Raw genomic sequence first — 57,405 nt, 5'->3', positions numbered from 1 at the left:
CCGCGCCGACCCTGCTCATCGCGGTGGCGAAGCCGACGCCGGTGGCCCGCAGGGAGGTGGGGAAGACCTCCAGCGGGTAGACGGCGGTGAGCGCGCTGGAGGCCGCGTTGAGGAAGATGAAGAAGAGGAAGCCGCCCACGATGACGGGCGTCGAGTGCGGCCACACCGCGACCAGGGCCAGACAGGCCGCGGTGATCCAGAACGGCGGGATCAGCAGCCTGCGGCGGCCGATGCGGTCCACGACCAGGCAGCCGGCCGTGACCCCGGCGACCGCGGTGAACGAGTAGACGAGCAGCGCCGCGACCGCGTTGTCGCCCATGTGCAGGGCGTCGAAGACCTGCGTCCAGAATGTGCCGATGGCGAAGTACGGCAGTACCAGGGCCGCCCAGAAGACGCTCGCGAACACCGTGCTGCGCAGGTGGTCCTTGCTGAACAGCGCCCAGAACCCGGTCCGTCCGGTCGTGCTCCGCTCGTCGAGTTCCGCGTCGACGTCGATCTCGATGCCGTACCTCTCGATCAGCGCCTCGGCCTCCTCCCGGCGCCCCCTGCTCAGCAGCCAGCGGGCCGACTCCGGGATGCCGCCGCGCAACGACACGCATACGACGGCGATGACCGCGCTGCTGGCCAGGGACCAGCGCCAGCCGCCGTCGACGTCCGCGAACAGGGCGCCGACGACCGTGGCGAGCGCGTAGCCGACGTACCAGCTGATCTCCAGGCTGGCCAGCAGCCGGCCGCGCCCCTGTCTGGGGGCGTACTCGGAGAGCAGCGGGGCGCCGATGGCGTACTCGCCGCCGATCGCCACGCCCATCAGCAGCCGGATGAGGAAGAGCTGCAGCCCGTCGGTGACGAAGAACTGGAGCACCGAGCCGACCAGGAAGATCAGCATGTCGGCGAGGAACACCGGACGGCGGCCGAAGCGGTCGGCGAGGCGGCCGAAGAGCGGGCCGCCGACGAAGATGCCGATCAGTGGGGACGCCCCGACCAGGCCCTCCATGAGGGTGGAGAGGTGCAGATCGGCGGTGAGGGCGGTCATCGCCATGCCGATGCCGCCGATGATGTAGCCGTCGATGCCCTCGCCTATCTGGGTGGCGAGCTTCAGCTTCGTGTGCAGGCGGCGGCGTTCGCGGGCGCGGTCGGCGGGCACTTCCGGGGTGCCGGGCGGTTGCTGGGTCGCAGGCGTCATTGCCATGAGCGGTCCTTGGGGTGAGCGGGTGCGGGGACGGGCAGAGGTTCAAGACACGGACGGACAGCGGTTCAAAGGGGCAAAGGGGCAAAGAGGCAAAGGGGCAAAGGCTCAGACGGGCCAGTCGAGGGCGATGTACTGCGTCTCCAGGAAGGCCTCGATGCCCTCGCGGCCGCCCTCCCGGCCGAGGCCGGACTGCTTGACGCCGCCGAAGGGCGCGGCGGGGTCGGAGAGCAGGCCGCGGTTGACGCCGACCATGCCGGCCTCCAGGCGTTCGGCGAGGCGCAGGGCGCGGCCGACGTCACGGGAGTAGACGTACGACGCCAGGCCGTGGACGGTGGCGTTGGCGCGGGCCAGCATCTCGTCCTCGTCGGTGAAGGTGGTGAGCGGCGCGACGGGCCCGAAGACCTCCTCGTGCAGGATGCGGGCGTCGTCGGGGACGTCGGCGAGGACGGTCGCGGGGTGGAAGTGGCCGGGTCCGTCGGGCACTTCGCCCTGTGCGGCGATGCGCGCGCCGCGCGCCAGGGCGTCGGCGACCAGGTCGCGGATCTTGTCCACGGCCGGCTGGTTGATCATCGGGCCGAGGGTGACGCCCTCCGCGAGGCCGGATCCGGCGCGTACGGCGACCATCGCGGCACCGAACTTCTCGGTGAACTCCGCGGCGACGTCGGCGTGGACGTAGAACCTGTTGGCGGCGATGCAGACCTCGCCGCCGCCGCGCATCTTGGCGTCCATCGCGCCCCGTACGGCGGCGTCGACGTCGGCGTCGGCGCAGACCACGAAGGGGGCGTTGCCGCCCAGTTCCATGGTCACGTTGACGACGTTGGCGGCGGCCTGCTCCAGCAGGAGTCTGCCGGTGGCGGTGGAGCCGGTGAAGGAGAACTTGCGGACCCGTTCGTCGCCGAGCCAGGCGGAGCCGACCTCGGCGGCGCGGTCGGTGGGCAGGACGTTCAACAGGCCGTCGGGCAGGCCGGCTTCGGTGAGCAGTGCGGCCACCGCAAGGGCGGTGAGCGGGGTCTCCGGGGCGGGCTTGAGCAGCACCGGACAGCCGGCCGCGAGCGCCGGGGCGATCTTGCGGGTGGCCATGGCGGCCGGGAAGTTCCAGGGGGTCACGAACGCGGTGACGCCGACGGGGTGTCTGCGGACGACGTGCCGGTAGCCGCCGGCCGGGGCGTCGCCGAAGGAGGAGTCGATCCGGACCGCCTCCTCGGCGAACCAGCGGAAGAACTCGGCGGCGTACCCGACCTCGGCCGCCGCGTCCCGGTAGGCCTTGCCGTTCTCCAGCACGATGAGCCGGGCGAGGGCGTCGGTGTGCTCGCGCATCAGCTCGAACGTGTCGTGCAGGATCTCCGAACGGCGCCGGGGCGGTGTCGCGCGCCAGCCGGCCGCGGCCGACTCCGCGGCCCCGATCGCCGCGCGGGCGTCCTCCTCGCCCGCCGCGGAGACCTGGCGGATCAGGTCGCCGGTGGCCGGGTCGTACACGGGGTAGGTGCGTCCGTCGGCGGCCTCGGTCCAGCGGCCGCCGAGGAACACATCGCCCTCCGCGAACGGCGCCTTGGCCAGGAGGTCGATGCCGGCGAGGTTCATGAGCTGCTCTTTTCTCCGTTCCGGACGAGGCTCGTCCGATGGGCGGTGAATTTACGAGCGCGTCATGGGGCCGACAAGGCACCCTCTGCGGATCGCAACGGTGGTTGCTGTGAGGGCAACTCGCCGATCATGCGGGGAGGCCGCCCGAGCACCGCCGTCAGGTGAGCCGGGTCCGGGCCGGCGCGGCACGCCGGGGCTCCCAGCCCAGCAGGGCGGACACCCGGGTCGCGGCCCGTGCCGTGGTGCGCCCCGCCTCGTCGAGCCGGTCGCCGAACCGGGACTTCGGGGCGGAGATGTTGATGGCGGCGACGACCCGGCCCCGGAAGTCCCGGATGGGCGCCGACACCCCGACCAGCCCCTCCTCGAACTCCTCGCTGACCCGCGCGTAGCCCTGCCGCCGGGCGTCCTGGACGAGCGCCCACAGGTCCTGCACCGGCATCTCACCGCTGGTGCCGAAGCGGACGTACAGCTCGTCCGGGGTCGCGTCGGAGAGCAGCACGCGTCCCGCCGACAGCCGCCAGGCGGGCACTCCGCGCCCTTCCCAGCCGTGCACGCGGAAGGAGTGCCCCGAGACGGACAGCAGGGTGAGGACGTCGCGGTCGCTGAGCACGCACAGGTGGCTGGTCTCCTCCAGGTCCGCCGACAGCGCGTGCATGACCGGCTCGGCCACCCGCACCAGCCGGCTCTCGGAGGTACGGGCGACCAGGGAGAAGAGCCGCCAGCCGAGGCGGTACTCCAGGGTGTCGGGGTCGCGCTCGACGATGCCCTCGGCGGCCAGTGCCTTCAGGGCCCGGGAGATCTGGGTCTTCTCCCGGCCCACCAGCTGGGCGAGGCGTACCACGCCGAGGCCTCCGGCGTTCTGGGCCTCGTCGGAGGCGAGCGCTTCGAGGAGGTCGATGTCGCGGCGGAGGCCGTGGCCGCGGGAGGCCGCGGAGGAGTCGGTCACGGAGTCATCGTAGGCACGGACAGCGACAGCGGAACCTCCAGGTCAGAGCGGAAGTTGTCAGCAGAGCAACCGGCATTTCGATTCCCGCCGGCGCCTTGCGAGGGGGTGGCCGCCGACCTAGATTCGCCGCATCGGGCCGGATGAACTGCACCGAATACGAGGTTCGCCCTTGTACGGGGTTCGTCCTTCTGCGCCCGGTGAAGCACACTTCCCAGGCCCAGGAGATCCGATGCCCACGCCGGTTTCCCCCACCCGCCCGCCCGGATTCGCGGCGACCGCGCTGATCGGCGAGTCGTTCGTCGGCGACGGCGTCGACGCCGCGCACACGAACATCGTGATCGGACGCAAGGGCGGTCCCGTCGAGACCGCGTGGGCCACGGCGCTGGCCACCCCCAGCGCCGGGCACGTCCCGTTCCTGACGGTCGTCCGGCCGTCGGTGCCGGTGAAGCCGCTGACGCTGTTCGTGACCAAGGCCGCCGCCGCGGGCGAGCTGCACGAGCGGGCGACCTGGGGTTCCGCCCAGGCCGGCCTCGCGCAGGGGGTCGCGGACGCGGTCGAGGAGGGGCTGATCCCGGCGGCGGAGGCGGACGACCTGCTGATCATCGCCGCGGTGTGGGTCAACCCGGCGGTCGGCGACCTGGACGCCTCCTTCCGCAACCAGCGCGCCGCCGCGTACGGCGCGGTCCGGGCCGCCGTGACCGGCACGCCGACGGTGTCCGACGTGCTGGCGGCCGCCAAGGAGGGCCCGGCCAACCCGTTCTACACGCCGACCGCCGAGGTGCTCGCCCGATGAAGATCACCGACATCGTCCTGGACCGGCTGCGACTGGAGCTGGACCCGCCGTTCCGTGCCGCCTGGGACCCGGAGCCGCGCCGCGTCTTCGACGCGACGATCGTGCGCGTCCACACCGACGAGGGCGTCACCGGCATCGGCTCCGGGGACCTGATGGACGGCTTCGAGACGTACAAGCACCTGTTCGTCGGCGAGGACCCGCTCGACATCACCCGGCATGTGCGGGCGATCGAGACCGCCAACTTCCACGGCGCCCACTACTGGCCGCTGGAGGCCGCGCTGTGGGACGTCATCGGCAAGGTGCACGGCCGCCCGGTGTCGGAGCTCTTCGGCAACGCGGCGAAGAAGCTGCCGGCCTACGCCTCCTCCGGCGAGCTCAAGTCCCCGGACGAGCGGGTCGAGACCGCCCTGAAGGTACGCGAGGCCGGTTTCCGCGCCATGAAGATCCGCATCGACCGCAACCGCATCGACGAGGGCATCGCGGCGGTCCGTGCCGTCCGGGAGGAACTCGGTCCGGGCTTCGAGATCATGGTCGACCTCAACCAGTCCTGGCGGATGGCCGGTGACACCGCGAACGCCTCCGATCTCGCCAGGACCCGCAAGACCGTCGCCCGGCTCGCCGAACTCGACGTGTTCTGGGTGGAGGAGCCGCTGCCGTACGCGGACCTGAACGGCTTCCGGCAGCTGCGCGCCGAGAACCCGGGGGTGCGGATCGCCGCCGGGGAGATGCACCACTCCCCCACCGAGCTGCTGCGCTACCTCGAGGCGGACGCCCTCGACATCTACCAGATGGACGTGGTGCTGGCGATCGGCATGCACCGCGCCCGCACTCTGGCCGAGCTGGCCCAGCTGAAGCACCGTCAGTTCACCCCGCACAGCTGGACCAACGGCATCGGCGTGCTCGCCAACCTCCATGTGGCGGCGGGCGTCGGCGGCGGCCCTTTCTTCGAGTTCCCGTACGACCCGCCCGGCTGGACCCCCGAACGCCGTGACTTCATGCTCGCCGAGCCGGTGCGGGTGAACGCCGAGGGCGATCTGGAGGTCCCGGACCTGCCCGGTCTCGGCGTCGAGCTGGACGAGGACGCGATCGATCGCTGGAGGATCAAGTGACATACACCATCGACGAGTTGCTGGCGCGCTCGTACGACGACTGGCTGGCCGCGGCGGACAAACTCGCCTTCGAGACACGCCCGTTCATCGACGGCACTTTCACCGACGCCACCTCCGGCGACTCCTTCACCAGCGTCTCGCCGCGCGACGGCGCGGCGCTGGCGGAGGTGCGGGCGGCCGGGGCCGAGGACGTCGACCGGGCGGTACGGTCCGCGCGGGCCGCCTTCGAGGACGGCCGCTGGCGTGACCTCGCGCCGAAGGAGCGCAAGCGGATCCTGCAGCGGTGGGCCGGACTGATCCTCGCGAACGCCGAGGAACTGGCCCTGCTCGACACCCTGGAGATGGGCAAGCCCATCACCGAGTCGGTGCGCATCGACGTGGCCAAGGCGGCGGAGACCATCGCCTGGTACGCCGAGACGATCGACAAGACGTACGACGAGGTGGCCCCGACCCCCGGCGACGCGCTGGCACTGATCACCCGCGAGCCGCTGGGCGTGGTCGGCGCGGTCGTGCCGTGGAACTACGCGCTGCTGATCGCCAGTTGGAAGCTGGGCCCGGCTCTCGCCACCGGCAACAGCGTGGTCCTCAAGCCCGCCGAGCAGACCTCGCTCGCCGCGCTCCGGCTCGCGGCGCTGGCCACCGAGGCGGGGCTGCCCGACGGCGTGTTCAACGTGGTCCCCGGTCGGGGCGAGGTCGCCGGTCAGGCGCTCGGCCGCCACCCGGACGTCGACAAGATCGCCTTCACCGGCTCGGCCGAGGTCGCCCGCCTCTTCCAGGTGTACGCGGGCGAGTCCAACGGCAAGCAGGTCGCCGTGGAGGCGGGCGGCAAGTCGCCCCAACTGGTCCTGGCCGACGCCGACATCGAGGCCGCCGCGTCCGCCGTGGCGTGGGGGATCTTCTACAACGCGGGCCAGACCTGCAACGCCGGTTCCCGGGTCGTCGTGCACGCCTCCGTCAAGGACCGGCTCCTGGACGCCGTACGGCGGATCACCGCCGAGACGTTCCGCGTCGGCGACCCGCTCGACCCGGCCACCGTCATGGGACCCGTGGTGGACGAGGCCCAACTCGCCGGAATCCTGAGCTACATCGAGCGCGGCAGGGCGGATGGCGCGCGGGTCCTGCTGGGCGGCGGGCGCACGCTCACCGGCACCGGGGGCAGCTTCGTCGAGCCGACCGTGCTCGACGGCGTGGCGAACACGTCCGTCGTCGGCCAGGAGGAGATCTTCGGCCCGGTGCTCGCCGTCGTGTCGTACGACGGCGACGTCGACGAGGGCGTACGGCTCGCGAACGAGAGCGACTTCGGGCTGGTCGCCGCCGTCTGGACCCGGGACGTGACGGTCGCCCACCGCACCGCGAAGCGGCTGCGGGCCGGCACGGTCTGGATCAACACCTTCGACGCGAGTGACGTCATCACCCCGTTCGGCGGCTTCAAGGCCACCGGCGCGGGACGCGACAAGTCCCTGCACGCGCTGGACGCGTACACGGCGCTGAAGACCACCTGGATCAACCTGGCCTGAGCGGCCCCTCCCCGTACTTCACCATCACCTAGCGAGGACAACGATGAGGATCAGTTTCATCGGCCTGGGCAACATGGGACGCCACATGGCCCGCCACCTGATCCGGGCGGGGCACACGGTCACCGTGCACGACAGCCGGCCCGAGGCCGCCGCCGAACACCTGACGCTCGGCGCGAGCTGGGCCGACACCCCTGCCGCATGCGCCGCCGACGCCGAACTGCTCATCACCATGCTGCCGAACCCGCGCATCGTCGAAGAGGTACTGCTGCGCGGCGGGGCCGCCGAGGCACTGTCCGAGGGCGCCCTGTGGATCGACATGTCGACCTCCACCCCGGCCGTCGCGAACCGGATCGCCGCCGACGTCCTGGACCGGCACGGGGTACGCCGGCTGGACGCGCCCGTGAGCGGGATGGCGCGCGGCGCCGAGGCGGGGCGGCTGCAGATATTCGTCGGCGGCGAGGCGGACGACTTCCGGACCTGCCTGCCGGTCTTCGAGGCCATGGGCGACCCCGACAAGGTGCTGCACGTGGGCCCGCTGGGAGCCGGCTACACGGTCAAGCTGATGATCAACCTGCTCTGGTTCACCCACCTCGTGGCCACCTCCGAGGTGCTCGCCATGGGCACGAAGGCGGGCGTCGACCTGGGCGTGCTGCGCGGTTCGCTGCTGGCCAGCCCGGCCGCCTCGCACTTCCTGGAGCAGGACCTGCTGTCCGTGCTGGTCGACGGCGACTACGACGACTCGTTCGCCATGGTCCTCGCCTGCAAGGACCTGGGCCTCGCCGTGGACCTCGGCCGCGACCTGGGCGTCGCCACGGAGCTGTCCGCGCTCGTGGAGCAGATCTACCGCCGCTCCAAGGCACAACACGGCGACCTGGCCGGGGAGATGAGCCCGGTGCGGCTCTACGAGGCCCTGGCCGGACGGGAGTTCCGGCTGCCGCGCCCGCAGGAGGCCCTGCTGAGCACACCCGCCTGAGCAGCCCCGTCCCCCCTTCCCTCGCGTCCTCAGGAGCCGTACGCCATGGGCGAGTCCCTCACCAGCCAGCTGACCGTCGACCCCACCTGCCGTATCGAGTTCGGCCCCGGCCGCCTCGCGCATCTCCCGGACCTGGTCTCCTCCCTCGGCATGAGCCGCGTGTTCGTGGTCACCGACCGCGGGCTGCAGGCCGCCGGGATCGCCGGCCAGGTGCTCAAGGTGCTGGACGCGGCGGGCGTCGAACACGGGGTGTACGACGGGGTCGGCGCCAACCCCTCCACCGGCAACGTCGACGAAGGCGCCGCCCGGGCGCGGGAGTTCGGCCCGGCGGTGGTCGTCGCCCTCGGCGGGGGCTCGGTCCTCGACGCGGCGAAGGGCATCTCGCTCCTGGTCGGCAACGCGGACGCGGCGGCGGCCGACGCGGACGCGCTGTGGGAGGCGCTGGACGGGCTGCCGCTGATCGCGATCCCGACCACCTCGGGCACGGGTGCGGAGACCAACGGCTTCGGCGTCATCGAGGACACCGGTGCCCGCCGCAAGGTCTACCTCGGCCACCCCTCGGTGAAGCCGCGGATCGCGCTGCTCGACCCGGAGCTGACGCTCGGCCTGCCCGCCCCGATCACGGCGGCCACCGGCATCGACGCCCTCGTGCACGGCATCGAGTCGCTGGCCTCGCGGGGTGCGAACCCGGTCTCGGTGGCATACGCGACGCAGGCGGTGGCGTTGGTCGGCCGCTGGCTGCCCGTCGCCCACGCCGACGGCTCGGACCTGGAGGCGCGGGCGGGGCTGATGCTCGGCGCCCATCTGGCGGGCCAGGCCCTGACCATCTCCGGGCTCGGACTCGTCCACGGCATCGGGCACGCCCTGACCGCCCACACCGGCACCCCGCACGGGGTCGCGCTCGCCGCCGTCCTGGAGGAGGTCCTGGAGTTCGGCGCCCCGGCCGCCCGGGAGGCGTACGAACAGGCCGCCCGCGCGCTCCGCCTCGCCCCGCCCGCCGACGGCGACTGGGCCCGCGCCGCGATCGACGCCGTCCGCGGGATCTCCGGCGCGCTCGGCATCAAGCGGCCCCTGCGGGACCTGGGCGCCCGCCCGGACCTGCTGCGCCCCATCGCCGCGGGCGCCCTCGCGGACGCGGTCACCCGCAACGCGCCCCGGCAGCCCACCGAGGAGCAGATCCTCGGGATCCTCGAGGCGGTGTACTAGGGCGACGGTCGTCGATCACCTACGTCCGGGCGGCACGTGGCTCGAGTTTCGCCCCGAGGGGCTGTGACGCGCAGATGGGACGCGCCAGGCATCGCAGGTCCGACGGTGATCCACGGGAGCCGCCGAGCAGCGCTGCCTCTCAGGCGCCCCACGTCTGGACATGCCCGCACAGGTAGTCGACGAGTTCGGGCGGTTGGAGTTCGAGTGCCGCCACGGCAGACGCGTCCGGCGCGACCCGGACCGGCGAGAAGTCGCCGGTGTCGGCATCGTCCGGCTCGGGACCACCGCGACGGTTCAGGTCCATGTCCACCACCTCGGCGCGGAAGAAGTGCCGCACGACGGTGACCTTCGCGCCCGGCTCGGTCAGGGTGAGAAATTCGGTGGCAGCGCCGATCGTGGCGCCGAGCTCTTCCATGACCTCTCGGCGCAGGGCTGCTTCAAGGTCGACGTCGTAGGGTTCGACGCCTCCGCCGACCGTCGTGTTGTAGGGCGGGCAGCCCGGCCATCTTCGGCGCAGGAACACCAGTCGACCGTCTTCCAACAGGACGGCGCGAACGTTGTGGCGGATCCTCATACTGCCGACGGTAGTGGGCCCGGCCCCGGCTTCGGGGCGAGTCCGGCTCGACGGGACCGTCTTGGCGCCCGCGGGATCCCGGTCGGGGTTCCCGCGGGACCTGGCCGCACGATCACACGTTCCGGTGACGGCGCGGTCCATGGTGCCGGGTCGCGGATCCAGGTCATCTGACCGAAGTGGCGCACCTGGCAGACGCATACGTTGAGCGCGTCCGAACAGCATCACCATTCCTTGATCAAGGGAGTGGCATCACCATGCCAATTGACGTGCGGAACGTGGTTCTCGTGGACGGCGAGTCGGTGGCCGGATCCGGCCGGCAGGGCGTCCAGTCGCCCGGGACAAGGGCGAGTCGGCCGACACACTGATCTCCGATCCGGAATCCGGCGCGCCCGTCCCGCCGACTCCGCTGCCCCAGAACGGCGGCTTCCTCCTCGGCCGCGGGAGGTTCCGCGCCTCCTTCGCTGGTGAACTGCGGGGAATCCGGGCGCAGTTCACGGCCGAGCGCGTCGTGCCGCGGTCGTCGAAGCCCCGGGCGGCCACTCCGTCCACGTCTCACCGCCCGACGCGGTGGTCGACGTGATCAAGCGGGCTGCCACCGCCTCCTGGTCCACGACCCGGATGCGCCGCACCCAGCATCGTAAGTCCAGCATGGAGGAAGTAATGCGAGTCTCCCGGTTCACCCTCCGCAGCAGGTCCGCCGTCGCCGCCGGCGCCGCCGTCCTCGGCGCCGCGGTTCTGACCCCGTCCGCCTCTGCTTCGGTCTCGGGGCCGGCCTCGACCTCGGCCTCGGTCTCGACCTCGGTCTCGCAGCAGAGACCGTCTTCCGGCTCCGCCGTCAAGCCGACCGTCGTTCTCGTACACGGCGCCTGGGCGGACGGGTCCGGCTGGAACGGAGTCGCCAAGCGCCTGCAGCACGACGGGTATCCGGTCATCGCCCCGGCCAACCCGCTGCGCGGCGTGGCCAACGACTCGGCCTACATCTCCAGCGTGCTGAAGTCGATCACGGGCCCGATCATCCTGGTCGGGCACTCCTACGGCGGCACCGTCATCACCAACGCCGCGGCCGGCAACACGAACGTCAAGGCCCTTGTCTACATCGCGGCGTTCGTCCCCGCCAAGGGAGAGCTGCAGGGCGACCTGCTCAACAAGTTCCCCGGCAGCGAGATCCCGGACGCGCTCAACCCGGTGCCGTACTCGACCGCCGACGGAACCACCGGAACCGACCTGTACCTGAAGCCCGACAAGTTCCGCAGCGCCTTCGCCGGTGACCTGCCCGAGTCCACCACCCGTCTGATGCAGGCCGAGCAGCGCCCGTTCACCGCTGCGGGATTCGACGAGCCGACCACAGCCGCCGCCTGGCACGACATCCCGTCCTTCGGTCTCGTCGCCGGCGCCGACAAGGCGATCCCGCCGGCCCTCCAGCGTTACGAGTACGAGCGAGCCGGCGCCAAAGCCGTGCTGGAGGTCCCCGGCGCCTCCCACGTCGTCTTCATCAGCCACCCGGGCATCACGACCCGTCTCATCGAGCGGGCGGACGCCGCCACCCGCTGACGGGTCCAGGAGCTTCGGTGTCACCCGACTCAGAAAGAAGAGTTCACCATGTCATCGGATTTCGTCCGCTATTCGCCGGAGATCGAGACCTTCGATCCGATGCTCAACGAGCATCTCACCGAAATTATCGACTACTGGGTGAAGAAGGTCGGTGAATCGCCGGAAAAGGAGGGCGGCGGGCGGGCCGTGCGCGGCGCCCATGCGAAGACATTCGGAGTCGTCAGGGCCGAGGTGGAGATCCTGAGCGAGGTCCCCGCGGCCTATGCGCAGGGCATCTATGCGAAGCCCGGCCGGCACGACGCGTTGATCCGGTTCTCCAGTTCCTCGAACCACCTGGGGCCGGACGCACAGCTCGGACCGGTCGTGGGTTTCGCGATGAAGATGTTCGACGTCGACGGGACCAAGTTGGTGGATGACGAGCCGGACGCGACCACGTTCGACCTCGTACTGAAGAACAGTCCGACCTTCATCGCGAACACGGCGAAGCACTATCTGTTCATCGAGGACATCGGCGACCGGGTCGGTGACTACCTGGCGCAGGGGCGGGCCGGGTTCCACCAGCTTCTGACGGACTACCTCACGGGCAAGGGCACGTTGGAGCAGTCGGGCTGGGCATGGGAGGAGCTGTTCGCCTTCGTGAAGACGGCAGCCGAGACGCCGGTGCGCAATCCGTTGCAGAGTACGTACTGGACGATGGCGTCGGTACGCCACGGCGACTATCTCGCCAAGGTCCGGGTCGCCGCGGTGGCCGAGAACGCCGAGCACGTGATCCATCGGAAGCTCGACCTCGGCAACGGTCCGGATGTGTTCGGTCCGGTCCTGGTGGACGAACTGCGCGCACGTGCCTTCGATTTCGACCTCCAGGTGCAGTTGTGCACGGACCTCAAGGCGATGCCGGTCAACGACACGACGGTGGAATGGCCGGAGAAACTGTCGCCCTTCGTCACGGTCGGACGGGTGCATCTCCCGCGTCAGGACATCACCACGGCGAATCCCGAGCAGGCCGACGCCCTGGCGTTCAACCAATGGCGCGTCACGTCCGACCACCGGCCGTTGGGCGAGATCATGGACGTGCGACGCGTCTATTCGGAGTCGGCCAGGATTCGCCGGGAGATCAACAACCAGCCGCAGCGCGAGCCCGTCAGCGCGGACGAAGTGTTGTCTCTGCCGGGCCGCGAATGACGCTCCGATAGCCGTTTTCGTCATCGACGCGGGATGCGTACGGGCGCATGAAAAGGATGGAAAGGAAGGGTAATGCCGGAATACCTCATCTCCCAGAATGACCCACGCCGGGAGCGACCCGAGCAGATGGCCGCGGTCAAGGCCGCGCACACCTACGACAAGGCGTACGGATTCCCGGTGGCCGCGGGGGCCGACGACGGCAACGGTCCGAGCGCGGCCTGGCAGCTCAAGGCCGTCGAGGAGCAGGAGCGGATCCGGCTCAACCTGCTGAACCTCAGGCGCCGGGGCAAGTGGGACTTCGTCAACGAAGTCCAGCCGCTGGCCCCCCGCAAGCTGGCCGCGATGGTGCACGACTACGACGTGGCCGGGCTCCTGGACTACTTCATGCCCACGCCCGGCCCGCGCACGGACGCCGACACGGCCAACACGCTGGAGCAGTTCCAGGAGATCTTCACGGTCGTCAAACCGCCCGACGTCGTGAGCTGGTGCGAAACCGACGAGTACTTCGCCGAGATGATGGTCGCCGGGCCGGACCCGACACGGCTGACCCGGCTGGACACGGTGCCCGGCAAGTTCCCGATCACCAGCGAACACCTGCACAGCGTGCCCGAGTTGGCGCACGAAACGCTGGAGTCCGCCCTGGCCGCCGGCCGGGTCTGCTGGGTGGACCACGAGTCGATGTCCGTTCTGAACAACGGACATCACTACCAGGACCCCAAGTACATATACAGCCCGATGGTGGCCTTCGCGGTTCCGCGTACGGGCGGTGCGCTCCGGCCCTTCGCCATCCAGTGCGGACAGGACCCGGCCGGGCGCGAGATCTACACGCCCGCCGACGGCTACTCCTGGAAGCTGGCCAAGAACTGCGTGCTGGCCGCGCACAACACGTACCACGGGGTGTTGAGCCATCTCGCCTTCACGCATCTGATCAGCGAGGCCGTGCTCCTGGCGGCGGTGCGCAACCTCGCGGCGGTGCACCCGGTCGCGGTGCTGCTGCGGCGCCACTTCGAGGGCACCATGTCGATCAACAAGCTCGCGGTCGAGGTGCTGATCCAGCCGGGCCGGGCCGTCGAGTACGTGATCGGCTCGGACCTCAAGAGCACCTACCCGTTCATTGCCGAGCACCGGAAGAACTTCTCGTTCACCGGCAACTACCTCCCGGCGAAACTCGCCCGTTCGGGCACCGACAGCCTCAGCGGCCTGCCCCACTACCCGTACCGCGACGACGGCCTGCTCGTGTGGACGGCGATACGGCGGTGGACCGACGAGTTCGTCGACGCGTACTACCGGTCCGACGCCGAGGTCCGCGAAGACCACGAACTGCAGGCGTGGGCCGCCGAGGTGGCTTCGCCCGAGTACGGCGCCATCCGCGACTTCGGTGCCGGTGCGGGGACGATCGCCGACCGCACCGACCTCGCCGAGATCCTCACCATGGTGATCTGGACGGCCGGCCCGCAGCACGCCGCGGTCAACTTCACTCAGGAGGAACACCTGAGCTATCTGCCGGCCAACCCGATCGCGGGCTTCACCCAGGAGCCGCGCGGCCGCGACCACACCCTGCAGGACTGGCTCGCCAATCTGCCGCCGCTCGACGTGGCCGTCCAACAGCTCTGCACCATGCGTTTTCTCGGCGTCATCCACGAGACGAAGCTGGGCCACTACGAGGACGACTTCAAGCACACCCCGGTCGCGGACCGGCTGCACGCATTCCAGCAGAACCTCTCCGCCGCCGAGGACGAGATAGTCGGACGCAACCGTCACCGCACACACGCCTACGACTATCTGCGGCCGTCGCTGATCCCGAACAGCACGAACATCTGACACGAACATCTCCCACGAGCGGCTGACACGAACAGCCGTCACGCGTGACCACCCGCACACCCCCGGGCCCGCACACCCCCGGGTCCGTACACCCCGAGCCCGCGGTCCGCCGGCCGCCGTCGCCTGCGCCTGCGCCTGAAGTTCGGCTGCGTGTAACCCCTTTCAAGAGGAGAGAACGATGCTTGCCTACCGACTTCTGCAGGCGCAGAAGCAACCGGAGTTCGAGGAGGTGCCCGACCCGCACCCGGGACCGGGCCAGGTGGTCGTCAAGGTCGCCGGTTCCGGCCTCTGCCACACGGACTTCACCGTGATCGGCCGCGACGCGTCCTACTGGCAGGACAATCCGCCGCCCTTCACCCTCGGGCACGAGGTCGCCGGCTGGGTGGAGGAGGTGGGCAGCGGTGTGACGAACTTCCGCCCGGGCGACGCCGTCGCGATCGACCCGGGCTGGGCGAGCTGCGGGCACTGCCACCTGTGCCGGTCCGGCGAGGAGAACCACTGCCTCTACCAGAAGGGCATTCGCGCGCCCGGTGTCGGTTTCGACGGCGGCCACGCGCCGTACATCCTCGTCCCGGACGCACGGTTCCTGGTTCCGATCGGTGACCTGGACCCGGTCCAGGCGGCGCCGCTCACCGATGCGGGTATCACTACGTACGCCGCGATCAAGCCCGCCCTTGCGAAGATCTGGCCGGGCAGCACCGCGGTCGTCATCGGCGCCGGCGGCCTGGGTCTCTACGCGGTCCAGTTCCTGCGCCTGCTGACCGGCGCCCGCGTGGTCGCGGTCGACTCGTCCGAGGCCCGGCTGAAGCTCGCGCGCGAACTGGGGGCCGACGAGGTCTCCCTCAACGGTCCCGACGCCGTGAAGCAGATCCGCGAGCTCACCGGCGGGCTCGGCGCGACCTTCGTGCTGGACTGCGTGGGGGTGGACGCGACGCTCGCCCTCGGGGTCGCCCTCCTCTCCTGGCGGGGCAGCCTCACCATGGTCGGGGCCGGCGGCGGCTCGGTTCCCTTCGACTTCTTCAAGATTCCGCCGGGCACCCAGCTGGCGACCAGCTTGAACGGCGGCAGCGTCGCCCTGCAGGAAGTGGTCGGCCTGGCGGCCCTGGGCCGACTCAAGATCCTGGTGGACCGCTATCCGCTCAGCGAAGCGCAGCAGGCGTACGACGACTTCAAGAACGGACGGCTGGTCGGCCGCGCGGTACTCATACCCACGCAGGACTGACCAAGCGCGGAGACATAAGCACCGGACCTCGACCACATCGCGACGACACCTCGACCACACCTCGGACCGAGCCGCGCCGCCCGCGCCTCCGGCCCGCGTGCGGTCGCCTACTTTCACCCCGGCGTCTGCGGGAAGACCGGGTGCAAGACCGACGTCGCCCCCCGTCGGCGCGGGGGTTCCGTCGCGGCCGTCCGCTCGTCGTATTCACGCAGCAGGTGAAAGACCCGGCGCGCGTCACCGCGGCCTCCGGCCGGGGCCGCCCGGTGGTCGAGGCTCGGGCGTGTCGCCCCTGGGGCGCGGCGGCGCCGGGCCCCGACGAGCACCGGAGGCCGGCACGCAAACGCCACGTCCGAATGCCGCCAGCGACCGGGCGGCTCCGGCGCGATGATCGTTGACGGCGCAGCGCCCGCCCGCGCGCATCTCGGCGTGGCCCGCAGGCCCGCTCCGGTGCCACAGAGCTACGAAAGACCCTTCATGAACCAGACCACCCCCGCCGCCGACACCCTGTTCCCCTCTGCCGCACCGGTCGGCCAGGCACCGCACGTACCCCCGACGACCGATCTGCCCGCGCTCGGCGCACTCGACTGGGCGCGGCTGTATGCCCAGTTGAACGAGGAGGGCGTGGCCCTCACCCCGCCGTTGCTGTCCCGCGCGCAGTGCCAGGAGATCATCGACACCTTCGACGAGCCCGGCCTGTTCCGTTCCACGGTCGTCATGCAGCGCTACCAGTTCGGCCGCGGCACCTACAAGTACTACGCCGACCCGGCGACCGTCCCGCTCGTTCAGACCCTGCGCGAGCGGCTGTATCCGCCGATGGCGTGGATGGCCAACCAGTGGGCACCGCAGCTGAACGAACGCACCTTCCCCCACTCGCTGGAGGAGCTGCTGGCCGAGTGCGCGGACAACGGCCAGCACCGCTCCACCCCGCTGATCCTCCAGTACGGCCCCGGCGACTACGCATGCCTGCACCAGGACATCTACGGCGACATCGTCTTCCCCCTGCAGATCGCGATCATGCTCAATCAGCCCGGCGAGGACTTCACCGGCGGCGAGAACGTCTTCGTCGAACAACGGCCCCGGTTCCAGTCCCGCGCGATGGTCGTCAAACCCCGGCTCGGCCAGGGGATGATCTTCCCCGTGCGCCACCGCCCGATCCGCGGGAAGAACGGCTTCCGCCGCCACCCGATGCGCCACGGCACCAACGCCGTCGAGACCGGCCGGCGCACCACCCTCGGCCTCATCTTCCACAACGCCCGCTGAACCGCGGAGCCCCGCGCCCGTCCCTGTGCGAGCGGGCCCACCGGCACACCGCACTCACGAGAGCGCCCCGCGGCCCGCAGAGCGGTGTCCGAATCCCGCCGGACAAGACACCGCACAAGCCGCAAAGTGGATGACATGAACGGCACTGCACAGTCTTCAGGAAAGGACACCGGACCGATGACCGTCTACACGACCATGGACAGCCCGCTGGGTGAACTGCTGCTGGTGGGCGAGGAATCGGCCACCGCCGCGGGCGGCACCGCACTGGCCTCGCTGTCCGTGCCCGGCCAGAAGAACGGCGCCGTCGTCCAGGACGGCTGGATCAGCAAGCCGGAGGCGTTCACCGAGATCGTCGCCCAGCTGCACTCCTACTTCGACGGCAGGCTGACGCGCTTCGACATCGAGTACGTCACCAGCGGCTCGGACTTCCGGCAGCGGGTGTGGACGGCCCTGGAAGCCATCCCGTACGGCGCCACCCTCACCTACGGCGACATCGCCGACAGGATCGGCGCACCGAAGGCCTCGGTTCGAGCCGTGGGCAGCGCGATCGGAGCCAACCCGCTGCTGGTCGTCCGCCCCTGCCACCGCGTGATCGGCACCGGTGGCACGCTGACCGGCTACGCCGGCGGCCTGGAGCGCAAGCAGCAGCTCCTGGACCTCGAAAACGTCCACCAGGCCGCCTGAGGAACCGTCACCCCGTCACCCCCGGCTGCGCACCGTCCTCCTCGCGACGGCGGAACCGGGGTGGCCCCACCCTCGACACAAGGAATCCCGACCATGACCGAGACCACCCGGCTCGCGGACCCGGCCGCCGACCGAGTCGCCGACCGGGTCGCCCGCAGTGACTGGGCGGCCCTGACCGACGAACTCGACGGGCACGGCAACGCCCTGACCGGGCAGATCCTCACACCCGCCGAGTGCCACGAGATCGCCGCCCTCTACGACGAGCCGGCCCGTTTCCGCACGACCGTGGACATGGCCCGCCACCGCTTCGGCTCCGGCCAGTACCGCTACTTCACCCACGATCTGCCCGACCTGGTGCGGGAGTTGCGCGAGGCGTTCTACCCGCGTCTGCTGCCCGTCGCCCGGGACTGGGCGGCCAAGCTCGGCAAGCCGGCCCCCTGGCCCGACAGCCTGGCGGAGTGGCTTCAGCTGTGCCACGAGGCGGGCCAGGCCAAGTCCGCGCAAATCCTGCTGCGTTACGGTCCCGGCGACTGGAACGCCCTGCACCGCGACGTGTTCGGCGACATGATCTTCCCCCTCCAGGTCGTCATCGGTCTGGACGCCCCCGGCACGGACTTCACCGGCGGGGAGTTCCTGATGACCGAGCAGCGACCGCGCGCGCAGTCGCGCGGCTCGGCCACGACCCTGCCGCAGGGCCACGGCCTGGTCTTCACCACCCGCGACCGGCCGGTGGCGACCAGGCGCGGCTGGTCCAACGGGCCGATGCGGCACGGCGTGAGCACCGTCCGCTCCGGCCGCCGCCACACGCTCGGCATCGTCTTCCACGACGCGGCATGACGCCCGCCCGCCCCGTCGCCGACGAGCCCGGGCACACGTACACCCTGCTCGGCCCGGACGGACAGCCCTACCCGAGCCCGACACCGGGAACTCTCGGAGGGCACCGCCGCGGACGCCTGTACGGGCGACTGGACTGCCCGTCCGCGCTGCGGGCCATCGCCCGCGGCCACTACGTCGGGCACCGGGTGTTCTTCGCCGACGAGACCACCGCGATCGCCGCCGGATACCGGCCCTGCGCCGTGTGCCTCCCCGCCGAGTACGCCCGCTGGAAAGCGAACCGAGAAAGCATCACCACCTCATGAGCTCCCCCACCGAGCAGCACGACAGCCCCCGTTCGCCCCTGATCGACGCGGCCGACCTCGTCGCGTACGCAGGCCGGCTGCCCGCGCCCCAGCCGCACACCGAAGCCGAACTCGCCACGCTCATCCGACTGTTGACCGGGCCGAAGTCGCAGATCGAGACGGTCGCGATCGGGCACGGCCGCGACGACGCCTCCCGCGCCGCGGCCCGGGCGTTCGCGCGCGCGTGGACGGCCCGGGGCGGACAGGTGCTCACGGTGGTCGACTGGCCGGAGACGGCCGCCTCCTGGCTGCGCCCGGCGAGGCGCCTGACCGCCGAAACCCCCGACGCATGGGTGATCGCCGCCGCTGTGCTGGGCTTCGCCCAGCTCGCGCGCCGCCTGCGCCGGTCCACCGACTTCGACCCGGCCCGCACCGTCGCGTTCTCCTCGCCGAACACCCCCCTCCTGACCGCGCTCGCCGGCCCCGACACCCTGAGCGGGCTGCGCGGTGCGAGCGCCGACGGCGGCGTCTGGGAGGTACGCGGGGCGTGGGTCACCTCCTACCCACCGTCGGGGGTGACCGCGTGAGCGCGCTGATTCCCCGGCCCGCCATGGAGATCGCGCCCGGCGCGGTACACGTGCCGGGCTGGCTCGCCCCCGACGAGCAGCGAGAGCTCGTCGCCGCCTGCCGCGCCTGGGCCGGCGGCCCGGTCCCCATCCGGCACACCCGGCTGCCGCGCGGCGGCGTCCCCAGGGTCCACGCAGGCACCGCCGACCCCGCCTGCGGCCTGGACTCCGGCCGCCTGAACATCACGATGCGAGTCACCGGCCTCACCGATTCCGAGGAGACGCGGTGCCCGCCGTGACCGCCGACCCCGGTCAAGGACGCAGGTCGCCGTTCAGGGAGCAGTGACCCGACGACCTGCTGCCCTCCCCCAACGGGATGCCGTCGTGACAGCGAAGCGCACGTGCCACGGTCGGAGGAACAGCAGCCGGTCGCAGCCTCCTACCGCGCCGAGACGTCCGTTCGCCGCCTGTCCTGCTTGAAGGGAAGCGCGGTCACCGTCGCCCTGATCTCCCGCTGCGCGGTCCCCGGCCTTCCCCACAGGACCACCACGTCCGTGCCGGGGGCCGCATGGGTCCGGTCGAGCACGGCGAGGGAGATGGTCGACCGCAGGTTCACGCTGACCGTCCTGCCGGTGGCGACACCCACGCGTCGGCCGGCGGCGAGTACCTGGTCGAAGACCGGACCGCGGCCGCGCGGGACTTCCATCGGGTCGGGAAGGTCCCCGGCACCGAGCGGCGAGGCGAGGATGGCGGCGACGTCCTCGGTGTTCCAGCGCAGGCCCATGAGCGTACGCTGCGGCTCCCCCTTGGCGGCGTCGGCCGCCAGGGCGTCCCGGCCCAGGAAGTCACGGTCGGGAACGCCCCTGCGAAAGCCCCAGCCGAGTTCGCCGGGCTTGCGGAAGTAGTCCGTGATGCCGTTGTCCGGTACGAAGCTGCCGCCGGGCCGTCCCCTGCGGAACTGGCGTGGTGCGCCGGGCGTGAGAATGGCGGCGGGGAGGTAGTCCAGGCCGTTCGTGGCGATGCCCGCCTCGATGTGCTGTACCGGCTGGGAGCGCAGGCCCAGTTGGCGGATCCCGAACTGCCCGCCGGCGGCGACGGTGGCCGACCAGATCTCGTTGGCATGCCCCGCGGGTCCGTGGAGTTCGTAGCCGAGCTCGCCCGAGATGCCCGTCCGCAGCACCCGTACCGGGACTCCGGCGACGGCGGCCGTCCGGCTGCGGCTGAAGCCGATGTCGCGCAGGCTCTCCCCCGTCAGCTTCTCCAGCGTGTCCAGGGAGGCGGGGCCCTGGACACCGAAGATGAAACGCCCGGGGCTGACGTCCTCGGCCTCCGCGTCCCAACTCCCCTGGCTCAGTTGCCAGATCAGCCAGTCGCCGCTGCCGGCCGTGTAGAGGAACTCCTCCTCGGCCAGACGGCACAGGATTCCCTCCGACGCCACCCAGCCGTGCTCGTCGAGCTGGACGTGATGCTTGATCTGCCCCTTCTCGAAGCGGGTCAGGTCCCTCATGCCGAGCCGGGCCAGGAAGTCCAGCGCCTGGCTCCCGCGGACCACGACCTTGTGGAGGCTGGGCCAGTCGCCGAGGTAGCAGGAGGTGACGTGCGCGCCGCACTCCTCGACCCAGTCGGTGTATTCGAGGGGCAGCAAGGTCTGGGCGAAGTGACCGTAGGAGCCGAGGGAGTTGCTCTCGTCCTGGGCTGCAGCGGCCGGGCTGAAGTACGCCGGCCGCTGGGCTACGAAGGGGGCGTCCTTCAGTCGCAGGACCTCTTCGTAGGTGGCGCGTTGGGTCTCGGCAGTGTCCACGGTGATCCTCCTGCTCATGCTCATGGGCTCTCGGCTGCTCCGGGTACGGCACGGGCGCGGTACGGGCGTCGCGCGCTGGCGCGCGGGCGGGTGCCGGACACGACCGCCTCGGCGAGGGGCGGAACGTCCGGAGCAGCTGAATCGTGAAGGCGTTCGTTCGGTCGTCCGGTGACGAGGAAGCGCCCGGATCGCGCGACCGGACCGGGCAGCCGGATCACGCAACTAGATCGTTTAAGTTGCACGCTAGCAGACGATCGCGGCTCCGGGGACGGTGGTGACGTAGATCGTTTCGGGGGCCTCGGCAGGTCGGGCGGCGGCAGGCGCGGCGGGCGCGATCACGGCGAGGCCGGTCACGCCGCCGCGTGATCACACCGATCCGCGGACCACGATCCGGCCCGGCACGGGTGCCAGCCCCCCGGCGTCGATGCCCAGGGCGTTGCGGGCGGCGATCCGGCCCAGGATCTCGGCGTCGATGTGGACGGTGGTGAGCGCGGGCGTGGACAGGGCACCGTACTCGATCTCGTCGAAGCCGATCACGGCCACGTGCTCGGGCACCCGCAGGTCGAGGTCGCGCAGGGCGGTCAGCGCCCGCAGCGCGATGTCGTCGTCGAAGGCGGCCAGGGCGGTCACGTCGGAGTGGACCGCCAGGAACGACCGGACGGCGATCGCGCCCGCCTCCCGGGGCCGCGGCACGACGAAGCGCTCCAGGGGCGGCAGCCCGAGCCGCCGGGCGGCCTCCCGGGCGAATCCGAGCCGGGCCTCCGTCAGCGGGAAGTCGTGGTCGGGCAGGGCCATCGCGATCCGGGTGTGACCGCGTTCGGCGAGGTAGCCGATCTGCAGGGCCGCGTTGAAGGCGAAACCGCTCTCCCAGTCCTCCTCTACGGGCCCGTGTCCCCGCATGTAGGCCTCGCCGAGCCGCAGCACCGCGCGCGGCGCGATGGTGTCCAGGACCTTCTGCGTGGCCTCCGGGATCGCGTGGCCGTGCCGGACCAGGAGGATGTGGTCGTGCTCGGCCAGCTCCTCGTCCAGGCCCCGGACGTAGCTGCGGGAGAAGTTGCCCTCCATGCCCCAGTCGACGTTGAGCACGACGATGCGCGAGGACCCCTCACGCAGGGCGCGGGCGATGCCGTGCGGGACGTAGCCCAGGTCCCGGGCGGCCTCCATGACCCGCTCCCGGGTGGCGGTGGAGATCGTCTGCCGGGGATCGTCGTTCAGCACGAAGCTCACGGTCGCCCGCGACACCCCGGACGCCTTCGCCACGTCGGTCAGCGTCACCCGGCCCGAACGCCCCATGCCGGCACTCTCCCTCTCGGTCGACGGAGTCGTCCCCGGTCGACCTCTTCGGCCGGCTGCTTCGGCGAAGGAACGCGTCCGGGCTCTAGAACGATTAAGCATCCGGCGCTACTCTACGCCACCAGATCGTTTCAGCGTTGTCTCCGGACCGCCGTGCGCCGGGCCGGCCGACCTGCCGTGCGCCGAGCCGGCCGACCTATCGTGCGCCAAGCCGGGCCGGTCGGCGCCCGAGGCGATGGCCAGCAGTCGGCGTGCCTTCAACTCGGTCTCCTGCCATTCCCGTTCGGGTTCCGACCCCCAGGTGATGCCCGCGCCGGTGCCGAACCTGAGGAGCCCTTCGGCGCGGTCGAACCAGAAGGTGCGGATACCGACGGCCAGTTCGCCGCGGCCGCGGTCGGCGTCGACCCAGCCGATGCCACCGCAGTACGGGCCACGTGGCGAGGTCTCCAACGCCTCGATGATCCGCAGGGCGCGTTCCTTGGGCGCCCCCGTGACCGAGCCGGGAGGGAAGCTCGCCGCGAGCACCTCGGGCCAGCCCACGCCGTCGCGCAGGCGCCCCCGCACCGTGGAGACGAGGTGGACCAGCCCCGGATGCCTCTCCACGGCGCACAGGCCGGGCACGGTGACGGAGCCGGGGACGCAGACCCGGCCGAGGTCGTTGCGGACCAGGTCGACGATCATCACGTTCTCGGCGTGGTCCTTCTCCTGCAGGTCGGCCTCGGTGCGGCCGGTGCCCTTGATGGGGCCCGACGCCACGTCCCGGCCGACGCGGCGCAGGAAGAGTTCCGGGGAGGCGGTGGCCACCTCCACCCCGTGCCGCGGGAGGCGGACGACGCCCGCGTACGGTGCGGGGTTGTGCCGGCTCAGCAGCCCCGCCAGCGCCACGGTGTCCGCGTCCGGCGCCACCGGCGCGGACAGCACCCGGCAGAGGTTGGCCTGGTAGACCTCGCCGGCGGCGATGTGCTCACGGACGCGGGTCACTCCCTTCGTGTAGGCGTCCCGGTCGAGCGAGGTGGCCCAGGCATCGGGACGGGGTCCGCGCCACGGTGTCGCAGGGACGACACATCGGCGGTCGATCCGCCGTACGTCGCGAAAACGGGCGCAGGTCAGGCGCCCCTCGAAGTCGGCGACGACGGCCCAGAACCCCGCGGAGTCCAGGGCCGAGGGGTCGCTGGTGACGTCGACGAGCCCGGTGGCGAGGCGTCCGCCGAGGAGGGCGAGGGGAGGGAAATGAGTCATGACACGCCTCCTGTCTGCCGCAGGGACTGCGCGGCAGCGCCCTTCAGGGGCGCCGGCGGTGCCCCCGGCCGAAGGCTGGGGGACAAACTGCGCGACCGGCCCCCATCGGCCCGCACGGCCCGCACGGCCCGCACTCGCACAACGACCCATCGCGCCCCTGAGGAAGCGCTCACGCCGCGACGGTCTCGCGTTCGGCGCCCCACCGGGCGGCGCGCAGCGTGTTGACCAGCAGCATGGCGATGGTCATGGGGCCCACGCCGCCGGGGACGGGGGTGATGCGGCCGGCGATGCCGTCGAGTTCGGCGGAGCGGACGTCGCCGGTCAGGCCGGAGGGTGTGCGGTGGATGCCGACGTCGACGACGACGGCGCCGGGCCGGACGTGTTCGGGGCCGACGAGTCCGCGGACACCGGTGGCGACCACCACGATGTCGGCGGGCCGGGTGACGGCCGCGAGGTCGGTGGTGTGCTCGTGGGCGACGGACACGGTCGCCCCGCGCCGCAGCAGTAGCTGGGTCAGGGGTCTGCCGACGAGTTCGCCCCAGCCGACGACCGCGACCCGGGCGCCTTGGAGGGCGATGCCCTCGGTGTCGAGGAGCTCGATGACACCGCTGGGGGTGCAGGGGCGCAGCCCGCGCTCCCCTCGGGCAAGGCGCCCGAGGCTGGCGGTGGTGAGGCCGTCGACGTCCTTGGTGACGGGGATACGGTCGATCAGTGCGGCCGGGTCCAGGTGCGCGGGGAGCGGAAGTTGGAGGAGGATGCCGGAGACCTCCGGTGCGGCGGCCAGTTCGTCTATGACGGTGGCCACGTGGTCGTGGGTGGCGTGTGCGGGCAGATGCCGGTGGAAGTCGCGCATGCCGACTTCCCTGATGGCACGCCGTTTCGCGGCGACGTACACGGCGCTGGCCGGGTCGTCGCCGACGAGGACGGTCGCGAGCCCGGGGACCGGCCCCGGACCGGCCGCCGCGGCGACCTCCTCGGCGACTTCGGCCCGGATGCGCCGGGCGATTCCGCTGCCGTCGATCGTGGTTGTCATGGTGGCGAACCGCTTTCTGTTCGTGAGGAACGATTCGCCCGGGTGAGAGGGGTGTGGTGCTGCGTGCGGTCGGTGTGACCGCGGCTGTACGGCGCCGTGACCCGGCCGGCCGCCGGTCTTCACAGGTGGCCGGCCGGGTCACAGGGGATGGCGCACGACAAGACCGCCTATCCCTGCACCGGGCGGTTGTTGTGCCGCGAGCTGTTGTTCCGTCTCGTCAGGCGAAGACGATGGTGTGGTTGCCGTCCCGGACGACCCGGTCCTCGGCGTGCCACAGCACTGCCCGCGACAGCACCGCACGCTCCACGTCGGCGCCGCGGCGGGTGAGGTCGGCGGCGGTGTGGGCATGGGTGACCCGGACGACGTCCTGCTCGATGATCGGGCCCTCGTCGAGGTCCTCGGTGACGTAGTGCGCGGTGGCTCCCACCAGCTTCACCCCGCGGCTCTTGGCCTTGGCGTACGGTCCCGCACCGATGAACGCGGGCAGGAAGGAGTGGTGGATGTTGATGATCGGCACCCCGACCCGCTCGATGAAGTCGCCGGAGAGGATCTGCATGTAGCGGGCCAGGACGACGAAGTCGACATTGCCCTGGAGGAGCCGCAGGTGTTCGGCCTCCGCCGCCGACTTGTCCGCACCCTGGCACGGCACGTGGAAGAAGGGGATGCCGAACGACCGCACCTCCTCCGCCACATCGGGGTGGTTGGAGATCACCATGGCGACGGTGACGGGGAGTTGTCCCTGACGGTGTCTCCAGAGCAGGTCGAGCAGACAGTGGTCGGACTTGGAGGCGAAGATCGCGACCCGTTTGGGCGCGGAGAGGTCGCGGAGCGTGTACGTCAGTCCGAAGCCGTCCACCAGCCGTTCGTCCAGGTCTGCCCGCAGGGCGGGCAGCGCGGCCTGCAGGCCGTCCAGTCCGAAGACGGTGCGCTGGAAGAAGGCACCGCCCTGCGGATTGTCGGAGTACTGGTCGAGGGAGACGATGTTCGCGCCGTGCCCGCTGAGGACCGACGCCACGGCGGCGACGATGCCGGTCGCGTCGGCGCCCTGCACGATCAGCGCGGCCTGCTGGGCGGCGGTCCCGCTCGTGGTGGTGCGGGCCGGGGCGTCCTGCGTGAGGGTCATGCCGCGCTGTCCTTCCGGAACCGGGCGGCCCACTCGGAAGTGGCCCTGAGCCCGCCGAACGTATAGAAGTGGATCTTCAACTCGCCGTGCCGGTACGGATCGTGGGCCGCGTCGAGAGCACGCAGGAAGCGGTCGGGGCCCGCCGTGCCCATGAGGTTGGTGATCGAGAACCCGTACTTCCTGACCACAGAGGCGCTGGTCCCGACGCCGAAGCGGGAGGCGTACGTCATCAGCCGCTTGATGCCCGCCGGTCCGGGCACCCCGATCCTGATCGGCAGCGCGACGCCCCGGCTCCGTACCTCTTCCACCCAGGCCAGCACAGGGTCGACGTCGAAGCCGAACTGGGTGATGATGCCGCCCTGGAGGGGCTGGGCGGCGAGGGCGGTGTGCTTGTCCCGCAGCGCCGACCAGAGCGCGCCGGCGTCGATGGCCGGGTGGCCCTCCGGGTAGCCGGTGATGCCGACGTCCTGGACGCCGTATTCCTGCAGCAGGCCCGTGTCGATCAGGGAGAGGGAGTCGGCGTAGGGCCCCTCGGGGACGGCGGGGTCGCCGCCGACGAGGAACACGCTGTCCGAGGTGCCGTCGGCCCTGAGTCCGGCCAGGAACCGCTCGAATTCGTCGCGCGATCCGAGGCGGCGGGCGGATATGTGCGGTACGGGCACGAAGCCGAGCCGCTTGACCGCGCGGGCGGCCGCCAGCCGCAGCTCCAGGTCCTCGTTGCCGAGGAAGGTGACGTTGATGCGGGTGCCCTGCGGAATGGTGTCGCGGGCCTCCTCCAGTTTCGGGACGTCCTTCCCGGTCATCTCCAGGGAGAAGTCGTCGAGCAGCGACGTTCTGGCCGCCGTGCGTACCGTGCTCACGGGATTCATCTCTCTCGCCTCGCTCGTCGTACGGCCGTCGTCAGCGGTCGCGGCGGTAGAGGGTCCGCGCGTGCTCGTCGAACGGGGAGGGCTGGACGGTGGCCCTGATCCGGGGGAAGCCCAGGTCGGCCTCGGGGTCGGTGCCGGCGCCGGGGTGCTCGCCCCAGACCACCTCGACCCGGGTGCCCGGTACGGCGTGCTCGGCGTCGACCAGGGTCTGCGCCAGCACGGTCCCGACCGGGTCGATCGACGCGCTCTGCATGGTCATACCGGCCAGGCCACCCGCGTCCGTCTCCACACGGTGGCGCGCGTAGGAGAGCACGAAGCCGGGGTCCTCGCCACCGCCGAGGACGGTACGCACGTCGTCCGGGTCGAGGACGAGGGTGACCTTGCTGCGCAGCGGCCCGTCCTTCGCCTTCAGCAGGGCGTCCCGGCCGACGAAGTCGTGGCTGAAGTGGATCAGCCTGCCGTAGCCGAGCTCGTACGGGGAGACGTAGTAGTCCTCGATGTCCCGCGAGAAGTAGCTGCCGTTGAGGGGGCGCTTGCCCTCGATGCCGAACAGCGGGAGCCAGGCACGGTACTCCGCGAGGTCGGCATCGGTGTAGATGCCGGGCACCGGCGAGGGGATCCAGCCGCTCTCCACGCTCGGCGTGGTGTACGCCAGCGCGCCGACCTGGATCAGGCCCAGCGGCTCGCCCGCCTTCAGGAACGCCTCGTGGACGTGGGCCGCGTGCTCCCACGGGCCGATGAACTCGTAGCCGGCCTGTCCTGCCATGCCGTGGCGCAAGGCCTCGAAGGGGCGGCCGTCGAGGGTGACGGGGGTGGCGTGGAAGAACTTCGTCTCCGGCAGCGGGCCGCCGAAGACCTTCTCGATCAGGTCCATCGCCAGCGGGCCCTGGACCTGGTACCGGAACAGCTTCGGGTCGCCGCCGCCCGGGCGGAAGGCGGAGGACGCGTCGGTCTCGAAGGCGACGTCGTAGCCGCCCTTCTCCGCGTGGTACCGCACCCAGTGCTGGGCCGCGGGGATACCGCTGAGCAGGTACTTGTTCTCGGCGTGCCGGGCGAGGATGCCGTCGGTGACGATGAGTCCGTCGCGGGTCACCGGCACGTACTGCTTGGCCTGGCCGATCGCGAACTTCTCGAAGTTGTTGACGCCGTGGTCGGCCAGCACCCGGGTGGCGTCCGGGCCTTCGATCCACATGTCGTACATGTGGTGCGAGAGGTTGAGGAGGGCCACGCCCTCGTGCCAGGCGGCCTGCTCCTGACGCCAGCCGGAGTACTCGCGCGCGACGACCTCGGGGGTCCACGGTTCGGCGTCCGGCTGCCACAGCAGCTCGACGGGGGATCCGGCCTTGTCGATGCCGTCCTGGAGGGAGGGGACTGCCATTGCGGCTCCTTCATTGCTTGCGGTGGTGGTTGTCTGTGGTGGTGATGTCGGTGATCTGTCCCGTGAGTACTTAATCGATCTAGTGAACCCATAGGGGCCACCAACTCAAGGACCCTGAAGGCGAGTTGCGACACTAAGACGATCTAGCGAAAGCCACGGAGCGCCTTCGCCCGTGGTCCAGGTAGGCGGACGCCACGCGCACCGCGTCGAGGCCCGCGCGGACATCGTGGACCCGAACGCAGTACGCGCCCGCCACGGCGGCCAGCCCGGACACCACGGCCGTGGCCATGTCCCGTTCCGCGGGCGGCACTTCACCGGCGCCCCCGCTCGCGAGAGCGGCACCGATGAACCTCTTTCTCGAAGCGCCGACGAGCACGGGACGCCCGAGTCGGCACAGCGACCCCAGGCCGGCCAGCAGCGCCCAGTCGTGCTCGGGACGCTTGGCGAAGCCCAGGCCGGGATCGAGGACGACGCGGTCCGGGTCGAGACCCTGCTCGGCCAACCGCCAAAGCCGCTGGGCGAGTTCGGCGGTGACCTCGGAGACGACATCGCGGTAGTCCGCGTGGCGGTCCATGTCCCGGCTCGGCGCCCGCCAGTGCATGGCGACGTACGGCACGCCCGCCGCGGCGACGGTTCGCGCCATGGCCGGGTCGGCCAGGCCACCGCTGACGTCGTTGACCAGGCACGCCCCCGCCTCGACCGCGGCCCTGGCGACGGGGGCGTGCATCGTGTCGACGCTCGGACGGACGCCGGCACGGGCGAGTTCCCGCACCACCGGCACGGTCCGGGCCAGTTCCTCGTCCAGGCCCACGGGCCGCGCTCCGGGCCGGGTGGACTCACCGCCCACGTCCACGATGTCCGCACCCTGGGCGGCGAGTTCAAGACCCCGGTCGATCGCGCGCCGGCTGTCCGCGTACAGGCCGCCGTCGGAGAAGGAGTCCGGCGTGACGTTGAGGATGCCCATGACCAGACATCGGCCCGGACCCGGCAGCCCCTTCACCTCGGCCGCTCTTCCGGACCGCCCGACCGGGGCGGTTCGTTCCATGGTTGACATCAGTGGCAACCCCCTTGGTCCCGCGTCCCGCCGCGGGAGAGGAACAGGAGAACTAAATCGATTAGGTAGCCGACAATACAGGAAAGTTGCTTAATCGTTCTAGTCCCTGAGTGTCGTCGCCTTCGGCGGCACGGGGACGACCGTCGGGCCCCTGGGTACGGGCCCCCGGGGCCCTTCGGCGTTACGGACAGGTCGAGACGGGTCGGGGCAGGTCAGCGCTTGTCGCTCGCGAAGGGCCTGCGGGAGATGGTGGCGCGGATCGTGGTCTGGGAGTGCCGTTCGACCGTCGGGTTGGCGGAGCCGCCGTCCGGTTCGCCCCACACCACGTTGACCTCGCGGCCGTAGCCGATCTCGTCCGCGTCGATCATGCAGACGGAGATCCAGCCGCGGACGTTGGACGAGTAACTGCACAGCGTGGACAGGCCGATCAGGTTGCCGTCGACGCTCTCGATGCGGTCGAAGTGCGAGGCCGAGTAGAACGCGGCGGGCATCTCGATGTACTTGAACCGCCGGTCGCCCTGCTCGTACATGCTGGCGAAGACGCGGGCGACGTCGTCACGGTGCCAGGACAGCCACACCTTCCTGCGGTGCTTGCGCCCGCGCATCCGCTCCAGGGCCTCGCGGCCGACGAAGTCGTGGTCGAACTTGAGGATGTGGCCGTAACCAAGGTCGTAGGGAGTGACGTAGTAGTCCTCCACCTTGTCCGGGGTGTAGCTGCCACCGGTGGAGAGGTTCGCCTCGAAGGAGCGCGCGCCGAGCCACTCGCGGAACGGCCGCATGCTCTCGCCCGAGTAGACCGCGGGCACGGTGGAGGCGATCCAGCCGGACTCGGTGGCCACGGAGGCGTAGGCCCGGCCGCCGACCTGGCGGATCCCGTACGGCTCGCCCGCCTCCAGGATCGTGTCGCGGATGCCGTCGAGGTCGGCGTAGGGGCCGAAGAACTCCAGGCCGGGGAAGCCGCTCATCCGGTGGTTGAGGGCGGTGGTCTCGTACTTGCCGATGTGGAAGCGGCCCATGGTGAAGAAGGGGATGCCCGGCATGGGGCCGCCGTTGACCTCCTCGAAGATGCGGGCGGCGTGCGGGCCCTGCAGCTGGAGGCGGTAGAACTCACGGCCGTTCGGGTTCTGCGCGGTGCGCTCGTCGCGGCGCAGGGTGACGTCGTAGCCGCCGGTCTCGCCGTGGAACTGGACCCAGTTGAGGGCCGGCGGCCGGCCGACGAGCCGGACCACGTGGTCGGCGAGGCAGAAGAGGATGCAGTCGCCGATCTGGTAGCCGTCGTGGTTGACCGCGATGAACTGCTTGGCCTGCATGGGGCCGAAACCCTCGAAGCTGTTCGCGCCGAGCGCGGCCAGCAGGCGGTAGCAGTCGGGGCCCTCCACCGTGAGGTCGGTCATGTGGTGGGAGAGGTCCATCAGCGCCGCGCTGTTGCGCCAGCTCTCCTGCTCGTCACGCCAGTTGGTGAACTCGGCGCGGATCGGGAAGGGGTACGCCCCCGACCGGCCGCCGCGCAGCAGTGCCAGCGGGCCGCCGGCCTCGCCTATCTGGTCCTTGAGTTGTGCCATTGCTTCCTCCATGTCGTGCGTGTGCGGCTGCGGATGCGGATAGGGATGCCGCGCCGGTGAGCGGGAGAGGGGAACGCGAAATCAGGGGAGGGATGTCGCCGGTACGGCCGGGCGAGTGCGCGCGGTGAACGTCTTCGGCTCCGCGTACCGCGCGGGCGTCGAGCGGGAGCGTCGAGCAGGAGCGGCCCCGATCGACGCTGGTACCGTACTGTACGGTACCGTTATGAGTCGTCAACAGGTAAGAGGAACAACAAGGCAAGCAGGACAGGGGGCCCCGGCGGCGGCCCCTACGATGGCGACCGTGCCGAGAACGAGATCCGCGGAGCGCCGAAACCTGATCCTGCGCGCAGCCGGCGAGCTGTTCATCGCCAGGGGCTACTCACGCGTCACGATGGAGGACGTCCTGACGGAGGTAGGCGGCTCCAAGGGGACGCTCTACCGGCACTTCGCGGACAAGGCCGAGCTGTTCCAGGCCTCGGTGGAGGCCCTGTGCGACGAGTGGTCGAAGCCGGTGCACACCTTCACTCCCCCCGGCACCGACCTCACCGAGACCCTGACGGCCCTGGGCGGACACTTCGCCGCCCTGGTCCTCACGCCTGAGGCCATCGCCCTGCACCGGCTGGTCACCTCGGAGGCGGAGCGCATGCCGGAGGTGGGCCGGGCCTTCTTCGAGCACGGCCCGTCGGCCGGCCAGGCCGTGCTGGCCAAGTACCTGCGGCAGGCGCGCGACGCCGGCGAGATCGAGCTCGCCACCGACCCCGTCCGTGCCGCGGCGCAGCTCTACCAGGCGATGCTGGGCGACGCCCAGATGCGCCTGCTGACCAACTCCCCGCACAAGCCGGACGACGCGGAGGTCCGGGAGAGCATCGCCGCCGCGGTACGCGTGTTCCTGCACGGCACGGCCACGGCGCCCGCCGCCGGCGACACGGGCACGGGCACGGGCGCAGACCCCGGCCCCGGTACCGGCCCCAGCCCCGGTACCGGCACGGCGGAAGGCGACACGGAGGACCCCGTCCCGACCATCCGGACGTGAGGGCGCCCGGGCCGTGGACGGCTCGTACGCAAGGAGACCGATCGTCACCTTAGGTTGCGCTACGCGCTCTCCCCCTCCGGCTCGAATCGGACCAGCATCCCGTCCAGTGATCGCGGTCGCCGCGCGCCGCGCCAGGACGACGGGTGGGTCGGGTCCCGCGTGTCCTCCTCCGGCCGCCCCCACCGCGTCCTGTCCAGCCCAGCACAGCACGGAGGAGCCGCCCGCCATGTGCCAGAACCACCAGCCGACACAGGACCTGGCAAGCAACCCGCCATCGGAGGAGACGCGGCAGACGTCCCGCAGAACGCTGCTGGGCGCGGTGGCCGCCTCGGCCGTCGCCGCCGCTCCGCTGCTCACCGCGGCACCCGCCGCTGCCGCATCCGCCTCCGCCGCTCCCCTGTCGCTGGTGCTGCTCGGCACCAACAGCGGACCACCGCCCCTCGCGGACCGGTACGGCATCTCGTCGGCCCTTGTCGTCAACGGCAGGACGTATGTCGTCGACTGCGGCCGCGGAGCGGTGAGCCAGTACCTGCGCGCGGGACTGTCCATGCCCTCCCTGACCGGGATCTTCCTCACCCACCTGCACGCCGACCACATCGTCGACTACTACGCCTTCCCCCTGTTGGCCGCCGGGGCGTCGGGCGCGCAGGGGTTCCGGACACCCGTTTCCGTGTACGGCCCGGGCCCCGCCGGAGTCCCGTCCACGGTGGCCGGCGCCCCCGGTCCCGTGCCGGGCACCGTCGAGATGACGAGGCTGGCCGGTCAGGCGTACGCCGCCGCTCCCACCTTCTTCATGACCGAGCACATCGGCATCGATCCGGCGACCCTGCTGGACGTCCGTGACGTCCTGCCGCCGTCCGCGGCGGGCGCCTCGGCCACGAACACCGCTCCCGTCATGCGGCCGTTCACCGTCATGGAGAACGACGACGTCAAGGTCACCGCGGTCCTCGTGCCGCACGGCGCGGTGTTCCCCGCCTATGCCTACCGCTTCGACACCGACCACGGCAGCGTCGTCTTCTCCGGCGACACCGCGCTCACCCCCAACATCGTCACGCTGGCCCAGGGAGCGGACGTACTGGTCCACGAGGCTCTCTACCCCGCCGGCCTCGCCGCTCTGGGCCTGCCGCAGTCCCTCATCGACCACATCCTGGCCACGCACACCGATGTGGCCGAACTCGGCCGGATCGCCTCCGAGTCCGGTGTCGGCGCCCTGGTCGCCACCCACCTCAGCCCGGGAAACCCGGCCACCGTGTCCGACGCGACCTGGCGACGCCTGCTCCACGACAGCGCCGACCGCGCCCGCTACGGCGGCCGTGTGGTCCTGGGGGCAGACCTGCTGCACGTCCCGATCGGCCGGGGCCGGGCACGCCGGGGTCAGGGGTCGTCCGGCGGATCAGGTCGGTTGTGACGCCGGTTCTTCCCGGCCGGGCCGCGCGGGGGCGATGGGGCTGCCCCCACGCGAGGTCGTTCGAGCAGGGCAGAACCGGCCCGCAGGCCCCTGACCACCACCCAGCGCTACCTGCACCCGGACGTACACAAGATCACGGCCGCCGGGGCGGCGCCCTCCGCGCACTTCAGCGACCGGGTTCAAAAGGTCCTCGCCTGCTCCGGCAGATCGGGGTGTTACGAGCCCGGGGACAGCCGCCCCGACGCCCGCCACAGCGGGCCCGCCAAAGCTCTGGTCACCGCCGTCAGGACCCCTTCCGGATGCCGGAAGCCGGCCGGCCGACCAGGGTGGGCGCCTGGCGGACACCTTTCTGCGGATGTACATCCAGTTTCGAGTGAAACCGTATCGATCATCCGGCACGGCACACCAGGCAGGCACCGTGGCACACTCCCCCGCGTGGTCGCGTCCGCCGCCTCCGGGATCGGCACGGCTCCATGTCGGCACAGCCGCGGCCATCGCCGTCTCGGACCCTTCTGGCCTGGTGCGCCCCCGGATCGCTGATCGCTGATCGCCGCCGACGGGGTGGGCGCATTGCCCGCCCAGCCGCCCTCGCTGCACCTGGGTGCTCGCTCAGCGTTGCCGACTGTTCCACCGCAACCACCACTGCGAGCCCGGCGCACGCAAAGCTGAACCGCACTGGACATACCGGACAGGTACTGCGCGAAGTATGCGAGTACGTCTGCCCCGAGACGACCGCAGTCCTTCCGGACACGGCGCGCAGCCAGGGCCGCAAGGCAATACCTTGATCGCTGAGACCTGCATCACGCCCCGTATTGGTGTCACACCTTGCCGGGCTGTCCGGTCAGTAGTGCGTACGAGCGATTCCGCCAGGAGGGCCAATGAACGCACGCCTCAACTACTACGGCAATCCCTTCGCGGGAAAGGTGCTCAAGCACCTCTTCTCGGCCAGCAAGGCACTGTCGGACTCGACACTGCCGGCCACCATTCAGTATCTGGTGGAGGTCCGCGCCAGCCAGATCAACGGCTGCGGCTTCTGCACCGACATGCACACCAAGGAGGCCGCCCACGCCGGGGAGACCTCGGTGCGGCTCAACCTGATCGCCGCCTGGCGGGAGGCGACGGTCTTCGACGAGGCCGAGCGCGCCGCGCTGGAGCTGGCCGAACAGGGCACCCGCGTCGCGGACGCGGCCGGTGGTGTCACCGATGAGGCCTGGGCGAACGCCGCCAAGCACTTCGACGAGGACCAACTCGCCGCGCTGACGACCCTCATCGGCATCATCAACGCCTACAACCGCATCAACATCATCACTCAGCAGCCGGCCGGCGGCTACAAGGTCGGCATGTTCGGCTGAGTCGGGGCCGAGCCTTCGGCGCGGGGAGGGAACGGCTTTCAGACGCCGGCCGATCGGGTTCCATCCGGTGGTCTACCGAGCCGGCTTCCTCCCCGGGGCCCGGACGGCGTGGACGCGTGTCGACAAGCATCAAAGGGACGTCGGCCAGGCATTCGACATGACGACGTTCGGCCGCGCTTGCTGCAGGACACCAGGCGACGCTCTCGCCGGTGCAGCCGGCCTAAGGGTGGCCACCGCCGACTCGTTGCGCGCAAAGCAGGCACCTCACGGCGTTCTCACGGCGTGTCACAGGTGTGAGCCGCGCTTTGTCTTCGTTGTAGAGCAAGTTGTCGTGAGCCCGGAACCGCCGACGCCGGTTCGCCCGTTCCGGGCTCGATCCACGGAGGTTTGACACAATGCACGAAATGCACGGTATGCACTCAGAGGACGGCTTCGGACCCAAGATGCTTGCGGACGTCAAGCCGCCGTTCATCCCCGAGGGCGCTTCGGGGATGACCGTGCTCGTCGAGTGGGCTCCCGGTGACCCCGGGACTCCCCCGCACCGCCACTCGGGGCCGTGTTTCGGCTATGTCCTCGAAGGAGCGGTCCGGTGGGAACTCGAGGGCGAGCCGGAGCACGTGATCAAGGCAGGTGAGACGTTCTGGGAGCCGGGCGGTGAGGTGATCCACTACCAGAACGGCAACGCCTCGTCGGACGCGCCCGCCAAGTACATCGTGTTCATGATGTGCGCCCCGGGTCAGCCGATGCTCACCCTGGTCGACGACGAGGAACTGGAGAAGCGGGCCCACCTGCGCGCCCCGCGCCCCACCGGCTGACCTCCCGTCGGCACACCGCGGCAGGCTGCCGCGTCACGGGAACCCCGATGGCACAGCCCAGCCGGCCGTCTCCCGCAGTACCGCCATGGCTCCGGCCATGGCGGTACTGCCATGAAACCGCGGCCCCCGGCCGACGAGACCACGGCGGACGTGACGCGCTGTGCAGCGCGCGACCGGCCCCGGGTACGGCGGAGGATTCCCCGCCGATCCTGTCGAGTCCTGCCGGCAGGAGCGGGTGTGAACGGCTTGCGGCCGCCGCGCGCCGCCAAGCTCGGCCACGGATGCGGACAGGGCCGGCTCGCGTCCCCGGCGATGACGGCTCGCCAGGCTTTCGGTCCACCGTCGGCCTACCATCTCGGTCTCGCAGGCGACCGCGCCTCGGCAGCCCCTCGGTCGGTGCACCGGGTAAGGGCGACGGGTAAGGGCGAGGCGGGCCTTCCTGTCGGTGACGATCCCGTTCGGCAGCATGTCGGCGGCAACCTCCGCCCGGCCCGGCCTTGAGCCTGCGCACGCACGCGTGAGCGTCACTCGTCACTGTGCACCTGCGCGTCGAGAAGCAGCGCGCCAGTCCCCACCGAGACGGACGGCGGCAGCGCCTGCGCAGAACGAGGCGGCCGTTCGACGCGTTCTGCGCGATCGCCGCAGAAGCGCTCAGTACCCCGGCACTCGGCGGCGGGACCGCTCAGCGCTCATCGGCCGGCCCCGGCCACAACGCCCGCACCGCGTCAGGGACCTCGGCCACAACAGCCCGATCGAGCAGAGCCACTTGGAGGATGTAACCGGGGAGGACGGAGAGCATCGTCGACGCGATCCCCTCGGCCGTCGCGTTCGCAGGCAGGCAGCCGCTTTCCTGGTGGTCACGGACCAAGGCGATCAGATTGGTGCGTATGCGGCCCATGAGTTGGTCGAGCTTGCGCGCCAGAGAGGGGTTGCGCATGGCCTCTCCCCAGACCAGCACCGCGAGGCCGGCCACGTCTTCCTCGACGGACTTGACGCGAATCACGTCGAGCAGGTCCGCCAGGAACGCCCCCATGGACTGACCCTGCCGGTCCGTGGCGACGGCGAGCGTGATGTCGAGGACATCACGCATGTTCTCCTCGGCGATCGCGAGGATCATCTCGTCCTTGCTGGTGAAGTGCCGATACACCGCGCCCGCGGACAGTCCCGACTCCGCGAACAGGTCCTGCATGGACGTGGAATGGAACCCGTCACGAAGGAAGCAACGACGCGCGGCGTCCAGGATCTGCTCGCGACGGGCGTCCATGTACTGCTGGGTGACCTTGGGCATGAGGCCAGCCTAACAACAAAAACGAACATTCGTGTTGACGTCCGCCAAGCCGCAGGGCCAGACTGAGAGCTTAAGAAAAACGACCATTCTTTTTTGCGAGGCCGGGCTGTGAGAAACCCCTTGTCAGGACACCGGGCATGGCGGGAAGTGGCCATTGCGGCCCTTGGGCTGCCCATAGCGATCACTCTGGCGGTGATGGCGTTCGCCTGGCCGGCGGGGCGGATCTCACCGCGCGACGTCCCGGTCGGGATCGTGGGCACGGGGCCCGCCAGCCAGCACGCGGTGGAGGGGCTGACCCGCGAGAAGCCCGGCGCGTTCGACTTCCGCCTCTACCCCGACCAGCAGGCCGCGCGGGCGGCGATCAAGAACCGGGACGTCTACGGCGCCTTCGCCATCTCCGGCCACCAAATCACCGTTCTGAAGGCCACCGCGGCCAGCCCCTCCGTGGCCCAGTTGCTGACCGATGTCGGACAGCAGGTGGCCCAGAGGGCCACCCAGGAGCTGGCCGCCCGGCAGAAAGCCGCCGCACAGAAGGCTGAGGCTGCCGCGCAGAAGGCCGAGGCCGCCGCGCAGAAGGCCGGCGATGCGAAGTCCAGGAAGAAGGTCCACGAACAGGCGGCCGGCCAGCAGGACGCCGCCCGGTCGAAGGCCGCCGGGCAGGAAGCCGCCGCCGATTCTGGCTCCTCGGTGCAGGTCCTGGTGAAGGCCGTCGACGTGGTGCCCGTCGCCACAGAGGACCCGCGGGGCGTGGTGTTCAGCTCGTCGGTCTTCCCGCTCACGATCTGCGGCATCCTGATCGGGGCGTTCGTCACGATGGCTCGCGGCCTGGCACGCCCGCGGCACCGAGTGATGACGCTTCTCGTCGCCTGCGGCGTCGCCGCCCTCGGTGTCTATCTGGTGGCTCAGGGATTCCTCGGGGCACTGCCCCACAACCACGTGGCCACGTGGGCGATCCTGTCGCTCGTCCTGCTCTCCATCAGCGCCACCGCTGCCGGCGTGGTCCGGCTCCTCGGGCCGGCGGGCCTCGGACTCAGCGCCGCGCTCATGGTCTTCGTCGGAAACGCCTTCTCGGGCGCCACCTCCGCTCCGGAGATGCTTCCCAAGGGCGTGGACCATGTCGGCCAGTGGCTGCCCCCGGGCGCCGGAGCCAGTCTGCTTCGCGACACCACGTACTTCGACGGAAACGCCGACGCCGGGCATCTGGCCGTGCTCGCCCTGTGGAGCGTCTGCGGGCTCGCAGCGGTCATGTACGGCCACTGGGTCATCAGGGATGGTCGCGGCGCGCAGACCGATGCGCCGCCCTCCGGAGAGTTGCTGCCGGCCCTGACGGGGTCCGGCACCGGTTTGCCGGTTCGGCGTCACGCACACGCGCACGCACACGCCCGTCGCCATGACGGCGACGGCTGATACCGAGTGCTTCCTGAGCGCGATCAGGCCCTGGCCGGGCGGCGGCGTGTCCGGCCGGGGCAGGTCGCGGTCCTGGCCGTCAACGCGCGCCTGCGACACACCGAGGGTGCGGCCCGGCAGACCCAAGGGCCGACTCCCCACACCAATAGGACCATCGAGCAGTACGCAAGGTACCGAGCTACCTCGGCTCACGCCGTACCGGAACGGATACCCACCATGCCTGCCCCACAACAGCCCAGGCCGCTCGGCCGGACCGCTCATCCGCAGTCGGCCGATGCCTCTCCAGCCATCACTGGGGCCTTCACCCTGCTCAGCAGACGCTGGAACGGCCCGATCCTCATGGCACTGGCCAAAGGCCCGGCCGGCTTCGCACAGATCCGGGAGCGCGTCCCCGGCATCAGCAACCGCATGCTCACCCAGCGACTCCAGGAACTGACCGCGATCGATCTGGTCGCCCAGGACGTCCGGCCAGGGCAGTCCCCACGAACCCGTTACACGCTCTCTCCGCACGGCAAAGCCTTCCTCATCCCCCTCGCCGTTCTGTTCCTGTGGGCGGAAGACCACCTTCCAGCGAGCGGCTCACCATCGGATCAACCGGCTGCGCCAGGTCACTGACCGCTTTTTCCCGGTCAGTTGTCGACTGCCGGGTTCACAGGCGCACCACGACTCCCGAACGCCACCGTGCGGCCGGCTTAGGACTCCGTCATGACGTTCCCGCGTCGCCGCCACCGCCACGTCTCCCTTCGCCGGGTGAGCGGGAGCCGAGCTCGCGACGATCGGAGCGCCGCACCGGGCGCCCCCGTCGTCGGCTGTGCGGACGCGTCCCGACATCAGCGCCGTTTCTGCCGTTTTACACATATCTTTACATTCTGGAATCCTCCAACCGCCGAAAGGGGGAAGGCGCGTGGAGCGGATGAGGGAGACTGGTGATCTTGGACGTCTACGAGGCAGTCACGAGCCGACGAGCCGTACGCGGATTCATCGACCGGCCCGTCCCGAGGGAGGTCCTGGAGCGGGTACTCTCCGGTGCGGCCTGGGCGCCGTCCGGGTCGAACCTCCAGCCCTGGCGCGTGTACGTGCTGACCGGCCGAGCGCTGGGCAAACTCAAGGAGCTCGCGGGCGGGCGCGTGACCGCGAGCGATCCCTGGGACGAGCGGGAGTACGAGATGTACCCGCAGACACTGAAGTCCCCGTACCGCGAGCGCCGGTCCGCCTTCGGCGCGGAGCGCTACAGCTCACTCGGCATCGCGCACGAGGACTGGGAGGCCCGGCAGAGAGCCGCCTCCGCCAACTGGCAGTGCTTCGGCGCACCCGCCGCCCTGTTCTGCTACATCGACCGGGACCTGGGCCGGCCCCAGTGGTCCGACGTGGGCATGTATCTGCAGACCGTGATGCTGCTGCTCCGCGCCGAAGGCCTGCACAGCTGCCCGCAGATGGCGTGGTCCGTCTACCGAAAGTCCGTCGCGGAGGTCCTGTCGCCGCCGGACGACCTCATCCTCTTCTGCGGCATGTCGATCGGATTCGAGGACACCGCAGTACCGTACGCCCGTACGGGCCGAGCTTCGCTCGACGAGACGGTCACGTTCGTCGACGACTAGCCGGCGGTACTCCTGAGGACGTCCTGCCGACGTCCTGCCGACGTCCGTGAAGCGTTGCTCGCAGCTGCTCGCCCCCGCCGAGCCCCAGCCCGGGATGGTCTACCGACCCTGAGCCGGCTCGACCGCTCACCCGCGGTGCAGTCCGGATTCCGGCCGCCGTGCTCGACAACGCCACAGTGACCTTGTTCGAATCCAAGAGCGACATCTTCGCCAACATCGAACAAAAGTGCCAATGAGCGGCTCGCTCAACCTCGAAGCCGGCCCCCACGCGAAAAGGGCCCCCGCAGGCTTTCGCCCGCGAAGACCCTTCGCTGCGTCGGGACGACAGGATTTGAACCTGCGACCCCTTGACCCCCAGTCAAGTGCGCTACCAAGCTGCGCCACGTCCCGCTGCGGAGTCACGCGGTGGTTTCCGCGTGATCACGCAGGTCAACACTACCGCACGCGTACGGGTGCTGCGGCCGACCGCTCCGTGACCGGGTCCACTGCGCGGGTCGCGCGGCGGACCGGGACGAGCAGGGCGGCCCCGGCGGCGGTCAGGCAGAACAGTGCGAGCAGGGCCCAGGCGTGGGTGTAGCCGGAGGCGTACGGCAGTCCGGAGGGCTGGAGCCGGCCGGTGACCAGGACGCTGGTGAGCGCGGCGCCGATGGAGCCGCCGATCGTGCGGATGTTGGCGTTCATACCGGTCGCGGCGCCGGTCTGCTCGGGCGGGACGCTGCCGACGATGAGGTTGGCCATCGAGGCGAAGGCCAGGCCGATGCCGAGGCCGAACAGTCCCGCGACGACGCCGATCTGCCACTGCTCGTCGTGCCAGAGGGTGAGGAAGCCGCAGGCCAGCGCGCCGAGCGCGGCTCCCGCGGTGAGCTGCGCCTTGGCGCCGACGCGGGGTTCCAGGCGGCCGCCGATGACGCCCGAGAGGAACATGGCGATGAGCATCGGCAGCATGAGCAGGCCGGACTCTGTGACGGTCGCGCCGAAGCCGTAGCCGGCCGAGGCGGGGGTCTGGACGAAGCCGGGCAGGAAGGACCAGATCGCGTACATGCCGGCGCCGAAGAGGAGGGCGGCCGTGTTGGTGGTCCAGACGGCGGGCAGCCGCATCACGCGCAGGTCGATGAGCGGGGTGGCGGAGCGGGACTCGGTGAGCAGCCAGACGGCGAACAGGACGACGGCCGTACCGAACAGGCCGAGCACCTTGGCCGAGCCCCAGCCCCACTGCCCGGCCTGGCTCAGCGGCAGCAGCAGCGCCACCAGCCAGGCGGAGAGCAGCCCGGCGCCGAGCCAGCTGACGCTGCCCTCGGCCCGCTTGGGGGACTCGGGAACGTAGCGGGCGGCGATCAGGACGGTCGCGGCGACCACGCCGACCGGGATCCAGAACAGCCAGCGGTAGTCGAGCGCCGAGACGATCGGTCCCGCGGCCACGATGCCGACGCCGCCGCCGGCCGCGATCACCGCGGACAGGTTGCTGATGCTGCCGCTGACCTCGGCCGGGGTGAACTCGTCGCGGATGATGCCGAAGGAGAGCGGGAACAGGGCGCCGCCGATGCCCTGGACGACCCGGGCGATGATCAGGACGCCGATGTTGGGCGCGAGCGCGGCGATCAGGCAGCCGGCCAGGACGGCCAGCAGCACGGCGACGAGGGTGCGCTTCTTGCCGACCAGGTCGCCGACCCGGCCGAGTATCGGGGTGAAGACCGAGGCGGACAGCAGATAGGCCGTCATCACCCAGGTCGCGGTGGACTGGGAGGTGTGCAGGGCGTGCTGGACGGTCGGCAGGGCCGGTGCGACCAGCGACTGAAGCATGGAGAACACGCCGGCACCGGTCGCGAGGACCGCGAAGGTGAGGCGGGTGGACTTCCGGGGCATGAAGGGCCTCTCCGAAATCGGAACGGAGGGAAAGGGAAAGGGTGAGGCTGAGGGAGACGTCCGTGAGCGTGCGGGAAGGGGACACCTGGCCGCGTCCGACCATGGCGATACCGCTCCGCACTGCTAAAGTGGAGGTACCCCTCCACTCTACTGGAGGCGACCCTCCGCTTCAACCGAAGTCGAGGAAACCCTCCGGTTCATCCTTGTCACACGGGAGGCAACAGTGATGGACAGCCCGTTCCCCGTCAGTGAGATCGTCGCGTCCCGGAGACCGCACCGTAAGGACGCGGCCCGCAACTACGACGCGCTGGTGACGGCCGCCCGCGAGGCGTTCGCCGAGCGGGGCGCCGACGTCTCCCTGGAGGACGTCGCCCGCCGCGCGGGGGTCGGGATCGGCACCCTCTACCGGAACTTCCCCACCCGCCGCGACCTCTTCGAGAGCGTCTACGCGGACGAGGTCAACGCGCTGTGCCGGGCCGCCGTGGAGCTGGCCGAGCTGGAGCCGTGGGAGGCGCTGACGTCGTGGCTGGACCGCTTCACCGGCTACATGGTCACCAAGCGGGCGGTGCGCGAGGCCCTGAACGACGAGTCGGAGATCTTCCAGGCCTGCCGTGACTCGATGTACGCGGCCGGCGGCCCGCTGATGGAGCGGGCCCAGAAGGCGGGCGTGGTCCGCACCGACATGGAGATCGGCGACCTGCTCCGCATGGTCTCCGGCATCACGGCGACGGCCTTCGAGGACGACGCCCAGCGTGACCGCGTCCTCGGCATCGCCCTGGACGGGGTGCGCACCGGCCGTTAGCGGGCGCCGGTCCCCCGCCGGAGCCCCTCGTCGGAACGCCCTGCCGGAGTCCCCCGTCGGAGTCCCGCGGCTCAGAGCCGTACGACGATGAGCGCGATGTCGTCCCGGCCGCCGCTGGCGACGCCCAGCCGGGCCAGCACGGTGTCGGCGAGCTCCTCGGTGCCCAGGTGGATGAACTCGCCGAGGACGTCGGCCAGTTGGCCCAGACCGACATCGATGTCCTGGTCCCGCCGCTCGATGAGCCCGTCGGTGTACAGGACGAGGGTGTCGCCGGGCTTGTACGGCAGGCTCGCCTGTGGGCGCGGGACGTGCTGCGGACGGGCGCCGAGCGGCGGGTCGGTCGCCTGGTCCAGCAGTTCGCAGCTGCCGTCGGGGTGGATGAGCATCGGCGGCGGATGGCCCGCACTGCTGTAGGTGATCAGACGGCTGCGCATGTCGACGACCGCCTTGACCGCGGTGGTGCCCAGCGCCCCCTCGACGGACCTGGCGTACAGACCGAGTACCTCCAACGCCTGGGCGGGGCGCTCCAGGGCCCGGATCGCGGCGGACAGCGCGCTGCGGAGCATGCCCATGACGGCCGCCGCCTCCAGGCCGTGCCCGATGACGTCGCCGACCGCGACGGCGAGCCGGTCGGGTGCGATGTCCACGACGTCGTACCAGTCGCCGCAGACGTTGAGGGAGCCGGTCGCGGGCAGGTAGCGCACCGCGATGTCGCGGTGGTGGGCCAGGTCGGGGACGTGGAGCATGGCTTCCTGGAGGATGACGGCGACCTCGCGTTCGCGGGTGTGGGCCTGCCGCAGTTCCTCGTTCAGCCGTTGCAGCTCCCGCGCCCGTGCGTACAGCTCCGCCTCCAGGGCCTGGGTCTCCTGCGGGCGCTCCGCCGCGCGGACGCCCTCGGGGTGGGTGGCCCGGTACTCCTTGACGAACGCGGTGACGTCCTCCACCCGGTGGATGATGTAGTCCACCTGCCCGGCCGCGCCGAGCACGGGGGTGTTCACCGGGGACCACCAGCGCTCTTCGAAGACCCCCGGCCGGCCCATCACGGGGATGTCGTACTTCTGCAGCGCCATCGTGTCGGACCGGCCGGTGGCGAGGACCCGGTGCAGGGAGGCATCGAGGTTCTTCACCCCGTCGGCGTCCGGGTCGGCGGGGTTGTCCGGGAACGCGACGAAGATGTGCCGCCCGAGGAGGTCCTCCCGGGTGCGTCCGGTGGCCGCCAGATAGGCCCGGTTCACATCGACGATGACCAGGTCCGGACCGAGTACCAGGTACGGGCTCGGTGTCGCGGCGAACAGCGCCGTGTGATCAACCCGCGATGCCACCGCTGACGCTCCTTCCCGCCTCAACGGCTTCCTCCTCAATCTACGGTCGGTCCTGCGGCTCTGCCCGGCGTGCGGCGTCACGGAGCGCGGTCGCCGCAGTCCTCGGAGCACGGTCGCCGCAGTCCTCGCGGACCCCGCGCCCCGGCGACCCCGCGACCCGGCGACCCCGCGACCCGGCGATCCGGCGATCCGGCGCGGGCCGTGCCAGGCTGGGAATCCGGCCGGCAGGCCCGCGAGGCGCCGGCGGACCGCGAGGCGATGACGGCCACCGGGGCCGTGAGTCGACGCTGGGAACGGGTGGGTACGGATGAGCGCGAGCCCTGCGGACGGCCGGGATCCCGGTCCGCCCGGCGCCGGGAACGGCCCCGCCGTCTCCCGCCGGGAGTTCGACGCGCTCTTCGAGGCGGTCCGCGCCTGGGGCCGCTGGACCCCGGCCGACCGGGGCGCCTGGAACCGGGCGACCCCGGAGCGGGTACGACGGGCCACGGGCGCCGTGCGGTCCGGTCGGGTCGTGCCGCTGGGCCTGCCCTGGAACACCGTGCCCGGCCCCGACAACCCCCGGCCCGCCCTGCACCACATGACCGATCTCGGTGACGTGGAGCGCCCGGAGCCCGCCACCCACAAGGACTTCATCGCCGCCGACTACCACGGCAAGGCCGTCACCCACCTCGACGCCCTGTGCCATGTCTCCTACCGGGGGCAGCTGTACGACGGCCGGACGGCGAAGGACGTCGTCGGCGCCGCGGGGGCCCGCTTCGGAGCGGTGTCGGCGCTCGGCCCCCTCGTCACCCGGGGTGTGCTCCTCGACCTCCCCGCCGTCCTGGGGATCCGCTGGCTGGAGCCGGGGCTGGCGGTGCACGCGGAGGACGTACTCGCCGCGGAAGAGGCACTCGGCGTGCGGATCGGCGACGGCGACGCGGTACTCCTGCGCTCCGGGCAGCCCCGCCGCCGCGCGGACCTCGGTGCCTGGGACCCGGGCACGGCCTCCGCGGGCCTCCACGTGGACGCCGTACCGCTGCTGGCCGAGCGTGGCATCGCGCTGCTCGGCGGTGACGGCGACAGTGACGTACGGCCCTCCCCCGTGGACGGTGTGCACTCGCCCGTCCACGCCCTGGTCGTGGCCGCGATGGGGGTGCCGCTGCTGGACAACCTCGATCTGGAGGCCCTGTCGGACGCGGCGGCCCGGGCGGGGCGGCACGAGTTCCTGCTCGTCGTGGCGCCGCTGAACATCCCGGGCGGCACGGGCTCGCCGGTCAACCCGGTCGCCGTGCTGTGACCCCGGATACCCGGTGCTCAATGTTACGAATTTGGCATATGTATCACTATTTCGGGGGAAATGACTTAGAAGAAACGAACTCTGCAGGCGCGAGTGAGGCGAAGCGTGGTTCGGGGCGGTGGGAAAGCGATACCGACGGGGCATGCGCCGGACGGCAAAGGGCCCGCCCGCTCGCGTGAGCGCTTCCTGCAGGGCGAGGCGGTCGCAGCCGGCGTGCGCGCGCCCATCTCGAACTCGTGGCAGCGCTGCCGGGCCCTGGGCCTCTCCCCCGACCAGCCCGGACTTCCCTTCCGGGACGACTTCGAGCGGGACGCCCGGATCGTCCGCGCGGCCGTGCCGGTGCTCGACCGGCTGCAGTCCTGGTTCGCCGGCAGCAGGATGAACATCTCCGTGGCCGATGCGAACGGGACCGTCCTGCTGCGCCGTTTCGGGGAGACGTCGCTGGCCGGCAGCCTCCCGGCGTTCCAGCGCGTCCCCGGGTTCGTGTTCGCCGAGCGGTACGCCGGCACCAACGGGATCGGGCTCGCCCTGGCGGAGCGGCAACTCGTCCAGGTGTACGGCGCCGAGCACTTCGCCGAGCGCGCGCAGGGCAACGCCTGCCGGGCACTGCCCGTCCGTGACCCGATCAGCGGCCGTATCGAGGGCGTCCTGTGCCTCGGCTACCCGCGCAGCGCCGAGGACCCGGCGCTGGCCACCGTGATACGCCGGGCGGCCCACGCCATCGAGAAGCGGCTGCTCGGACAGAGCTCCGAACGCGAGCGCGCCCTGCTCCGCGCCTACCTGGACACCGGCGCCGAGACCGCCGCCGAGCCCCACCAAAGCGTCGGGGTCGGCGAACTGACCCTCGGGATGCGCCCCTGCGACCGGGCGATCCTGATGGAGAAGGCCGCGGAGCTGATCTCCTGCGCACAGCGGGCCGCGGTCCGCGTGCCCCTCTCCGACGGCCGGCGGGTCACGCTGGTGAGCCGCCCGATGACGACCGCCACCGGGGTGGAGGGCTTCGTCACCGAGGCCATCCTGTCCGGCCCCGCCCGGCACGAGCCCCTCCTCGTCCCACAGCCTGCCGAGCCGCCGCCGCGCCGCACCCTCCTGCTCGCCGAGTCCACCCGCGACACCACCGTGCCCGCCGACACCACCGTGCCCGCCGAACCCGCCGCGGCCGTCGAACCCGTCGCCCCCGAGGTCGGTGCGGCGTCCCCCCTCCCCGTGGTCCCCGCCGTCCCGCCGGCCGCGGCCTTCCCCCTCGTCGCGGTGCCCGGCCCGCTGCCCGGCACCGCGGCGAGGGGCCTCGTACCCCTGCGAGCCGACGCGCGCGGCGCCGACGCGTCGGCGGGCGGTCCGGGGGGTGTGCCGGGCGGGGGCGACCGCACGGGAGGCGGACCCGGCGGCACGACCGGCGGCACGACCGGCAGCCGCGGTTCGCCGCCCCCGGCCAGGGGGCTGGTGCTGGTGGGAGAGCCGCACGTGGGGCGGTACGCCCTCGCGGCCCGTCGCCGTCTGGAGCTGCTGACCGACGCCAGCACCCGCATCGGGACCACCCTGGACGTGCGCCGCACCGCCGAGGAACTCGCCGAGACGGCGGTGCCACGGCTCGCCGACCACGTCACGATCGACCTGCCCGAGGCCGTACTGCGGGGCGAGGAGGCCGCCGATCCCTTCTCCGACCTGTACCGCACGGTGGTCCACGGCATCGACGACGACTGTCCGTTCCACCCGGTCGGCAAACGTATCGACTACAACCCGGCCACCCCGCACCTGCGCTGCCTGACCAGCGGGCAGGCGGTGCTGGAACCGGACCTGCGGACCGCCGTGGGCTGGCGCGCCCACGACCCGGAGCGCACCGAGGTGATGCTGACCCACGTCCACTCGCTCATCGCCGTCCCCCTCGTGGCCCGCGGCGTCACCCTCGGCGTTGCCGCGTTCTACCGTGGGCAGCATCCCGCGCCCTTCGACGACGACGACCGTTCGCTCGTCCAGGAACTCGCCGGCCGCGCGGCCCTGTCCATCGACAACGCCCGGCGCTACACACGGGAGCGCAGCATGGTCCTGGCGCTGCAGCGCAGCCTGCTCCCGCAGGGGCTGCCGGACCAGGACGCCGTCGACGTGGCGCATCGCTACCTGCCCGCGGAGTCCGACGTGGCCGGGGACTGGTACGACGTCATCCCGCTCTCCGGCACCCGGGTCGGCCTGCTGGTCGGTGACGTCGTGGGCCACGGCATGCTCTCGGCCGCCACCATGGGACGGCTGTGCACCGCCGCACGCAGCTACGCCGAACTCGACTTCTCCCCGGACGAGGTCCTCACCCACCTCGACAACCTGGTGGGACGCCTCGACCGGGAGGCCCCCGCCTCGAGCGAGGCGGGCATCTTCGGCGCGACCTGCCTGTACGCCGTCTACGACCCGACCACGCAGCAGTGCACCATGGCCCGCGCCGGGCATCCGCCGCCCGCGGTCGTCCACCCCGACGGCGCGGTCTCCTTCCCCGACCTGCCCGCCGGTCCCCCGCTGGGCCTCGGCGGCCTGCCCTTCGAGGCCGTCGACATCGACCTCCCCGAGGACAGCCGGCTGGTCCTCTACACCGACGGGCTCATCGAGAGCCGCAACCGTGACGCCGACCTGGTTCTCGACCGGTTGCGGACCGCCCTCTCCCACCCGGGCCGCACGCCCGACGAGATCTGCGAGACGGTCCTGGACACCGTGGCGCCGGTGCACCCCCGTGACGACATCGCCCTGCTCGTCGCCCGTACCCACGCCCTGGCCCCGGATCGGATCGCCGCCTGGGACCTGCCCGCCGACCCCTCCCTCGTCAGCGAGGTCCGCTCGTCGGCGCTGCGCCGGCTGGCCGACTGGGGGCTGGAGGAGGCCGGGTTCGCCGCGGAGCTGGTGCTGAGCGAGCTGGTCACCAACGCCATCCGCCACGGCTCCGGTCCCGTCCGGGTCCGACTGCTGAACGGCCGCACCCTGATCTGCGAGGTCTCCGACTGCAGCAACACCGCCCCGCACCTGCGCCGGGCGGCCACCACCGACGAGGGCGGCCGCGGCCTGTTCCTGGTGGCCCAGCTGGCGCGGAGCTGGGGCACCCGCTACATCCGGCAGGGCAAGGTCATCTGGGCCGAGTGCGGGCCCGACGCCGCCTGAGACCGGGGACGCGGCTGACCCGTTGGTGTCATCGCGGGCGTCCAATCCGTGATGACGCGGGCGTTGAACACGTAATGAGATGACTTGTCGCACTAATATCGCGGCGAGAGTCGGGAAGAAACCGCCAGGCCGACCCCCGGAGATGTCCGTGCACGACCCTCCCGACACCCCCGAGCAGGTGGGCACGGCCTCCGGAGCCCTGGGAGCCGACCCCCTGGTACGGATCCGTGGGCTCGCCAAGCGGTTCGGCGGGACCCGCGCGCTGGACGGGGTCGACCTCGACGTCCGGGCGGGCAGCGTCCTCGCCCTCCTCGGCCCCAACGGTGCCGGGAAGTCGACGCTCATCAAGGTGCTCGCGGGGGTCCACCACGCCGACGCGGGCTCGGTCACGGTGGCCGGGCACCCGCTCGGCAGCCACGCCGCCGCCCGCAGCATGTCCTTCATCCACCAGGACCTCGGGCTCGTGGAGTGGATGACCGTCGCCGAGAACATCGCCCTGACCGCCGGTTATCCGCGCCGTGCCGGACTGATCTCCTGGCGGCGGACCCGGGAGCGCTGCGCCGAGGCCCTGGAGACGGTCGCCGCGCACCTCGATCCCGAGACGCCGGTCGCCCGGCTCGCCCCCGCCGAGCGTTCGCTGGTCGCCGTCGGCCGGGCCCTCGCGGCCCGCGCGCGGCTCCTCGTGCTCGACGAGCCGACCGCCCGGCTGCCCGCCGCGGACTGCGCCCGGCTCTTCCGGGTGCTGCACAGCCTGCGCGACCGGGGCCACGGCATCCTCTATGTCACCCACCGCATGGACGAGGTGTACCAGGTGGCCGACACCTTCGCCGTGCTGCGCGACGGCAGGCTGGTCAGCCAGGGCCCGCTGGCGGGCCACAGCCCCGTCCGGCTGGTCCACGACATCGTCGGCGAGGAACCACCGGGCCGCCCGCTCCCCGTGACCGCCCCCGTGGGCGGCCCGGCCGTCCTGGGCCTCGACGGCGTGCGGACCGCCGGGACGGCGCCGGTCACCCTGGAGCTGAGGGCCGGGGAGGCGCTCGGCCTGGTCGGTCTCTCGGGCGCCGGGCACGTGGAGCTGGGCCGCGCGCTGGCCGGCGCCCGGCCCTTCCTCGGCGGCCGGGCCCTCCTGGCAGGCCGGCCCTACCGGCCCCGTACGGTCACCGACGCCGTCGCCGCCGGGGTCGGCCTCGTACCCGGGGACAGACAGCGGGAGGGCTGTGCCATGGGGCTGACCGTGCGCGAGAACCTGCTGGCCAATCCCCGGGCGGGCGGTCCGCGGGCGCCGCGCTGGATCGGCCCGCGCCGCGAGCGGGCCCGGGCCGCGGAGCTGATCGAACGGTTCGCGGTGCGTCCCCGCGACGGCGAGGCCCCCCTCGCCGCCCTGTCCGGCGGCAACCAGCAGAAGGTCCTGATCGGCCGGTGGCTCAGGGCGGACCTGCGCCTGCTGATCCTGGAGGAGCCGACCGCGAGTGTGGACGTCGGCGCCAGGGCCGCGGTCCACCGTCTGCTCGACGAGGCGCTGGCCGGCGGTCTCGCGGTGCTGCTCGTCTCGACCGACTTCGAGGAGGTGGCGGGCGTGTGCCGGCGCGCCCTGGTGTTCGTCCGCGGCCGGGTGGCGGCCGAGCTGAGCGGTGCGGACCTCACGGTCACGGCGCTCGCCCGGGCGGCGTCGGCCCTGCCGGCCCCCGGAACGACCACGGAATCATGACGGCAGCGCCCTCGCCCGCCCCGCCCCGTTCCCGGCCGCCGCGGCGGCGTCCGGCGGCCGGGCACCTCGCGGGCGCCTACGGCCTGCTGGGCCTCACCGCCCTGCTCGTCCTGGTCTTCTCCCTCGCGCTGCCGCGCACGTTCCCCACCCGGGACACCGTCGACGCGATCCTGTCCAACCAGTCGATCCCGGCCGTCCTGGCGCTCGCCGCCATGGTCCCCGTCGTGACCGGCTCCTTCGATCTCTCCCTCGGCTACGGTCTCGGCCTCGCCCACGTCATGGTGCTGCAGCTCGTCGTCCACGCCGGATGGCCCTGGCCCTGGGCCTGCCTCGTGGTGATCGCAGGCGGCGGGGTGGTGGGCGTCCTCAACGGCGTGGTCGTCGAGTTCGGCCGGATCGACTCCTTCATCGCCACCCTCGGCACCGGCAGCATGCTGTACGCCGTGACCGGCTGGGTCACCGGCGGCGGCAGGATCGTCCCGGGCCCGCAGGGCCTGCCGGCCGCCTTCACCGACCTCTACGACGCCACGCTCCTCGGCCTGCCGCTGCCCGCGTTCTACGTCCTCGCGCTCGCCGTCGTCCTCTGGGTGGTGCTGGAGCGGCTGCCGCTCGGCCGGTTCCTCTACGTCATCGGGGCCAATCCGCGCGCCGCCGAACTGGTCGGCATCCCGATCCGCAGGTACACCGTCTACGCGTTCGCCGCGTCGGGGCTGATCGTCGGCTTCGCCGGGGTGCTGCTGGCGGCCCAGCAGCAGATCGGCAACCCCAGCGTCGGCCTCGACTATCTGCTGCCCGCGTTCGTCGGGGCCCTCCTCGGCTCCACCGCGATCAGACCGGGCCGTCCCAACGCCCTGGGCACGCTCGTCGCCGTCGCCGTGCTCGCCGTCGGCCTCACCGGCATCGGACAGCTCGGCGCCGCGTTCTGGACGGTCCCCCTGTTCTACGGCGGCACGCTGCTGCTCGCCGTCGGTCTGGCCGGCTACTCCGCCCGTCGGCTGCGCACCGGGGCCGACGCGGCCCGCGACGCACCGCCCGCCGTGCCGCGGCCGCCGACGGGGTCCGGCGGCGGAACCGCGGACACCGCGCCATGACCCACGCCGGCGGCTCCGTCCCCCGCACCGGCCCCCGCCACGCCCTGCCGTCCGTGCCTGCGCGAGGGGCTTCCGTGCGCCGCGCCCGCGAGGTCCCCACCTCCCGGACCGGCCGGGCCAGGTCCCTCTGCCTCGCGTTGCTGGCGGCGGGCGTCACGGCCCTGACCGGCTGTCAGCACGGCTCGTCGGACAACCCCGCGCCCGTCGCCACCGGCCCGGGCGGCTGCCCCGTCGTCCAGGCCGGGGCCCGGGCCGCCGTCGCACGGGCGGAGCGGTCCGACACCGCCTGGAACGGACCGACCACCGGCCCCGCGGCGGTGTCCGGCAGAACGATCGTCTTCGTGGCGCAGACCATGACCAACCCCGGGGTCGCGGGGGTCGCCAACGGCCTGCGGGAGGCCGCGCGCGTCATCGGCTGGCAGGTCCGGGTGATCGACGGCGGCGGCAGCCCGGCGGGCATCCAGGCGGCCATGGGCGAGGCGGTGGCCCTGCGGCCCTCTGGCATCGTGATCGGGGGCTTCGACCCCGGCTCGACGTCCCAGCAGGTCGCCGCGGCCGGCCGGGCCGGCATCCCGCTCGTCGGCTGGCACGCGGTCGCCGCCCCCGGCCCGAGCAGACGGCCCCCGCTCTTCACCAACGTCACCACCCGGGTCGAGGACGTCGCCGGCATCAGCGCGCAGTGGATCATCGCGCACTCCGGCGGCCGGGCCGGGGTCGTCCTGTTCACCGACGCCTCGGTCCCCTTCGCGAAGCGGAAGTCCGACCTGATCAGGGCGAAGCTCGCCACCTGCGCCGGGGTACGGCTGCTCGCGTACGAGAACATCCCGATCCCCGACGCGAGCAGCCGCACCCCGCGCGAGGTCGCCTCCCTGCTCGCCCGGTTCCCGGACACGTGGACCCACTCCGTCGCCATCAACGACCTGTACTTCGCCGACGCCGCCCCCGCCTTCCGCGCCGCAGGCCGGAAGGGGACGGGCCCGCCCTTCAACATCGGTGCCGGGGACGGCGACCCGTCCGCCTTCCAGCGCATCGACAGCGGGCAGTACCAGTCCGCCACCGTTCCCGAGCCGCTGTCGCAGCAGGGCTGGCAGATCGTCGACGAGTTCAACCGCGCCTTCTCCGGCCGTCCCGCCAGCGGATATGTCGCCCCCACCCACGTCTCGACGGCCGCCAACAGCGCCGGAGCCACGTCCTGGGACCCCCCGGGCTACCGCGAGGCCTACCGGAGGATCTGGGACCGGTGACCCATCGCCGGCCCGCGCCCGGCCGCGCCGGCGTCCCGGGGGGCCGGTGACCCGGGGGGGCCGGTGGACCACGGCGGCCGCCCGGGGCCTGACCCGCGCCGCCCTCCCGCTTCCCCAGCGGCGGCCGGCGAGCCGTCCGCCGCGGATCGCGTCCCGGGAGCCCACCGCGCCCCGCGCAGCATCGAGCCACCCGCCTCACGCGGAAGCCGCCGGCGGATCGTCCCGGACGCGCGGTGTTCAAGGCGGGTCCCCGGCCGCCGGCACGCGACACTTGAGTGAGACGGCCGGCGACAGGGCGGGGAGGCGAGCGTGGTGATCGCCGTCAATCCGACGGACAGCGGCTCGCTGCTCGCCGCCTTCGGTGCGCTGGGCGTCCTGGCGGTGATCTTCGCCGAGTCGGGGCTGCTGGTCGTCGGCTTCTTCCTGCCGGGTGACACGCTGCTGTTCCCGGCCGGTGTGCTGTGCGCGGCGACCGCGGACCGGCCGCCGCGGCTGGAGCTCTGGCAGGTACTGCTGTGCGCGGCCGTCGGTGCGGTGGCGGGCGGACAGGTCGGCTATCTGATCGGCCGGCACGGCGGGCGGCCGCTGCTGGCCCGTACCTCCCGGCCGCGGGTGCGGGAGGGCGCCGCCCGGGCGGAGCTGCTGCTCGCCCGGTACGGATACGGCAAGGCGCTGGTGATCGGCCGTTTCGTGCCGATGCTCCGGTCGGTGCTGCATCCGGCGGCCGGGGCGCTCGGGGTGCCGGTGCGGCCGTTCACCCTCTGGCAGGCCGTCGGCGGAATCCTCTGGTCGCAGAGCTTCGTCCTCGCCGGGTACGCCCTGGGCTCCTCGGTCTCCCACATCGACCGCTATCTGCTGCCGCTGGTCGGCGCGATCGTCGTCCTGTCCCTGCTGCCGCTGCTGGTCGAGGCCCGCCGGGCCCGCCGCAGCCGCTGACCCCGGCCGCTGACCCCTGCCGCGGCCTCCGACCGGGGCTCCGGGGCCGCGGCCGGGTCAGTCCGCCGTCGGCAGGACCAGCCGGAACGTGCAGCCCCGGCCGGGCGCCGTGTCCAGTTCGAGGCGGCCGCGATGGCCCTCGGCGATGGTCGCCGCGATGGCCAGGCCGAGACCGCTGCCGCCGTGGGCGCGGGAGCGGGACGGGTCGGCCCGGTAGAAGCGCTCGAAGACGTGCTCGGCGTCGGCCGCGGCGAGGCCGGGACCCTCGTCGGCGACCTCCAGGACGGCCACCGTCGATCCCGGGGGCAGCGGAGCGGAGGCCGAGTAGCGTCCCGGGCGGTTGGTGCCGCCGGCCCGGAAGCCGGCCGTGGTGACGCCGACCCGCACATGCACCGGGGTGTTCGGCGGAGTGTGGGTACGGGCGTTCGACAGCAGGTTCTCCACGATCTGCCGCAGCCGGTGCGGATCGCCGACGGCCGGGACTATGTCCAGCTCCCCGCCGTTCCCGCCGTCGCCGCACAGCGGGCCGAGGTCGGTCGGATGCCCGCTGCCGTGCACGGCGGCGCCGCTCACCGCGTCGGCCGCCACCGACAGCAGGTCGACCGGCTCCGACTGGTACGCCGGTTCCTTGTCGAGGGTGGCGAGCAGTTGCAGGTCGTCGACGAGGAGACCCATGCGCTCGGCGTTCTGCGCGATGAGCCGCTGCGCCTCCCGCTCCTCCTCCGCCGAGCGGCGTTCCGGACGCAGCGCGAGCTGGGCGTACCCCTGGATGGAGGTGAGCGGGGTGCGCAGTTCGTGCCCGGCGTCGGCGACGAACCGGCGCAGCCGGGCCTCGGATGCCTCGCGCTCCGCCAGCGCCCGCTGGAGCCGGTCCAGCATCGAGTTCAGGACCCGTCCGAGCCGGCCGATCTCGGTGTGCGGGTCGGTGTCGGGCAGCCGCAGGTCCGGCCGGCTCTCGGTGATGTCGGCCGCGGTGCGCTCCATCCGGGTCAGCGGCAGCAGTCCCAGCCGTACCACCGACCGGCCGAGGGCGAGCAGGGCGGCGATCGTGACGGCCAGCAGCACGCCGTCCAGCCAGAGGAGTTTCGACGTGGCGCCGTCGACCGTGTCGAGCGGCAGGGCGACCACGATCTTCGTGCCGTCGTCGCCGTCGCGCAGGACCACCCGCCAGTGGCCGCCTCCGGAGACGGCGGGGAGGGTGCCGGGCGTGCCCTCCCGCAGGCTCAGGTTCCGGGCGGATCCGGGCAGCTCGGGCCCGGGCTTGTCCTTCGAGCCGAGCGTCGTCTTCATGAGGTGGCTCTTGGCGTCGTAGACGTAGATCCGGAAGTCCGAGGGCAGAGCCGACTGCTGGCCCTGATCCGTGTCGGACTTCCGCAGTGCCTCCAGGAACGCGCGCGACGGCGGCTGGAAGCCGGTCAGCTGCTGGTCGACCCGGTCCACCAGCCAGGAGCGCAGCACGACGAACCCGGCCAGCTGGGACGCGAGCACCGCGGCGGTGGCCAGCAGGGTGACGCCGATGACGAGCCGGCCGCGCAGGGACTTGAGGGCGGCGGCGAGACGGCGCCTCACGACTCGGACGCCTCCTGGTGGTCGCGGGGCAGCCGCAGGCAGTAGCCGACGCCGCGGACCGTGTGGATCAGCGGCGGGTCGAACCGGTCGATCTTGCGGCGCAGGTACTTCACGTACGTCTCGATGATGCGCTGGTCCCCCGCGAAGTCGTAGCTCCAGACGTGGTCGACGATCTGGGTCTTGCTCACCACCTGCCCGGCGTTGACCAGCAGGTAGCGCAGCAGCCGGAACTCCGTGGGGGACAGCGAGACGTACTGACCGGCCCGGTGCACCTCGTGCGCGAGCTCGTCGAGTTCGACGTCGGCGTAGCGCAGCACGCCGACGGGCGCGGGCGGTTCGGGGTCGCCGGCGGTGCGGCGCAGGATGGCCTCGATGCGGAGCAGGACCTCCTCGATGTTGAAGGGCTTCGCCACGTAGTCGTCACCGCCCGCCGCCAGCCCCTTGATGCGGTCGTCGACGCCGGTGCGGGCGGTCAGGAACAGCACGGGTACGTCGTTCCCGGCCGCCCGCAGCCTGCGGGTCACCTCGAAGCCGTCGAGGTCCGGCAGCATGACGTCGAGGAGCATCAGGTGCGGCTGCACCCGCTCCACCTCGACCAGGGCGGACTGCCCGCTGTCCGCGCCGCTCACCTCGTAGCCGCCCGCGAGGCGGAGGGTCGATTCCAGCAGCGTGCGGATGCTGGGCTCGTCCTCGACGACGAGGAGCCGGTACCTGGATTCCGCGGTCGCGGACGGCGGGGTCATGGTGCGTTCTTCCGTTTCTCTCAGTGCTGGTCGGCCGCGCAGTCGTACAGGACGGTGGCGCCGCCGAACCCGGCGGTGCTGCTCGTGCTCGTGCTCGACGAGCCGCCGTACGCCGAGGCGGGGACCTTGGTGCAGTTCTTCGCGATCCACTGGGTGCGCTGCTGCCCGGCGCCACTGGCTCCGCCCGGGCCCCCGGTCATCCCACCGGCCCCCGAGTCGGTGCCGAGCACGTAGCGCAGTTCACCGCTCTTCGTCCACTTCTCCAGCTGGTCGGTGGACGGGACGTCGTCCATGCCCGTGAAGCCGCCCATGCCGATCACCGTCTCGTCGCTGTCCAGTATGAACGCGGCGGCAGCCGTGGCGCCGCTCGCCACGGCCAGCTTGATCCGTGCGTTCGGCGCGTTCTTGACGGCGTAGGCGAGGATCTTGCGCTGCTCGCCGGTGAGCTCGGCACCGCCCATGCCGCCCATGCCGCCCATCCCGCCGGCCTTGCTGCCCGAGCCGCTCGGCAACGACGGCATGCCCTGGCCGGTGGAGCCTCCGGAGGCCGCGGCACCGCCGGTCGGCATACCGGAGGGCATACCGGAAGGCATGCTTCCGGACGGAAAGCCGTCGGACTGGCCGGAACCCGAACCGGTCGCACCGGTCCCGCGGCCGGAGAACCCCGGCATGCCGGAGGGCATCCCCGTTCCTCCGGTCCCACCGCCCGAGCCCCGGCCCGGCATCCCCTTGCCACCGAACATCGAGGTCATGGGCCCGGCGCTCGGGTTGGTGCCGCCCATGCCCTGGTCCTTGCTCCCGGCCTCGCTCACGGCCCAGGCCCCGGGCGCGAGCAGCACCGCGAGGACCGCCGCCAGCACCGTGACGGGCACCAGCCGCCGGCGCTGTCGTACCAGGAAGAGCAGGACGACGGCGGCGCAGCCCGCGAGCAGCACCGGCCAGGCCAGCCAGCCGTTCCAGTCCGGGTTGCGGCGGATGACCACGACGGCCCAGATCACCGTGGCGGCGACCGTGACGGCCCCCGCCACCGGCGCCCAGCGCACCCCGCTGCGGTGCAGCCGGGCCAGGAGGACGAAGCCGCCACCGCACAACGCGGCGATCGCCGGGGCGAGTTGGGTGGTGTAGTAGGGGTGGAAGATGCCCTGCTGAGTACTGAAGACGGCGGCGCACACCACCAGCCAGCCACCCCACAGGACCCAGCCCGACAGTGGCAGCAGGTCAGTGGCGGCCAGCCGGCCACGGCGGCGCAGCACCTCCGCCGCCACCGCGACGGCGAGCAGCACGCCGCACGCCGGCAGCAGCCAGCTGATCTGCCCGCCCACCTGGTCGTTGAAGAGGCGCCCGGCACCGGCCTCGCCGCCGAACGCACCGCCGAAGCCCTGGGTCGTGTCACCGCTGGAGCCGAAGATCCGGCCGAGGCCGTTGTAGCCGATGATCAGGTTCCAGGCCGAGCCGTCCTCGCTGCCACCGATGTACGGGTGGTCGCCGGGCCACAGGGCCACCATGGCGACCCACCACATCGACGACGCCAGCAGCACCCCCGTCGCGGCCGCGAGCCGCCACAGCCGCGCGGCCCAGGTACCAACCGCGCCGACCAGCCAGGCGGCGGCGAACGCGGGCAGGACCATCCAGGCCGCGAGCATCTTGGTGAGGAACCCGCAGCCGATCAGGAAACCGCTCGCGCACAGCCAGTACGTCGCGGCCCTGCCCTCCGTGTGCAGGGCGCGGGTGAGGGCGTAGGCGGCCGACACCAGCAGCAGCACGAGCAGGCTGTCCGGATTGTTGTCCCGGTTGATGGCCACCGTGATCGGAGTGACCGTGAGTACCAGGGCGGCGAGCAGCGCGGCCCGCTCGCCCGCCCAGCGGCGCACGGTGCGGTGCAGCACGAGCACCGCGGCGACGCCTTCGAGGGCCTGGGGCAGGATCAGCGCCCAGCCGTGCATGCCGAATATCTTGCTGCTGATCACCTGCGGCCACAGCGCGGCCGGCGGCTTGTCGACGGTGACGACGCCGGCCGGGTCGAAAGAGCCGAACAGGAAGTTGGTCCAGCTGCGGCCCATCGACTTCACGGCGGCCGAGTAGTAGCTGTTGCCCCAGCCGAGCGAGCTCAGCGACCAGGCGTACAGGACCGCGGCGAGGACCAGGATCGCGCCGAGTGCCGCCGGCGC

Annotated in this window: 47 protein-coding genes, 1 tRNA gene and 1 pseudogene (1 of these 49 only partly in view); 29 read left to right on the top strand and 20 right to left on the bottom strand. The window is 71.8% G+C overall.

Annotated features, from left to right (window positions below):
- From ACFWPQ_RS14570 to ACFWPQ_RS14560, 3 genes are all read right to left on the bottom strand, one after another.
- Nucleotides 1–1,189, bottom strand: partial view of an MFS transporter gene (locus ACFWPQ_RS14570; protein ID WP_384033365.1) — the 5' portion only. It extends 179 nt beyond the left edge of the window; only the first 1,189 of its 1,368 coding nucleotides appear in the window; the start codon lies at nucleotides 1,187–1,189; its stop codon lies off the left edge, out of view.
- Nucleotides 1,190–1,294: 105 nt separating this feature from the next.
- Nucleotides 1,295–2,770 (bottom strand): NAD-dependent succinate-semialdehyde dehydrogenase, encoded by a 1,476-nt coding sequence (locus tag ACFWPQ_RS14565; protein WP_384033362.1) that lies wholly within the window; start codon nucleotides 2,768–2,770, stop codon nucleotides 1,295–1,297.
- A gap of 157 nt (nucleotides 2,771–2,927) precedes the next feature.
- Entirely contained in the window at nucleotides 2,928–3,716 is a 789-nt protein-coding gene (locus ACFWPQ_RS14560) for an IclR family transcriptional regulator (protein WP_361294149.1), read from the bottom strand.
- 229 nt (nucleotides 3,717–3,945) lie between these two features.
- Between ACFWPQ_RS14560 and fae the strand changes: the two genes are divergently transcribed.
- The 5 genes from fae to ACFWPQ_RS14535 are packed head-to-tail and all read left to right on the top strand — an operon-like array spanning nucleotide 3,946 to nucleotide 9,314.
- Nucleotides 3,946–4,509, top strand: a complete 564-nt coding sequence (gene fae / locus ACFWPQ_RS14555) for a formaldehyde-activating enzyme (RefSeq protein ID WP_384033358.1) — start codon at nucleotides 3,946–3,948, stop codon at nucleotides 4,507–4,509.
- Complete coding sequence (locus ACFWPQ_RS14550) at nucleotides 4,506–5,618, top strand: mandelate racemase/muconate lactonizing enzyme family protein (protein ID WP_384033355.1); 1,113 nt, start codon at nucleotides 4,506–4,508, stop codon at nucleotides 5,616–5,618. The genes fae and ACFWPQ_RS14550 overlap by 4 nt, the downstream gene beginning before the upstream one ends.
- On the top strand, nucleotides 5,615–7,135 hold the full coding sequence (locus ACFWPQ_RS14545; protein WP_384033352.1) for an aldehyde dehydrogenase: 1,521 nt from the start codon (nucleotides 5,615–5,617) through the stop codon (nucleotides 7,133–7,135). The genes ACFWPQ_RS14550 and ACFWPQ_RS14545 overlap by 4 nt, the downstream gene beginning before the upstream one ends.
- Before the next feature lie 43 nt (nucleotides 7,136–7,178).
- On the top strand, nucleotides 7,179–8,108 hold the full coding sequence (locus ACFWPQ_RS14540; protein WP_384033349.1) for an NAD(P)-dependent oxidoreductase: 930 nt from the start codon (nucleotides 7,179–7,181) through the stop codon (nucleotides 8,106–8,108).
- A 45-nt stretch (nucleotides 8,109–8,153) separates the two neighbouring features.
- Nucleotides 8,154–9,314 carry an iron-containing alcohol dehydrogenase family protein gene (locus ACFWPQ_RS14535; protein ID WP_384033346.1) on the top strand — a complete coding sequence of 387 codons (1,161 nt, stop codon included), beginning with the start codon at nucleotides 8,154–8,156 and terminating at the stop codon, nucleotides 9,312–9,314.
- A gap of 139 nt (nucleotides 9,315–9,453) precedes the next feature.
- On the opposite strand, the gene ACFWPQ_RS14530 is transcribed toward ACFWPQ_RS14535, so the two are convergent.
- Nucleotides 9,454–9,888, bottom strand: a complete 435-nt coding sequence (locus ACFWPQ_RS14530) for an NUDIX domain-containing protein (RefSeq protein WP_384033344.1) — start codon at nucleotides 9,886–9,888, stop codon at nucleotides 9,454–9,456.
- A gap of 660 nt (nucleotides 9,889–10,548) precedes the next feature.
- Here ACFWPQ_RS14530 and ACFWPQ_RS14525 point away from each other — a divergent pair.
- The 10 genes and pseudogenes from ACFWPQ_RS14525 to ACFWPQ_RS14480 all read left to right on the top strand — a co-directional run.
- Complete coding sequence (locus ACFWPQ_RS14525; protein ID WP_384033792.1) at nucleotides 10,549–11,439, top strand: alpha/beta fold hydrolase; 891 nt, start codon at nucleotides 10,549–10,551, stop codon at nucleotides 11,437–11,439.
- Nucleotides 11,440–11,487: 48 nt separating this feature from the next.
- Nucleotides 11,488–12,621, top strand: a complete 1,134-nt coding sequence (locus tag ACFWPQ_RS14520; protein WP_384033341.1) for a catalase family protein — start codon at nucleotides 11,488–11,490, stop codon at nucleotides 12,619–12,621.
- Nucleotides 12,622–12,693: 72 nt separating this feature from the next.
- The gene (locus ACFWPQ_RS14515; protein ID WP_384033338.1) at nucleotides 12,694–14,442 is read left to right on the top strand and encodes a lipoxygenase family protein; all 1,749 of its coding nucleotides are present in this window, start codon (nucleotides 12,694–12,696) and stop codon (nucleotides 14,440–14,442) included.
- Between the two features lie 178 nt (nucleotides 14,443–14,620).
- Nucleotides 14,621–15,664, top strand: coding sequence for an NAD(P)-dependent alcohol dehydrogenase (locus tag ACFWPQ_RS14510; RefSeq protein WP_384033335.1), 1,044 nt, complete (start codon nucleotides 14,621–14,623; stop codon nucleotides 15,662–15,664).
- Between the two features lie 474 nt (nucleotides 15,665–16,138).
- The gene (locus ACFWPQ_RS14505; RefSeq protein ID WP_384033332.1) at nucleotides 16,139–16,924 is read left to right on the top strand and encodes a 2OG-Fe(II) oxygenase; all 786 of its coding nucleotides are present in this window, start codon (nucleotides 16,139–16,141) and stop codon (nucleotides 16,922–16,924) included.
- A 177-nt stretch (nucleotides 16,925–17,101) separates the two neighbouring features.
- Complete coding sequence (locus ACFWPQ_RS14500; protein WP_384033329.1) at nucleotides 17,102–17,608, top strand: methylated-DNA--[protein]-cysteine S-methyltransferase; 507 nt, start codon at nucleotides 17,102–17,104, stop codon at nucleotides 17,606–17,608.
- A gap of 93 nt (nucleotides 17,609–17,701) precedes the next feature.
- Nucleotides 17,702–18,445 (top strand): 2OG-Fe(II) oxygenase, encoded by a 744-nt coding sequence (locus ACFWPQ_RS14495; RefSeq protein WP_384033326.1) that lies wholly within the window; start codon nucleotides 17,702–17,704, stop codon nucleotides 18,443–18,445.
- Nucleotides 18,442–18,747: an Ada metal-binding domain-containing protein gene (locus ACFWPQ_RS14490; RefSeq protein ID WP_384033323.1), complete on the top strand. Its 306-nt coding sequence runs from the start codon at nucleotides 18,442–18,444 to the stop codon at nucleotides 18,745–18,747. The genes ACFWPQ_RS14495 and ACFWPQ_RS14490 overlap by 4 nt, the downstream gene beginning before the upstream one ends.
- Entirely contained in the window at nucleotides 18,744–19,313 is a 570-nt protein-coding gene (locus tag ACFWPQ_RS14485) for a hypothetical protein (RefSeq protein ID WP_384033320.1), read from the top strand. Before ACFWPQ_RS14490 ends, ACFWPQ_RS14485 begins: the two co-directional genes overlap by 4 nt.
- A pseudogene (locus tag ACFWPQ_RS14480) lies at nucleotides 19,310–19,483 on the top strand (alpha-ketoglutarate-dependent dioxygenase AlkB); the annotation flags it as partial. The gene ACFWPQ_RS14485 and the pseudogene ACFWPQ_RS14480, both read left to right, overlap by 4 nt.
- Nucleotides 19,484–19,731: 248 nt before the next feature.
- On the opposite strand, the gene ACFWPQ_RS14475 reads toward ACFWPQ_RS14480, so the two are convergent.
- The 9 genes from ACFWPQ_RS14475 to ACFWPQ_RS14435 form a co-directional block, all read right to left on the bottom strand.
- A complete protein-coding gene (locus ACFWPQ_RS14475; protein WP_384033317.1) occupies nucleotides 19,732–21,093 on the bottom strand; it encodes an aminomethyl transferase family protein in 1,362 nt (453 codons plus the stop codon).
- A gap of 366 nt (nucleotides 21,094–21,459) precedes the next feature.
- Entirely contained in the window at nucleotides 21,460–22,386 is a 927-nt protein-coding gene (locus ACFWPQ_RS14470) for a LacI family DNA-binding transcriptional regulator (protein WP_384033314.1), read from the bottom strand.
- A 108-nt stretch (nucleotides 22,387–22,494) separates the two neighbouring features.
- Entirely contained in the window at nucleotides 22,495–23,625 is a 1,131-nt protein-coding gene (locus tag ACFWPQ_RS14465) for a chorismate-binding protein (RefSeq protein ID WP_384033311.1), read from the bottom strand.
- 169 nt (nucleotides 23,626–23,794) lie between these two features.
- Nucleotides 23,795–24,658, bottom strand: a complete 864-nt coding sequence (locus ACFWPQ_RS14460) for a bifunctional 5,10-methylenetetrahydrofolate dehydrogenase/5,10-methenyltetrahydrofolate cyclohydrolase (RefSeq protein ID WP_384033308.1) — start codon at nucleotides 24,656–24,658, stop codon at nucleotides 23,795–23,797.
- Between the two features lie 217 nt (nucleotides 24,659–24,875).
- A complete protein-coding gene (gene purU / locus ACFWPQ_RS14455) occupies nucleotides 24,876–25,781 on the bottom strand; it encodes a formyltetrahydrofolate deformylase (protein ID WP_384033305.1) in 906 nt (301 codons plus the stop codon).
- A complete protein-coding gene (locus ACFWPQ_RS14450; protein WP_384033302.1) occupies nucleotides 25,778–26,650 on the bottom strand; it encodes a methylenetetrahydrofolate reductase in 873 nt (290 codons plus the stop codon). Before ACFWPQ_RS14450 ends, purU begins: the two co-directional genes overlap by 4 nt.
- A gap of 31 nt (nucleotides 26,651–26,681) precedes the next feature.
- The gene (locus tag ACFWPQ_RS14445) at nucleotides 26,682–28,028 is read right to left on the bottom strand and encodes an aminomethyl transferase family protein (RefSeq protein WP_384033299.1); all 1,347 of its coding nucleotides are present in this window, start codon (nucleotides 28,026–28,028) and stop codon (nucleotides 26,682–26,684) included.
- 133 nt (nucleotides 28,029–28,161) lie between these two features.
- Entirely contained in the window at nucleotides 28,162–29,073 is a 912-nt protein-coding gene (gene folP / locus ACFWPQ_RS14440) for a dihydropteroate synthase (protein WP_384033297.1), read from the bottom strand.
- Between the two features lie 221 nt (nucleotides 29,074–29,294).
- The gene (locus ACFWPQ_RS14435) at nucleotides 29,295–30,644 is read right to left on the bottom strand and encodes an aminomethyl transferase family protein (RefSeq protein WP_384033294.1); all 1,350 of its coding nucleotides are present in this window, start codon (nucleotides 30,642–30,644) and stop codon (nucleotides 29,295–29,297) included.
- Nucleotides 30,645–30,945: 301 nt separating this feature from the next.
- Here ACFWPQ_RS14435 and ACFWPQ_RS14430 point away from each other — a divergent pair, with 301 nt between their 5' ends.
- From ACFWPQ_RS14430 to ACFWPQ_RS14415, 4 genes are all read left to right on the top strand, one after another.
- Entirely contained in the window at nucleotides 30,946–31,677 is a 732-nt protein-coding gene (locus ACFWPQ_RS14430; protein WP_384033291.1) for a TetR/AcrR family transcriptional regulator, read from the top strand.
- Between the two features lie 226 nt (nucleotides 31,678–31,903).
- On the top strand, nucleotides 31,904–33,085 hold the full coding sequence (locus ACFWPQ_RS14425) for an MBL fold metallo-hydrolase (protein ID WP_384033288.1): 1,182 nt from the start codon (nucleotides 31,904–31,906) through the stop codon (nucleotides 33,083–33,085).
- A gap of 878 nt (nucleotides 33,086–33,963) precedes the next feature.
- Nucleotides 33,964–34,437: a carboxymuconolactone decarboxylase family protein gene (locus tag ACFWPQ_RS14420; RefSeq protein ID WP_384033286.1), complete on the top strand. Its 474-nt coding sequence runs from the start codon at nucleotides 33,964–33,966 to the stop codon at nucleotides 34,435–34,437.
- 395 nt (nucleotides 34,438–34,832) lie between these two features.
- Entirely contained in the window at nucleotides 34,833–35,252 is a 420-nt protein-coding gene (locus ACFWPQ_RS14415; RefSeq protein WP_384033283.1) for a cupin domain-containing protein, read from the top strand.
- Between the two features lie 682 nt (nucleotides 35,253–35,934).
- On the opposite strand, the gene ACFWPQ_RS14410 is transcribed toward ACFWPQ_RS14415, so the two are convergent.
- Nucleotides 35,935–36,540, bottom strand: coding sequence for a TetR/AcrR family transcriptional regulator (locus ACFWPQ_RS14410; protein ID WP_384033280.1), 606 nt, complete (start codon nucleotides 36,538–36,540; stop codon nucleotides 35,935–35,937).
- A 108-nt stretch (nucleotides 36,541–36,648) separates the two neighbouring features.
- Here ACFWPQ_RS14410 and ACFWPQ_RS14405 point away from each other — a divergent pair, with 108 nt between their 5' ends.
- The 3 genes from ACFWPQ_RS14405 to ACFWPQ_RS14395 all read left to right on the top strand — a co-directional run bounded on the left by ACFWPQ_RS14405 (nucleotide 36,649) and on the right by ACFWPQ_RS14395 (nucleotide 39,545).
- Nucleotides 36,649–37,947 (top strand): ABC transporter permease, encoded by a 1,299-nt coding sequence (locus ACFWPQ_RS14405; RefSeq protein ID WP_384033277.1) that lies wholly within the window; start codon nucleotides 36,649–36,651, stop codon nucleotides 37,945–37,947.
- Between the two features lie 216 nt (nucleotides 37,948–38,163).
- Complete coding sequence (locus tag ACFWPQ_RS14400) at nucleotides 38,164–38,562, top strand: winged helix-turn-helix transcriptional regulator (protein ID WP_384033274.1); 399 nt, start codon at nucleotides 38,164–38,166, stop codon at nucleotides 38,560–38,562.
- A gap of 317 nt (nucleotides 38,563–38,879) precedes the next feature.
- Nucleotides 38,880–39,545: a nitroreductase gene (locus tag ACFWPQ_RS14395; protein WP_361298298.1), complete on the top strand. Its 666-nt coding sequence runs from the start codon at nucleotides 38,880–38,882 to the stop codon at nucleotides 39,543–39,545.
- A 316-nt stretch (nucleotides 39,546–39,861) separates the two neighbouring features.
- Here ACFWPQ_RS14395 and ACFWPQ_RS14390 read toward each other — a convergent pair.
- A tRNA-Pro gene (locus ACFWPQ_RS14390) sits at nucleotides 39,862–39,935 on the bottom strand.
- Nucleotides 39,936–39,980: 45 nt separating this feature from the next.
- Complete coding sequence (locus tag ACFWPQ_RS14385) at nucleotides 39,981–41,408, bottom strand: MFS transporter (RefSeq protein ID WP_384033271.1); 1,428 nt, start codon at nucleotides 41,406–41,408, stop codon at nucleotides 39,981–39,983.
- A 226-nt stretch (nucleotides 41,409–41,634) separates the two neighbouring features.
- Here ACFWPQ_RS14385 and ACFWPQ_RS14380 point away from each other — a divergent pair, with 226 nt between their 5' ends.
- Nucleotides 41,635–42,210 (top strand): TetR/AcrR family transcriptional regulator, encoded by a 576-nt coding sequence (locus ACFWPQ_RS14380; RefSeq protein ID WP_384033268.1) that lies wholly within the window; start codon nucleotides 41,635–41,637, stop codon nucleotides 42,208–42,210.
- A gap of 71 nt (nucleotides 42,211–42,281) precedes the next feature.
- Here the strand turns inward: ACFWPQ_RS14380 and ACFWPQ_RS14375 are convergent, their stop codons facing one another.
- Nucleotides 42,282–43,532 (bottom strand): PP2C family protein-serine/threonine phosphatase, encoded by a 1,251-nt coding sequence (locus tag ACFWPQ_RS14375; protein WP_384033265.1) that lies wholly within the window; start codon nucleotides 43,530–43,532, stop codon nucleotides 42,282–42,284.
- A gap of 307 nt (nucleotides 43,533–43,839) precedes the next feature.
- Between ACFWPQ_RS14375 and ACFWPQ_RS14370 the strand changes: the two genes are divergently transcribed.
- From ACFWPQ_RS14370 to ACFWPQ_RS14345, 6 genes are all read left to right on the top strand, one after another.
- A complete protein-coding gene (locus ACFWPQ_RS14370) occupies nucleotides 43,840–44,808 on the top strand; it encodes a cyclase family protein (RefSeq protein WP_384033262.1) in 969 nt (322 codons plus the stop codon).
- 105 nt (nucleotides 44,809–44,913) lie between these two features.
- A complete protein-coding gene (locus tag ACFWPQ_RS14365) occupies nucleotides 44,914–47,946 on the top strand; it encodes a SpoIIE family protein phosphatase (RefSeq protein ID WP_384033259.1) in 3,033 nt (1,010 codons plus the stop codon).
- 142 nt (nucleotides 47,947–48,088) lie between these two features.
- Complete coding sequence (locus ACFWPQ_RS14360; protein ID WP_384033256.1) at nucleotides 48,089–49,654, top strand: sugar ABC transporter ATP-binding protein; 1,566 nt, start codon at nucleotides 48,089–48,091, stop codon at nucleotides 49,652–49,654.
- Complete coding sequence (locus ACFWPQ_RS14355) at nucleotides 49,651–50,745, top strand: ABC transporter permease (RefSeq protein ID WP_384033253.1); 1,095 nt, start codon at nucleotides 49,651–49,653, stop codon at nucleotides 50,743–50,745. Before ACFWPQ_RS14360 ends, ACFWPQ_RS14355 begins: the two co-directional genes overlap by 4 nt.
- A 74-nt stretch (nucleotides 50,746–50,819) precedes the next feature.
- The gene (locus ACFWPQ_RS14350; protein WP_384033251.1) at nucleotides 50,820–51,989 is read left to right on the top strand and encodes a substrate-binding domain-containing protein; all 1,170 of its coding nucleotides are present in this window, start codon (nucleotides 50,820–50,822) and stop codon (nucleotides 51,987–51,989) included.
- 312 nt (nucleotides 51,990–52,301) lie between these two features.
- Nucleotides 52,302–52,925, top strand: coding sequence for a DedA family protein (locus ACFWPQ_RS14345; protein ID WP_384033789.1), 624 nt, complete (start codon nucleotides 52,302–52,304; stop codon nucleotides 52,923–52,925).
- A gap of 57 nt (nucleotides 52,926–52,982) precedes the next feature.
- On the opposite strand, the gene ACFWPQ_RS14340 is transcribed toward ACFWPQ_RS14345, so the two are convergent.
- The 3 genes from ACFWPQ_RS14340 to ACFWPQ_RS14330 all read right to left on the bottom strand — a co-directional run.
- Nucleotides 52,983–54,494, bottom strand: coding sequence for a sensor histidine kinase (locus ACFWPQ_RS14340; protein WP_384033248.1), 1,512 nt, complete (start codon nucleotides 54,492–54,494; stop codon nucleotides 52,983–52,985).
- A complete protein-coding gene (locus ACFWPQ_RS14335) occupies nucleotides 54,491–55,237 on the bottom strand; it encodes a response regulator transcription factor (RefSeq protein WP_383710046.1) in 747 nt (248 codons plus the stop codon). Before ACFWPQ_RS14335 ends, ACFWPQ_RS14340 begins: the two co-directional genes overlap by 4 nt.
- A gap of 20 nt (nucleotides 55,238–55,257) precedes the next feature.
- Nucleotides 55,258–57,405, bottom strand: a 2,148-nt coding sequence (locus ACFWPQ_RS14330) for a glycosyltransferase family 39 protein (RefSeq protein WP_384033244.1), incomplete at its 5' end; no start/stop codon positions are given.

It is taken from the genome of Streptomyces sp. NPDC058464 (assembly GCF_042721035.1).
Lineage (GTDB): Bacteria > Actinomycetota > Actinomycetes > Streptomycetales > Streptomycetaceae > Streptomyces.
This window is presented reverse-complemented; position numbering and strand designations above follow the sequence as displayed.

Bases quoted from the DNA above. Each gene is read 5' to 3' on its own strand.
- ACFWPQ_RS14565 (WP_384033362.1), bottom strand. From the start codon at position 2,770: ATGAACCTCGCCGGCATCGACCTCCTGGCCAAGGCGCCGTTCGCGGAG.
- fae (WP_384033358.1), top strand. From the start codon at position 3,946: ATGCCCACGCCGGTTTCCCCCACCCGCCCGCCCGGATTCGCGGCGACC.
- ACFWPQ_RS14550 (WP_384033355.1), top strand. From the start codon at position 4,506: ATGAAGATCACCGACATCGTCCTGGACCGGCTGCGACTGGAGCTGGAC.
- ACFWPQ_RS14540 (WP_384033349.1), top strand. From the start codon at position 7,179: ATGAGGATCAGTTTCATCGGCCTGGGCAACATGGGACGCCACATGGCC.
- ACFWPQ_RS14535 (WP_384033346.1), top strand. From the start codon at position 8,154: ATGGGCGAGTCCCTCACCAGCCAGCTGACCGTCGACCCCACCTGCCGT.
- ACFWPQ_RS14530 (WP_384033344.1), bottom strand. From the start codon at position 9,888: ATGAGGATCCGCCACAACGTTCGCGCCGTCCTGTTGGAAGACGGTCGA.
- ACFWPQ_RS14525 (WP_384033792.1), top strand. From the start codon at position 10,549: ATGCGAGTCTCCCGGTTCACCCTCCGCAGCAGGTCCGCCGTCGCCGCC.
- ACFWPQ_RS14520 (WP_384033341.1), top strand. From the start codon at position 11,488: ATGTCATCGGATTTCGTCCGCTATTCGCCGGAGATCGAGACCTTCGAT.
- ACFWPQ_RS14515 (WP_384033338.1), top strand. From the start codon at position 12,694: ATGCCGGAATACCTCATCTCCCAGAATGACCCACGCCGGGAGCGACCC.
- ACFWPQ_RS14510 (WP_384033335.1), top strand. From the start codon at position 14,621: ATGCTTGCCTACCGACTTCTGCAGGCGCAGAAGCAACCGGAGTTCGAG.
- ACFWPQ_RS14505 (WP_384033332.1), top strand. From the start codon at position 16,139: ATGAACCAGACCACCCCCGCCGCCGACACCCTGTTCCCCTCTGCCGCA.
- ACFWPQ_RS14500 (WP_384033329.1), top strand. From the start codon at position 17,102: ATGACCGTCTACACGACCATGGACAGCCCGCTGGGTGAACTGCTGCTG.
- ACFWPQ_RS14495 (WP_384033326.1), top strand. From the start codon at position 17,702: ATGACCGAGACCACCCGGCTCGCGGACCCGGCCGCCGACCGAGTCGCC.
- ACFWPQ_RS14490 (WP_384033323.1), top strand. From the start codon at position 18,442: ATGACGCCCGCCCGCCCCGTCGCCGACGAGCCCGGGCACACGTACACC.
- ACFWPQ_RS14485 (WP_384033320.1), top strand. From the start codon at position 18,744: ATGAGCTCCCCCACCGAGCAGCACGACAGCCCCCGTTCGCCCCTGATC.
- ACFWPQ_RS14470 (WP_384033314.1), bottom strand. From the start codon at position 22,386: ATGGGGCGTTCGGGCCGGGTGACGCTGACCGACGTGGCGAAGGCGTCC.
- ACFWPQ_RS14465 (WP_384033311.1), bottom strand. From the start codon at position 23,625: ATGACTCATTTCCCTCCCCTCGCCCTCCTCGGCGGACGCCTCGCCACC.
- ACFWPQ_RS14460 (WP_384033308.1), bottom strand. From the start codon at position 24,658: ATGACAACCACGATCGACGGCAGCGGAATCGCCCGGCGCATCCGGGCC.
- purU (WP_384033305.1), bottom strand. From the start codon at position 25,781: ATGACCCTCACGCAGGACGCCCCGGCCCGCACCACCACGAGCGGGACC.
- ACFWPQ_RS14450 (WP_384033302.1), bottom strand. From the start codon at position 26,650: ATGAATCCCGTGAGCACGGTACGCACGGCGGCCAGAACGTCGCTGCTC.
- ACFWPQ_RS14445 (WP_384033299.1), bottom strand. From the start codon at position 28,028: ATGGCAGTCCCCTCCCTCCAGGACGGCATCGACAAGGCCGGATCCCCC.
- folP (WP_384033297.1), bottom strand. From the start codon at position 29,073: ATGGAACGAACCGCCCCGGTCGGGCGGTCCGGAAGAGCGGCCGAGGTG.
- ACFWPQ_RS14435 (WP_384033294.1), bottom strand. From the start codon at position 30,644: ATGGCACAACTCAAGGACCAGATAGGCGAGGCCGGCGGCCCGCTGGCA.
- ACFWPQ_RS14425 (WP_384033288.1), top strand. From the start codon at position 31,904: ATGTGCCAGAACCACCAGCCGACACAGGACCTGGCAAGCAACCCGCCA.
- ACFWPQ_RS14420 (WP_384033286.1), top strand. From the start codon at position 33,964: ATGAACGCACGCCTCAACTACTACGGCAATCCCTTCGCGGGAAAGGTG.
- ACFWPQ_RS14415 (WP_384033283.1), top strand. From the start codon at position 34,833: ATGCACGAAATGCACGGTATGCACTCAGAGGACGGCTTCGGACCCAAG.
- ACFWPQ_RS14410 (WP_384033280.1), bottom strand. From the start codon at position 36,540: ATGCCCAAGGTCACCCAGCAGTACATGGACGCCCGTCGCGAGCAGATC.
- ACFWPQ_RS14400 (WP_384033274.1), top strand. From the start codon at position 38,164: ATGCCTGCCCCACAACAGCCCAGGCCGCTCGGCCGGACCGCTCATCCG.
- ACFWPQ_RS14385 (WP_384033271.1), bottom strand. From the start codon at position 41,408: ATGCCCCGGAAGTCCACCCGCCTCACCTTCGCGGTCCTCGCGACCGGT.
- ACFWPQ_RS14380 (WP_384033268.1), top strand. From the start codon at position 41,635: ATGGACAGCCCGTTCCCCGTCAGTGAGATCGTCGCGTCCCGGAGACCG.
- ACFWPQ_RS14370 (WP_384033262.1), top strand. From the start codon at position 43,840: ATGAGCGCGAGCCCTGCGGACGGCCGGGATCCCGGTCCGCCCGGCGCC.
- ACFWPQ_RS14360 (WP_384033256.1), top strand. From the start codon at position 48,089: ATGTCCGTGCACGACCCTCCCGACACCCCCGAGCAGGTGGGCACGGCC.
- ACFWPQ_RS14355 (WP_384033253.1), top strand. From the start codon at position 49,651: ATGACGGCAGCGCCCTCGCCCGCCCCGCCCCGTTCCCGGCCGCCGCGG.
- ACFWPQ_RS14335 (WP_383710046.1), bottom strand. From the start codon at position 55,237: ATGACCCCGCCGTCCGCGACCGCGGAATCCAGGTACCGGCTCCTCGTC.